The following is a 56,407-nucleotide window of genomic DNA, read 5'->3' as shown; positions in this document are numbered from 1 at the left end:
GGTCGAGGTGCGCGACAACCAAGTGATCAAGCGTGGCGATGTGCTGTTCACCATCGACCAGGACCGCTTCACCCTGGCCCTGCGCCATGCCCAGGCGACCTTGAGCGAACGTCAGGAAACCCTCGCCCAGGCCGCCCGTGAGGCCCGGCGTAACAAGCAGCTGGGTAACCTGGTGGCGGCCGAGCAGCTGGAAGAGAGCCAGTCCCGCGAGGCCCGCGCGCGCTCGGCGGTCAACGAAGCCCAGGTCGCAGTCGACAGTGCCCAGCTCAATCTCGACCGCTCGGTGGTACGCAGCCCGGTCGACGGCTACCTCAACGACCGCGCGCCGCGTGCGCACGAGTTCGTCACGGCCGGCCGGCCGGTGCTGTCGGTGGTCGACAGCGCCTCGTACCACGTCGATGGCTATTTCGAGGAAACCAAGCTGGGCGGCATCCACATTGGCGATGCGGTGGACATCCGCGTGATGGGCGACGACACCCGCCTGCGCGGCCACGTGCAGAGCCTCGCTGCCGGCATCGAAGACCGCGACCGCAGCAGCGGCGCCAACCTGCTGCCCAACGTCAACCCGGCGTTCAGCTGGGTGCGCCTGGCTCAGCGGATTCCGGTGCGGATCGCCTTCGACGAAGTGCCGCAAGACTTCCGCATGATCGCCGGGCGGACCGCCACGGTATCGATCATCGAGGGCCAGCGGCCATGAAACACCTGATCCTGGCGGGCCTGAGCCTGTCCCTCAGTGCCTGCATGATGGTCGGCCCGAACTACGAGGTGCCCAAGGACGCCGCCGTGCAGCGCAGCGATCTGAACGGCCCGCTGCGTCAGGATGCCGATAGCGTGGTGTCGGCGCCGGTCCCTGAGGACTGGTGGCAGCTGTACCAGGATCAGCGCCTCAATCAACTGGTGCGTCAGGCCCTGGGCGCCAACACCGAGCTGCGCGTGGCGGCCGCCAACATCGCCAAGGCCCGCGCCCAGCTCGAGGTGGCCGAGGCGCAAGGCGGCTTCAGTGGCGGCGCCAAGGTGGCTGCCCAGCGTCTGCAAGAGTCGGGAGAGGCGTTCTTGTTGCCGGAGAAAGTGCCGGTGGCCAACATCGGCGAGGCGATCCTCAGCGCCTCCTATCAGTTCGACCTGTGGGGCACCTTCAAGCGCGGCACCGAGGCGGCCCAGGCCAACGCCGATGCCGTACAGGCTGCTGCCGATACCGCCCGCATCACCCTGGTGGCCGATGTGGTCAAGGCCTACACCCAGGTCTGCTCGGCCAACGAGGAATACCACATTGCCCGTGAGTCGCTGGATTTGCAGGAGCAGAGCGTACAGCTCAACCAACGCCTGCGTGATGCGGGGCGCGGCGATGAGACCCAGGTCACTCGGTCGCAGACCCAGTTCAAGTCGCTGCGAGCTGAGCTGCCACGCTTCAAGGCAGAGCGCGAGGCCGGCCTGTATACGCTCGCGGCGTTGCTCGCCAAGCCAGTCGAGCAGTTGCCCGCTGGCACTGCCGATTGCGCCGAGCTGCCGCACCTGGCGCAGCTGATTCCGGTTGGCGATGGCGCCGCGCTGCTCAAGCGCCGGCCGGATGTGCGCCAGGCCGAGCGTCAGCTGGCGGCCGCCACCGCGTCGATTGGCGTGGCCACCGGCGCGCTGTACCCGAATATCAGCATTGGCGCCCAAGTGGGCACCATCGGCATCCTGGAAAACCTCGGCGAGCCTTCGACCAACCGTTGGGGCTTCGGCCCATTGGTTAGCTGGACCATTCCCACCAACGGCACCCGGGCACGGATCCGCGAGACCGAGGCGTCGACCCAGGCGGCCTTGGCGCATTTCGATGGGGTGGTGCTCAATGCTATTCGCGAGACCCAGACTCGCCTGGCCCAGTACAGCGCTTTGCTCGATCGGCGCGACGCCTTGCAAGAGGCTGAGCGTTCGGCGAAAGAAGCTGCGGACCAGACCCACCGGTATTTCCAGGCAGGGCGAGAGTCGTTCCTGGCGGACTTGCAGGCGACCCGCACCTATACCGACATGCGCGCGCAGTTGGCGGCGGCCAATAGCCAGGTGGCGATGGGGCAGATTGGTGTGTTCCTGGCCTTGGGTGGTGGTTGGAAGGATACTGCGACCAGACAGTGAGATGCTGGGGCCGCGTTGCGGCCCTTCGCGGGCAAGCCCGCTCCTACAGGTACATGCGGTACCTGGGGGGCGGGGCGCCGAATCGCTGCGAAGGGCCGCACAGCGGCCCCGGCAATCTCAAGTCAGCGCAAAATCCGCGCCGGCTCATCCGCCGGCAAATGGCTTTGACCCACCGGCCGCTCCGGCTGCCCAGGCACTTCACTCCCTAGCTGCTCAGCCAGCTGTTGCGCCACGTCCATCCCCAGCGCCTTGGACACCTCACGCACCACCCGTGGGCGGTTGAGGGTCACGCGCGCATCCTGGCTTTTCACCAGCTTGGTGTCCTGCCCCTCACCCATGGCGGTGAACGCCGACGTGATCTCATAGGTGCTGGTGTTGATCAGGCTGAAATCAGCCACCACGCTCAAACCGAGCACCGCCGAGTAGCTGTCGGTATGGTCCAGCGCAGTGACGTCACGCTGGAAATCGATATCCGACAAGGTGCCGAACAGCACATAGTCGGCGCCGGGGAACGCGCCGTTCTTGATGCGCTCGATCACGTCGTACACGTCTTCGCTGGACGAGGCCGTGTAGGGCTTGCCCTGGACCAGCTGGAGCATCCCGCCCTTGAGAATCTCGCCCTTGATGTCGCCACCAAAGCTACGCAGCTCGCTCTGCTCGATGTAGCTCTTGTTGCTTTGGTACTCGCTGTAGCTCGACGAGTGACTGGCGTTATACGGGCTCGACTGGCCGCTGTTGTGGGCGTTGACGCTGTGGATGTACTCCTCCACCTGCGCCTGGTAGGCGAGGTCGGTGACCGCGACCTTGGGGGCCGCTTGCGCGCAAACCGCGCAAGCCAGGCCGATGACTGCCATCCATGTACGCATCGCTTAGCGCTCCGTGGTCTTGCGGATTTCTTTTTCGTCCATCCATTCAGCCAGGCCGCTTTCGACGTCGACCAGTTGCAGGCTGAACTTGTAGAACACGTCCTTGTAGTCGCTGGTGCGCTTGACGATCGAGCTGATCGAGCCTTCCAGGCGGTACTTGGCGGCGATCATGTTGCCGGTCTTGGCCACGGTGTTTTTCTTGTACAGGCCGCTCTGGTTTTGCAGCTTGAGCTGATCGACCTGGCTTTGCATGTCGGTGTTGTCGCTGGCGAAGCGCGCCACGCCGGTTTTCAGCAGCTGGGTCTTGATCGTGGTGGTGATCTCGCGGGTATCGATGTACTCGCTGGTCTTGTTCTTCACGTCATACACCTGCACCACCGGGCGGCCATGCAGCACACCGGACTGGGCCAGCGAACGGGTCATGCTCTCGGCGATCATCTGCAAGTCGGTGGAGCCGAATTCATTGGTGATCAGTTCCACGGCCTTGCTGTCGCCGTAGCTGATGTTCTTGCCACCGAGGACGGGCGATGGGGTACTGCAGCCGCTGACCAGGGCGATGGCGAGAGCGGCGAAGGTAATACGTGCAAACATCAAAATTGCTCCTGGGAAAAATTACCGGGTGTGGACTTCGAGGCGAAAGTCCGTCGCCTGGGGAAGCGGGGCGATGGCTGGCAGTACGCTGGCCTGCTTGCCATACAGGGTGAGGGTCTTCCAGCTTTCCGCGTCGGCCACCGGGAAGCCGTCGTCGCCCAGCCAGGCGAAGCGGTAGTACAGGGTCTGGTTGCTGCGGCTGGTGTTGCTGACGCCGACCTTGACGGTGAGGAAGCCGTTTTCGCGGGCGACGCGCATCGGGCCGAGGTCGAAATCATCGAGCTGGCCCATGGTCACCACCTTGCTGGCGGCGCTGTCGGGGTCGGGAGTCGATGTGCAGCCGGCGAGCAGCGCGGCGGCGAGCAGGGCGATACAGGTAAAGCGCATGTTCGATCCTTGAGGTTACTTGAGGCTGGCGAGCGCCTGCGGCTGGGCCAGGGGGACAACGTGTGCGGCGGGGCCGCTGGCAAACACCTGGCGGCCAAGCACGCGCAGGCTGACCACCTGGTAGGGGCGGTCGATCTTGACCATGACCTGGCTGGCGCCGAGGCCCGCTGGCAGGTTCAAGCGATGCTCGCCCGGCGCCAGGCGAACCCGCGCCACTTGGGTTTCATTGGGCAGGGTGCGCCAGGTGCGAGTGTCGGCGCTCTCGGTCACCGCCGAGAGGATGCCCACGATCAGGCCGGCCAGGGGGTTGGTTTCGTTCAATTCCTTTTGCGCGACCACCCGGCTGGCGGCGCGCACGCTGGTGCGCAGGATGATCCCCGGCATGTCGTCGCGCAAGGCCCGGCGCGACATCGCGCTGGTGCTGTTGAGGGCGGTCAGTGGCACGGCCTGGTCGTTGAGGGTGATTTGGCTGAAGTAGGTGGTGGAGGTGTCCTCCTTGACCACTGGGAACGACAGCGGAGTGATCACCAGGTTGTCCTTGATCACCAGCGGCAGCGGGATGTTGATCGAGCCACGCGCGGGAGCCAGACCGCTTTGCACCACGATCAGCACATCGCTTTCAGCGCTGCTGGCGCCGTTCTTGTCCAGGTCGAGCAGGGCTTGCTCCAGCAAGGGCGTGTTCGGCCTCAGCTCGGCAGCCTTGCGGTAACCCGGTGCTGCCAGGCCTTTCTCGCCGAGGGCTTCGTAGACGAATCCGGCCAGATAGTGGCTGAAGGCGCTCTGGTAGCTGTTTTTCAGACTGACCACTTCGGGCGCGTCGAGGCTGGCCACCGGGTAGCCGTGCAGGTCCTTGAGCTCGGTCTTCACCCCTTGCTGTTCGGCCTGCTCCTCGCGCTTGAGGTATTGCCGGTCACGTAGCTCAGCGATCACCGCTTCGCGTTCGTGGGTCTTCTTGATCTCGGTGCGGGCGCCGTCGAAATCGTTCATGGCCAGCAGGTTGAGGGCCATTTGCGTGGTCAGCATGACCTTCTCGTAGTCATAGCCTTCGTAGCGGCGAACCTTGTCGTTGACCAGGAAGCTGCCGAATTGGCTCAGGTACTTCTCGGTGTCGAGCTTGACCGACTCCTCCCAGCCCAGCACCACGCCATCGGCGGCGCGCCAGGCTTGTTGGCTACCTTGCAGGTCGCCCTTGGAGCGCAGCAGCTCACCTTTTTCGAAGTAGTAGAGCAGGTCTTTGCTTTCGCCTTTGTTGTTGCTTTCCAGCAGCTTCAAGGCGGCGTCGACGTTGCCAGCAGTCAATTGCTGGTTGGTTTCCTGAAGCTCGCTGTCGTAGCTGCGAAACACGGCGCAGCCGGTCAATTGCAAGGCGGCAAGAATTACCACAACGGTTAGGGCGCGGGTGACCATCGGTGTTCTGATTCCCTGAGTAGATGGACGGCGACGGACACTAGTGGCCGAATGATTGTTAATGGCTACTAGTGGCGGCGCGGCATTATACGTGCAGGGTGGCGATACAGTGGCTAAATGATTCTCAATTTTTTGTAGGTCTTCGAGGCCGCAACGTCGCCGCAACTGTTACAAGATTTTTCATGAAATCCGCCAGCAAACCTTGAGCAGTGGCAATTGGAAGTGAACAATGTTCTCTTTCGTATTAACGAGACTGGTCATGACTTTCCGCCCCCGTTTGTTTGCCTGGCTGCTGTGGCCGGTGCTGGCGCTGTGCAGCACCCTGGCGTTGGCCGAATCGCCCGCCGAGGCAACCAAGGCCTTGCACCTGCTCGACTACATCGGCGCCGACTACCCACCGACCGTGCATGACGGCAAGGTGCTGGACGACGGTGAATACCGCGAGCAACAGGAGTTCAGCACACTGCTGGCGGACCTGGTCAAAGGCCTGCCCGCGCATGCCGAGCGCGATGCGCTGGAGCAAGGCGTGCAGACGCTGCGCCAGGCCATCGACCAGCGCCAGGACGGTGCCAGCGTGGCTCGCCAGGCGCGTCAGCTAGGTGCTCGCCTGGCAGTGGCCTATGAGGTCAGCCAGGCCCCGGTCATCACCCCGGACCCTACTCGTGGTGCTGCGCTGTATGCGCAGAACTGCTCGATCTGCCATGGCGACAGCGGAGCGGGCGATGGCCCGGCCGGCGTGGGCCTGGAGCCGCCGCCGGCCAACCTGCGCAGTGCCGAGCGCTTGGATCAGCTGAGCTTGTTCGATCTCTACAACACCCTGGGCCTTGGCATCGAAGGCACCGAGATGCCGTCGTTTGCCGATCAGCTCGATGAGCGCCAGCGTTGGGATGTGGCTGCCTATGTCGCCAGCTTCACCGCCGAGCCGCAGGCGGCCAAGGGCGACCAGACCTGGAACCTCGCCGACCTGGCGCGCCAGACCCCCGCCGAGGTCGCCGCCAGTGAAGGCGCTGCAGCACTGCCGGCGTTTCGCGCCCAGCGCGCCCAGCCGCCGCAGGTCAAACGCGGCCCGGCGCAATTGCTCGAGTACACCGCCAGCACGTTGGACAAGAGCCTGGCGGCCTACCGCGAAGGCGATCACGACCAGGCCTACGACCTGTCGGTGGCCGCTTACCTGGAAGGTTTCGAGCTGGTCGAAAGCTCCCTCGACAACATCGATACCCAAGTACGCAAGGACACCGAAAAGGCCCTGATGGCCTATCGGCAGTCGCTGCAGGATGGCTTGCCCGTCGAGCAAGCCCAGCAACGCTTGGCCGAGGCCAAAACCCAGTTGGACGAGGCCGCCAAGCTGCTTGGCGGCGATGGCCTGAGCTGGTCGCTGAGCTATATCTCCGGTCTGCTGATCCTGCTGCGTGAAGGCCTCGAGGCGATTCTGGTACTGGCGGCGATCCTGGCCTTCTTGCGCAATACCGGCCAGCAATCGGCAGTGCGCAGCGTCAACGTCGGCTGGGGTCTGGCGCTGGTCGCAGGCTTTGCCACCTGGGCCTTGGCGGCCTATGTGATCGATGTCGGTGGTGCCCAGCGCGAGCTGCTCGAAGGCTGCACAGCGCTGTTCGCCAGCGTCATGGTGTTGTGGCTGGGCGTGTGGATGCACGACCGTCGCCACGCCGCGGCCTGGCAGGACTACATCAAGAGCAGCCTGCTCAGCGGTGGCGGGCGCTTTGGCTTTGCCATGCTGGCGTTCTTCTCGGTGTACCGCGAGCTGTTCGAAGTGATCTTGTTCTACGAAACCCTGTGGCTGCAGTCGGGGCCCGCTGGGCATAACGCGGTGTTGGCTGGTGGCGCCACGGCGCTGGTGCTGCTGGTGGGATTGGCCTGGGTGATCCTGCGTGGGTCGGCCAAGCTGCCGCTGGCGCTGTTCTTCAGCATCAATGCGGCGCTGCTGTGTGCGCTGTCGGTGGTGTTTGCCGGGCATGGCGTCAAGGCGCTGCAAGAGGCTGGGGTGCTGGGCACGCGGCCGGTAGCGTTCTTCGAGTTCGATTGGCTGGGGATTCATGCCGATGCGTATTCGCTGGCGGCGCAGGTGGTGGCGTTGACGGCGATCGTGATTCTGTATGGGCGCTCGCGTCTAACGGAAAAGCGCCGTGCTGCAGCCAGCTGAGGGCTGCCGAGTCTGCGCCGGCCTCATCGCGGGCAAGCCCGCTCCTACAGGGGGCTCACTGGGCCTGTAGGAGCGCGCTGGTCCCGCGGATCTGGCACTATGAATGCCTTGTCTGAAGCAATGGAACACCCGCAATGCGTATATGGATCGATGCCGACGCCTGCCCCAAGCAGGCCAAGGACCTGATCGTCAAATTCGCCCTCAAGCGTAAGCTGGAGGTGGTGATGGTCGCCGGCCAGGCGCAGATCAAGCCGGCGTTCGCCTGTGTCCGGTTGATCGTGGTCCCCAGCGGGCCGGATGCAGCCGACGATTACCTGGTCGAAAACGCCGTGCCGGGCGAGTTGGTGATTTGCAGTGATATTCCCCTGGCCGACCGCCTGATCAAGAAAGGCGTGGCCGCGCTCGACCCGCGTGGCCGCGAGTTCGATGAGCGCAACATGGGCGACCGGTTGGCTGTGCGCAACCTGTTTACCGAGCTGCGCGAGCAGGGCCAGGTCAGCGGTGGCCAGGCGCCGTATGGCGAGCGCGAGAAGCAGGAATTCGCCAATTCCCTCGACCGCATCCTGACCCGTTTGTCCAAAGCCTAGTCAACAGCATCGTGCAGCGCGTTGCGCGGCAATGTCCGTGTATGCGGGCTTGCGTGGGAGCGGGCTTGCCCCGCGATAGCCTCCTCGCCCCCACGCGCATGCGGCTGCTTAATTGTCACCTTCGTGAGTCAGCTCCAGCACCCGGTCCACCAGCTTGTAGATGCCACCCGCCGCTTCACTGATCGACTTGGCCAGCATATAGGCCGGCGTAGTCACCAGCTTGCGCTGGGTATCTTCGACGATGTCGTGCACGTCGCACTCTTCATGGGTGCCGCCCATCTTCACCACCGCCGCGCTGGTGTCGGCATCGTTACCAATGGTGCAGACCACGCCTGGCCCGTAGATCTTCGCCGCCAAGGCAGGCGAGATGCAGATCAGCCCGAGCGGCTTGCCGGCCTCGGCAAAGGCTTCAGCCAGGGCCAGGACATCTGGCTGCACGGTGCACTTGTCACCTTCTACGGCAAAGTTGGAGAGGTTCTTCGCGGCACCAAAGCCACCCGGCACGATCAGCGCGTCGAAGTCTTTGACATCGGCTTCGCGGATATCCTTGACCTCACCACGGGCGATGCGCGCCGACTCCACCAACACGTTGCGTGTCTCGGGCATCTGTTCGCCGGTCAGGTGATCGATCACGTGCATCTGCGCGATGTTCGGCGCAAAGCACTGTACCTGGGCACCGCGCTGGTCGAGGCGCAGCAGGGTGATCACGCTTTCGTGGATCTCAGCGCCGTCATAGACGCCGCAACCGGAAAGAATCACCGCAACTTTTTTTGTCATGCTCATTACTCCAGTGTCGAGGCACTAAATGTCCTCTAGTTTGGCAGATGTGGCCATAGGGGTTGCTGTAGGGCGGGGCTAATCTGTCTGGATAACGCCTGAGATCGCTGCCCATGGACCTGATTCTGCTGGCCGTGCCGTTTTTCTTCGTGCTGATCGCGGTGGAGCTGATCGCCGACTCTGTGCGCGGTCAGCGCAACTATCGTCTGGCCGACTCGATCAACAGCCTCAGCACCGGGGTGCTGTCGACCAGCACCGGATTGTTGACCAAGGGAGTTGGGCTGGTGACTTACGCACTGGCCTGGGAGCACTTGGCGTTGTTGCGTTTGCCTGGGCAGGCCTGGTGGGTCTGGCTGCTGGCGTTCGTGCTGTACGACTTCTGCTACTACTGGCTGCACCGCCTGGGCCACGAGCGCAATGTGCTGTGGGCCGCGCACTCGGTGCATCACCAGAGCGAGGAGTACAACCTGACCACCGCCCTGCGCCAGACCAGCAGCGGCTTTCTCTTCTCGTGGATCTTCTACCTGCCCCTGGCGTTGCTCGGCGTACCGCCGCTGGTATTCATCACCGTGGCGTCGCTGAACCTGCTGTACCAGTTCTGGGTGCACACCCGGCACATTCCCAAGTTGGGTTGGCTCGAATGGGTGTTGATCACGCCGTCCAACCATCGCGTTCACCATGCGCAGAATCCACAGTACTTGGATTGTAACTACGGCGGCGTGTTCATTCTCTGGGACCGCTTGTTCGGCACCTTCCAGGAAGAGGACCCGCGTGAGCCGGTGATCTTTGGCGTGACCACGCCGCTGGCCAGTTGGAATCCACTGTGGGCCAACCTGCAGTTCTATGCCCAGTTGTGGAACGATGCCCGGCGCACGCGCAGTGTGTGGGACAAGCTGCGCATCTGGTTCATGCCCACCGGCTGGCGCCCGGCCGATGTCGCGCAGGCTTATCCACAGGCCAAGCAGGACCTGGCCAGCTTTCGCAAATTCGAGATTCCCTTGGGCCAGGCGCAGCAGGTGTATGTCGCCGCGCAGTTCGTGGTCTACGTGGCATTGGGCAGTTACCTGATGGAGGTTGCCGAGCAGGTCAGCAGCACCGCCCTGGCGCTGGGCTGGACAGTGATGGCGTTCGGTTTGTTCGTGCTGGGCGTGGCCCTGGAGAATCGACCGTGGGGCGCGCGCCTGGAGCTGGCGCGGCTGCTTGCCAATGGGCCGGCGCTGTACCTGGCCGGCGCACTCGGTTTAGTGACCGTCACGCCCCTCGCGTGGTTTTTGCTGCTGGGCTACAGCCTGCTCAGCCTCGGCGGCCTGGTCTGCTGCCGCCGCCTTGCGCTCCGCGCGCAGGGTACGGAAACGCCGCCGCAGCCAGAGCAGCAGGCCCAGCACCAGCAGGCCGCCGAGCACCCATAGCTCGTACTTCTTCACATTGCCCAACAGGCCTTCGAGGATGGCGCCGAAGTGGTAGGCGGCCGCGCCCAGGGCCAAGGCCCACACCGCTGCGCCAATGCCGTTGAGCAGCAGGTAACGCCTGGGCGGATAGCCCGACAGGCCGATTGCCACCGGCATCACCGTGCGCAGGCCGTAGACGAAACGGAAGCTCAGCACCCAGATATCCGGATGGCGGCGAATATGGTCCAGCGCCCGGTCGCCCATTGCTTGCCAGCGCGGCTTGCGTGCCAGGATCGCGCGGCCATGGCGGCGGCCCATGAAGTACCACAGCTGGTCTCCGGCATAGCTGCCGCAGAACGCCACCAGCACCACCAGGTTGATGTCCATGTATCCACGGAACGCAAGGAATCCCGCGAGCACCAGAATGGTCTCACCTTCAAAAAATGTGCCGAGAAAAAGGGCGAAGTAGCCGAAATCCTGCAGGAATTGTTGAAGCATTTTCTGGGGTGCTGGCGAAATGAACGCGCAGCCTACCCCTTCGCGCGCATTCATGAAAGTGTCCAAATGTGTCTCGACGTGAACATTTCCGACGAGGAGAATGCCTGCGGCCACAAGTCGCAGGGTTGCCCTTGGGTGTAACACAGGCGTCATAATGGCCGCTTATAACTGTCGCGCTGCCCGCCTGCGTGGGCTCAGGAGTCTGCCGTGAGCTTTACCCCCGCCAACCGTATGTTTCCTGCCACCCGTCTGCGTCGCAACCGCCGGGATGATTTTTCCCGTCGCCTGGTTCGCGAAAATACCCTGACCGTCGATGACCTGATCCTGCCGGTGTTTGTGCTGGATGGGGAAAATCGCCGTGAACAAGTGCCGTCCATGCCAGGCGTCGAGCGCCTGTCCATCGACCTGCTGCTGGAAGCCGCGCAAGGCTGGGTAGAGTTGGGGATTCCGGCACTGGCACTGTTCCCGGTGACGCCGGTCGAGAAAAAGTCCCTCGACGGCGCCGAAGCCTGGAACCCGGAGGGCATTGCCCAGCGCGCTACCCGCGCCCTGCGTGCGCAGTTCCCGGAACTGGGGGTGATCACCGACGTCGCCCTCGACCCGTTCACCACCCACGGCCAGGACGGTATCCTCGATGAAGAGGGCTACGTGCAGAACGACATCACTGTCGACGCACTGGTACGCCAGGCCTTGTCGCATGCCGAAGCTGGCGCCCAAGTGGTTGCCCCGTCGGACATGATGGACGGCCGCCTGGGGGCGATCCGTGAAGCCCTGGAAGTGGCTGGCCACGTCAACGTGCGCATCATGGCCTACTCGGCCAAGTACGCCAGCGCCTATTATGGCCCGTTCCGCGATGCGGTCGGCTCGGCGCTGAACCTGGGCAAGGCCAACAAGGCCTCCTACCAGATGGACCCGGCCAACAGCGACGAGGCCCTGCACGAAGTGGCCACCGACCTCGCCGAAGGCGCCGACATGGTCATGGTCAAGCCGGGCATGCCGTACCTGGACATCGTCCACCGGGTCAAAGCCGAATTCAAAGTGCCGACTTTTGCCTATCAGGTCAGCGGCGAGTACGCCATGCACATGGCGGCCATCCAGAATGGCTGGCTCAGCGAAGCGGTGATCCTCGAATCGCTCACCGCTTTCAAACGCGCTGGCGCCGATGGCATCCTCACCTATTTCGCCGTTCGCGCCGCTCAATTGTTGAGAGGGCAGTAACGCCCTCCAGGAACGTCAGATGAATAACGAAGTGCTTACCCCTGTCGAGATCAAGGATGCCCAGGCGCTGCCGCAGGAGCTGACCCAGACGCCACCGGACTTGCCCGTTGCTGCCGTGCCTGTGGCCGAGCAGGTCGCTGAGCAGCCGGTCGAAGCGCCAGCCCCGGCCCCCGCGCCGGCGCCGGCGATTCACGTGCCGAGCCTGGACGACAGCAGCCTGTACATTCATCGCGAGCTCTCCCAGCTGCAGTTCAACATCCGCGTGCTGGAGCAGGCGCTGGATGAGTCCTACCCGCTGCTGGAGCGCCTGAAGTTCCTGCTGATCTTCTCCAGCAACCTCGACGAGTTCTTCGAGATCCGCGTTGCGGGCCTGAAGAAACAGATCAATTTTGCCCGTGAACAGGCCGGCGCCGACGGCTTGCAGCCGCACCAGGCGCTGGCGCGAATCAGTGAGCTGGTGCACTTCGAGGTGGATCGCCAATACGCGATCCTCAACGACGTACTGCTGCCGGAGCTGGAAAAACACCAGATCCGCTTCATTCGTCGCCGCCACTGGACGCCGAAGCTCAAGACCTGGGTACGGCGCTTCTTCCGCGATGAGATCGCGCCGATCATCACCCCGATCGGCCTCGACCCGACCCACCCGTTCCCGCTGTTGGTGAACAAGAGCCTGAACTTCATCGTCGAGCTCGAGGGGGTCGATGCCTTCGGTCGCGACTCGGGCTTGGCGATCATCCCGGCGCCGCGCTTGCTGCCGCGGGTGATCCGCGTGCCGGAAGAGGTCGGCGGCAGCGGCGACAACTTCGTGTTCCTGTCGTCGATGATCCACGCCCACGCCGATGACCTGTTCCAGGGCATGAAGGTCAAGGGCTGCTATCAGTTCCGCCTGACCCGTAACGCCGACCTGGCGCTGGATTCGGAAGAGGTCGACGACCTGGCCCGGGCGCTGCGTGGCGAGCTGTTCTCGCGCCGCTACGGCGATGCCGTGCGCCTGGAAGTGGCCGATACCTGCCCCAAACACCTGTCGGACTACTTGCTCAAGCAGTTCAGCCTGAGCGAGAGCGAGCTGTATCAGGTCAACGGCCCGGTCAACCTCACCCGGTTGTTCAGCATTACCGGCCTGGATAGCCATCCAGAGCTGCAATACATGCCGTTCACCCCGGCGATCCCCAAGTTGCTGCAAAACGCCGAGAACATCTTCAGCGTGGTGAGCAAGCAGGACATCCTGCTGATGCACCCGTTCGAGTCGTTCACGCCGGTGGTCGACCTGCTGCGCCAGGCCGCCAAGGACCCGCACGTACTTGCCGTGCGCCAGACCTTGTACCGTAGCGGCGCCAACTCGGAAATCGTCGACGCCCTGGTGGACGCGGCGCGTAACGGCAAGGAGGTCACGGCGGTGATCGAGTTGCGGGCGCGCTTCGACGAAGAGTCCAACCTGCAGATGGCTAGCCGTCTGCAAGCCGCGGGCGCGGTGGTGATCTATGGTGTGGTCGGCTTCAAGACCCACGCCAAGATGATGCTGATCCTGCGCCGTGAGCAGGGTGAGATCGTTCGCTACGCCCACTTGGGTACCGGCAACTACCACGCCGGTAACGCCCGTCTGTACACCGACTACAGCCTGCTGACCTCGGATGACGCGCTTTGCGAAGACGTCGGCAAGTTGTTCAGCCAGCTGATCGGCATGGGCAAGACCCTGCGCATGAAGAAGCTGCTGCACGCGCCGTTCACCCTGAAGAAGGGCATGCTCGACATGATTGCCCGCGAGACCCAGTTCGCGCTCGAGGGCAAGCCTGCGCACATCATCGCCAAGTTCAACTCGTTGACCGACGCGAAGATCATTCGCGCGCTGTACAAGGCCAGCCAATCGGGCGTGCGCATCGATCTGGTAGTGCGTGGCATGTGCTGCTTGCGTCCAGGTATTCCGGGGGTTTCGCACAATATCCAGGTGCGCTCGATCATCGGCCGCTTCCTGGAGCACACGCGGGTGTTCTACTTCCTCAATGGCGGCGAAGAGCAGATCTTCCTGTCCAGTGCCGACTGGATGGAGCGCAACCTGGATAAGCGGGTCGAGACCTGCTTCCCGGTCGAAGGCAAGAAGTTGCTGCTGCGGGTGAAGAAGGAGCTGGAAAGCTACCTGACCGACAACACCCAGGCCTGGACCTTGCAGTCCGACGGTCGTTATGTGCGCAGCACGCCGACCGGCAACCAGAATCCGCGCAGTGCCCAGGCGACCCTGCTCGAGCGCCTGAGCAACCCGGTCCTCAACGTACGCTGAGGACGAAGCCGACCCGGGCCAGCCACTCCGCCTCATTGGCGAAGTCGGCCTGGGTCAGCTGGTTCTGCTCCAACCAACCCTCCGGGAAGACCACTTCAAGGCTGTTCGCACCGGCCTTGAGCACCACCTTGGGCATCTGTTGGGTGCCGCGGATGTGGTGGAACAGGATGGCAAAGCGCAGCAGTACGCACAGGCGGATCAGCTGGATGCCTTCGTCGCCGAACTCGGCGAACTTGTCCTTGGGGATGTTGCGGCGGTGGCCGCGCACCAGCAGGGCCAGCATCTGCTGGTCTTCGCGGGAGAAACCGGACAGGTCGGAGTGCTCGATCAGGTAGGCGCCGTGCTTGTGGTAGTGATAGTGGGCAATATCCAGCCCCACTTCGTGCACTTTCGCCGCCCAGCCGAGCAGGTCGCGCCAATTGCCCTCTTCCAGGTTCCAGTCCTTGGCGACCTGATCGAACGCGTGCAGCGCCTTGCGCTCGACCCTGGCCGCTTGGCCCTGATCGACGTGATAACGCTCCATCAGCGAATTGAGGGTGCGCTCGCGCACGTCTTCATGATGGTGGCGGCCGAGCAGGTCGAACAGCACGCCTTCACGCAGGGCGCCGTCGCAGTGATCCATGCGCTGCAGCTCAAGGGCATCGAAGATCGCCTCGAGAATCGCCAGGCCTGCGGGGAAGATGGTGCGCCGGTCCGGCTTGACCCCTTCGAAATCGATCTTGTCGGTGTCGCCCAGCTTGAACAGCTTGCGTTTGACCCAGGCCAGCCCTTCGGCATTGACCTCGCCATTGCCCAAACCACCGGCCTTGATCGCCGCACCGATGGCGCGGATGGTGCCCGAGGAGCCGATGGCTTCATCCCAGGTCAGGCGGTGCAAGGCGTTTTCGATGCTCATCAGCTCCAGGCGCGCGGCTGTGTAGGCCTGGGCGTAGCGCGCTGGGGTGATCTTGCCGTCGCGGAAATAGCGCTGGGTGAAGCTTACGCAGCCCATCTGCAGGCTCTCGCGCAGCAGCGGTTCGAAGCGCTGGCCGATGATGAACTCGGTGCTGCCGCCGCCGATGTCGGCGACCAGGCGCTTGCCGGGGGTGTCGGCCAGGGTGTGCGACACACCGAGGTAGATCAGGCGCGCCTCTTCACGGCCAGAGATGACCTCTACCGGGTGGCCGAGAATGGCCTCGGCGCGCTGGATGAATTCGTTGCGGTTGCGCGCTTCGCGCAGGGCGTTGGTGCCGACGATGCGCACTGCGCCATCGGGCATGCCGTTGATCAGCTGGGCGAAGCGCTTGAGGCATTCGAGGCCACGCTGCATGGCTTCTTCGCTCAGGCGACGCTCTTCGTCGATGCCCGCAGCCAGCTGAACTTTTTCTCCAAGGCGCTCAAGAATGCGGATTTCCGTGTGGTGGGCCTTGGCCACGACCATATGGAAACTGTTGGAGCCAAGGTCGATGGCGGCGATCAAGGACAGGTTCTTCGCGGAGTTCTGCGGCATGATTTCGAGATTCTCGGTCGATAACCCGGCAATCGTGCCACGATCGCGGGCTGACGCCAACGCGCGGCAAGGCAAGGCTTGATGCAAAGCAAAGGGGCAACGAATCTTATGACACTGATATGACAGTTTCGATTCGTGGCGTCTTGCACAACTATAGTTACACTCAATCGAGCGTGACTTCCTGTAGGCGGCCGGTGCGGCTATGATGGGCCACGTTTTTTGCTTACGAACCTGGAGATATCCATGAGCAGCGACCTGATCAAACATGTCACCGACGCCACCTTCGAGGCTGAAGTCCTGAAGGCGGAAGGCCCGGTGCTGGTCGACTACTGGGCTGAATGGTGCGGCCCGTGCAAGATGATCGCTCCAGTCCTGGACGACATTGCTTCGACCTACCAAGGCAAACTGACCGTCGCCAAGCTGAACATCGACGACAACCAGGAAACCCCGGCCAAGCACGGCGTGCGTGGTATCCCGACGCTGATGCTGTTCAAGAACGGCAACGTCGAGGCGACCAAGGTCGGCGCGCTGTCCAAATCTCAGCTGGCTGCGTTCCTCGACGCAAACATCTGATGTGAAAAAGCCCCGCAAATGCGGTAGTGCTGTTCACTTAAACTGTGTGTCGTTTGTTTTGGGGCTGCGTTGCAGCCCTTCGCGGGCAAGCCCGCTCCCACAGGTTTAGCGCCTTCTCACGTTAAGCGCTATCCTTGTGGGAGCGGGCTTGCCCGCGAAGGGCCGCAAAGCGGCCCCAAAATCTTAGTGAACAGCATTACGAAAATGCGGGGCTTTTCTTTTTTCGAGCACTAGACGCCGAAAAAAGCAAGTGTTACATTCGGCCTCGCACTGCTTCTTCAGTGCCCTCTGCACGCCGTCGCCGACGCATCCCTAATTCGAATCAGTACGCGATCCTGTCGCCAATCTTGCGGCGCGGCTTCATTAAGCCAGAAGCTTAATCCTCCCTTCTTACATGATTACGTCACTCCCCTTATGAACCTGACTGAACTCAAGCAAAAGCCGATTACCGATCTGCTGGAAATGGCCGAACAGATGGGCATCGAAAACATGGCCCGTTCGCGCAAGCAGGACGTGATTTTCGCCCTGTTGAAGAAACACGCGAAAAGCGGCGAAGAGATCTCGGGTGACGGCGTGCTGGAGATTCTCCAGGATGGCTTCGGTTTCCTGCGTTCGGCTGATGCGTCCTACTTGGCCGGCCCAGACGACATCTACGTCTCGCCTAGCCAGATCCGCCGTTTCAACCTGCGTACCGGCGACACCATCGTCGGCAAGATCCGCCCGCCGAAGGAAGGGGAGCGTTACTTCGCGCTGCTCAAGGTCGACACGATCAACTTCGACCGTCCGGAAAACGCCAAGAACAAGATCCTGTTCGAGAACTTGACGCCGCTGTTCCCCAACAAGCGCCTGAAGATGGAAGCCGGTAACGGTTCTACCGAAGACTTGACCGGCCGCGTCATCGATCTCTGCGCGCCGATCGGCAAAGGCCAGCGCGGCCTGATCGTCGCCCCGCCAAAAGCGGGCAAGACCATCATGCTGCAGAACATCGCGGCCAACATCACCCGTAACAACCCCGAGTGCCACCTGATCGTGCTGTTGATCGACGAGCGCCCGGAAGAAGTGACCGAAATGCAGCGCACCGTGCGCGGCGAAGTAGTCGCTTCCACCTTCGACGAGCCGCCGACCCGCCACGTGCAGGTTGCCGAGATGGTCATCGAGAAGGCCAAGCGCCTGGTCGAGCACAAGAAAGACGTGGTCATCCTGCTCGACTCGATCACCCGTCTGGCGCGTGCCTACAACACCGTGATCCCAAGCTCCGGCAAGGTCCTCACCGGTGGTGTCGATGCTCACGCCCTGGAGAAGCCAAAACGCTTCTTCGGTGCTGCGCGTAACATCGAGGAAGGCGGTTCGCTGACCATTATCGCCACCGCGCTGGTTGAAACCGGCTCGAAGATGGACGAAGTGATCTACGAAGAGTTCAAAGGTACCGGCAACATGGAGCTGCCGCTGGATCGCCGCATCGCCGAGAAGCGCGTGTTCCCAGCCATCAACATCAACAAGTCGGGCACCCGTCGTGAAGAGCTGCTGACCGCTGACGACGAGCTGCAGCGCATGTGGATTCTGCGCAAGCTGCTGCACCCGATGGATGAGATCGCCGCCATCGAGTTCTTGACTGACAAGCTCAAGCAGACCAAGACCAACGATGAGTTCTTCCTGTCGATGAAGCGCAAGTAAGCGATTCGTTCCACAGGCTGATGATTTGGGGCTGCTGCGCAGTCCTTCGCGGATAAGCCCGCGAAGGGTCGCGCAGCGGCCCCAAGTCATTTTTGCATCCTAAAACGGCTTGATCAGCGCTACACTCTGCACCCCGACCGATACGGCCAACACGAGGCTCACGCATGCAGTATCGCGATTTGCGCGACTTTATCCGTGGCTTGGAACAGCGCGGCGAACTCAAGCGCATCCAGGTTCCGATTTCACCCGTCCTGGAAATGACCGAAGTCTGCGATCGCACCTTGCGTGCCAAGGGCCCGGCGTTGCTGTTCGAAAAGCCTACCGGCTTCGACATTCCAGTGCTCGGCAACCTGTTTGGCACCCCGGAGCGGGTGGCCATGGGCATGGGCGCCGAATCGGTCGACGAGCTGCGTGAAATCGGCAAGCTGCTGGCCTTCCTCAAAGAGCCCGAGCCGCCCAAGGGGCTCAAGGACGCCTGGTCGAAACTGCCGATCTTCAAGAAAGTCGTGTCGATGGCGCCCAAGGTCATCAAAGATGCGGTATGCCAGGAAATCGTGGTCGAGGGCGAAGACGTCGACCTCAGCCAGCTGCCGATCCAGCACTGCTGGCCGGGCGATGTGGCGCCGCTGATCACCTGGGGCCTGACCGTCACCCGCGGGCCGAACAAAGAACGCCAGAACCTGGGCATCTATCGCCAGCAGGTGATCGGCCGGAACAAGGTCATCATGCGTTGGCTGAGCCACCGTGGCGGCGCTTTGGACTATCGCGAGTGGTGCGAGAAGCACCCTGGCCAGCCATTCCCGGTGGCGGTAGCACTGGGCGCGGACCCGGCGACCATTCTTGGCGCTGTGACCCCGGTGCCTGACACCCTTTCCGAATACGCCTTCGCCGGCCTGCTGCGCGGCAACCGTACCGAGCTGGTCAAGTGCCGTGGCAGTGACCTGCAGGTGCCGGCCACTGCGGAAATCATCCTGGAAGGGGTGATTCACCCAGGCGAGATGGCCCCCGAAGGCCCATACGGCGACCACACCGGTTACTACAACGAGGTGGACAGCTTCCCGGTGTTCACCATCGAGCGCATCACCCACCGGCGTAATCCGATCTACCACAGCACCTACACCGGCCGTCCACCGGATGAGCCGGCGATCCTTGGCGTTGCGCTGAACGAAGTGTTCGTGCCGATCCTGCAGAAGCAGTTCCCAGAGATCATCGACTTCTACCTGCCGCCCGAAGGCTGCTCGTACCGCATGGCGGTAGTGACCATCAAGAAGCAGTACCCAGGCCATGCCAAGCGGGTCATGCTGGGTGTCTGGTCGTTCCTGCGACAGTTCATGTACACCAAGTTCGTTATCGTTACCGACGACGACGTCAACGCCCGCGACTGGAACGACGTAATCTGGGCCATCACCACGCGCATGGACCCCAAGCGTGATACGGTGATGATCGACAACACGCCAATCGACTACCTGGACTTCGCGTCGCCGGTATCGGGGCTGGGGTCGAAGATGGGCCTGGATGCAACGCACAAGTGGCCGGGCGAGACTACACGCGAATGGGGCCGAGTCATCGTCAAGGACGATGCCGTCACCCGCCGTATCGATGAGCTGTGGGATCAGTTGGGAATAGATTGATGCAGGTAACGTTGCAGCCGTCCGGGGCGGTACTGGCGCTTGAACCCGGTGAAAGGATTCTCGATGGCGCCCGGCGCCTGGGTTACGACTGTCCGAGCAGCTGCCGCAACGGCAATTGCCACGTCTGCGCTGCCTTGCTGGTGGAAGGGCGGGTGCGCCAGGACGGTGAAGTGCGTGATCACGGCGAGCTGTTCACCTGCATCGCCGAGCCGCTGGAGGACTGTATCTTGCTCTGGGACGGTGTACTTGCCTTGGGCGAACTGCCGGTGCGCACCTTGGCCTGCACGGTGAGCGAGTGCGTCGAGGTGGGCGGCGACGTCTGGCGCGTGCGCCTGCGCGCTCCGGCCGGCAAGCCGCCGCGTTACCACGCCGGCCAATACCTGATGATCGAGCGCGACGGCGCCGACAAGGCAGCCTTCTCGCTGGCCTCTGCACCGCATGGCGGGCGCGATCTGGAGCTGCACGTGCTGGCGCGCGAAGCCAGTGCCGTGGCGCTGATCGAGCAATTGCAGCGCGATGGTATTGCGCGTATCCAGCTGCCGTTTGGCGATGCACATTTGGCCGAGCTGCCCGATGGGCCACTGGTGCTGATCGCCGCCGGCACCGGCATGGGCCAGATGCACAGCTTGGTCGAGCACTGCCGGGCCAATGGTTTCAAGCACCCGGTGCACTTGTACTGGGGCGTGCGTCGTCCGGAAGACTTCTACCAGATCGAGCACTGGGATGAGTGGCAGCGCCTGCCCAACCTGTTCCTGCACAAGGTCGTCAGTGACCTGTGTGGCTGGGAAGGGCGTTGCGGCATGCTGCATGAGGCAGTTTGCGAAGACATCGCCGACCTCAACGATGTGCACGTGTATGCCAGTGGTTCGCCAAATATGGTCTATGCCACGCTCGATGCGTTGGTTGAAGCCGGCATGGATGCGCACCGCATGCGTGCCGATGTGTTCGCCTATGCCCCGCGCAACTGAATAGTTAGTCGACGCTAATAACCAAAGTGTCCGGCGATGATTATAAGGCGGTAAATTGTTACCGCCGCAGCCAATAACTTTCACTATACTCGAAACAATACCGTGCAATCGCTTGCAGGGCCCGTAGTTCGGCGGCTCAGGTGTGCATGGGGGCTTGTGCGATGGATACTTTCTGCCGTACGGTAAGTCCAGTGGAGCGTCACTGAGTTACAGTGGCGTTCTTCGTGAGTTCTCGGGGAATAATGGCGGCAGCTTATGTCGGCAATTGAAAGTCTATCTTGGCAGGTACCCTATCCGCCGTCGCTCGACTTCGGTCAGCAACTGACTCGCGAGCAATTGTTCAATTCGATGCAGTCGACCATGGCGCGCCATCACGGTGGGCCGGTGTGGCTATTTGCCTATGGCTCGCTGATCTGGCGCCCAGAATGTCATTCGGTCGAACGCCAGCGGGCGCGGGTGCATGGCTATCATCGCGGGCTGTACCTGTGGTCGCATGAGCACCGCGGCACGCCGGAGTGCCCAGGGCTGGTGTTCGGGCTCGATCGTGGCGGCTCATGCAGTGGCTTTGCCTATCGCCTGGAGGAGAGCAATCTGGATGACTCGCTCATGGCCTTGTGGCAGCGCGAGATGCCATACCCTGCGTATCGGCCGCATTGGCTGACTTGCCGCTTGAATGATGGCAGCAAGGTTCAGGCGCTAGGGTTTGTTCTGGAGCGGCATCTGCCGTGCTATGCCGGTGATCTGCCGGATGGCTTGCTCAGCCAGATTCTGGCCAGCGCCAAAGGGCGTTATGGCAGTACCCGGGATTACGTCGAGCAGACCCTCAATGCACTGCGCAGTCACCAGATGCCCGATCGTAATCTTGAGGCGCGGTTCAGGCGTTGCCACAACTTGCGTGAGGTCTGAAGTATTTGTCGGCTGCACCGGCCGCTTCGCGGGCAAGCCCGCTCCCACAGGGGCCGAGTTGTCATTGAGGGCTGCGCTGTACCTGTGAGTGCGGTGACGGGCACTCCCACAGATACCGCATCGACATCAAAGACACCGCTATTCCTGTGGCAGCGGGCTTGCCCGCGAAGAGGCCAGAAGCGACATTGAGGATCTAAAGCCTTACCTGGCCAGCACCACCAACTTACCCACAGCCTGGCGCTGCGCCAGTCGCTCGATTGCCGCCCCGGCCTCCGCCAGTGGATAAGTCTGCGACACCAGTGGCTTTAACTTGCCTTCGGCATGCCAGGCAAACAACTGACGGAAGTTGGCTGCATTATCCTCAGGCTGGCGCTGGGCAAACGATCCCCAGAACACCCCGACCACCGAGGCACCCTTGAGCAGCGCCAGGTTCACCGGCAACTGCGGAATCGTTCCACTGGCAAAACCCACCACCAGCAATCTCCCATTCCAAGCAAGGCCACGCACAGCCTGGTCGAACAGCTCGCCACCTACTGGGTCGTAGATGACATCTACTCCCTGGCCGCCCGTCAGGCGCTTGATTTCATCCTTCAGGCTGGCCTTGCTGTAGTCGATCACCTCATCGGCGCCGGCGGCCTTGGCCACCTGCAGTTTCTCTTCGCTGCTGGCGGCGGCGATCACCTTGGCGCCCATGGCCTTGCCAATCTCCACTGCGGCAAGCCCTACACCCCCCGAAGCGCCGAGTACCAGCAAGGTCTCCCCTGGCTGTAGGTTGGCGCGTTGGCGCAGGGCGTGCATCGAGGTGCCGTAGGTCATGCCAAACGCCGCAGCAGTGGTGAAGTCCATGCTCGGCGGCACTGGCAGCACGTTATAGAACGGCACTGCCACCTGCTCGGCAAAGGCGCCCCAGCCGGTCAGGGCCATGACCCGGTCGCCGACCTTGAAGGCACCCGCTTTCGCGCCCACGGCGGCCACTACCCCTGCGGCCTCGCCACCTGGCGAGAATGGCAGTGGCGGCTGGAACTGGTATTTGCCTTCGATGATCAGGGTATCGGGGAAGTTGACCCCGGCGGCGTGCACGTCGAGCAGGATCTCGTTGATCTTTGGCGTAGGGCTGGCCGCCTCTTCCAGCACCAGATCGCGCGCTGGGCCAAGGGTTTTGCACAACACAGCTTTCATCGGGGCTATTCCTTTGCGTGTGGTGGCCGATAAGTGTAAGAGGGCCAGGTGCCGGGTCAATGAGCATGGCCCGGCCTGATGGGCTGGCATAAGCCTGGGCTTGGGTTTGAACGAAGTGCTGGGTAAGCTGGCGCCAACTGTATTGAGGAGCGAATTCGTGAAAGCGTGGATCTTGATGGTACTGGCGCTGCTGCTGCCAGCGACGGCCATGGCCGAGGCAGCCAAGGAAGGGGAGCCGAAGGTTTCCTACATCAGCCTGAGCCCGCCCTTTGTCGGCAACTACGCCCTCGATGGTAGCCCCAAGCTGCGCGTATACAAGGCTGACGTGGCCCTGCGAGTAACCGGTGACGCCGCCGCCACTGCGGTCAAGCACCACGAGCCGCTGATCCGTAACCAGCTGGTGGCGCTGTTCACCCAGCAGGCTGTGGATAACATGAGCAACGTCGAGGCCAAGGAGAGGCTGCGTCAGGAAGCCCTGAAGCAGGTGCAGCAGGTGATGGAAGCCGAAGAAGGCAAGCCGATCGTCGAGGATCTGCTGTTCAATAACTTGATTGTGCAGTGATTTGATATCGACCCAGCCTTTTCGCCGGCGAGCATGCGAAAAAGCTGGGTCAGCCAGCGCGTCACGTCACCTAGCCAGGGCCATGATCGCCGCCCACTGCTCTGGGCTAACCGGCATCACCGACAGCCGCGTGCCTTTGTGCACCAGCGGCAGCTCCTCAAGTGCAGTCTGTTGCTTGAGCAGGCCTAACCCCAACACCTGCTTGAACGTCTGCACATGCGCTACATCTACCGCGCTCCACGGGTTTTTCTCGGCAGTCGCCTTGGCGTCGTGATAGTGGCTTTCAGGGTCGAGCGCAGTCGGGTCCGGGTAGGCCGCCGCAGTGATCTTGGCAATACCGGCGATGCCTGGTTGCGGGCAGCTGGAGTGGTAGAAGAAGAACGCGTCGCCTACGCTCATTTCCCTCAGGAAATTGCGCGCCTGATAGTTGCGCACGCCGTCCCAGCGCGCCTCGCCCAGGCGGGCCAAGGCTTCGATGGAGAGCTCGTCGGGCTCGGATTTCATCAGCCAATAGGCCATGGATGCTGCTCCTGACAAAGTTTGAAATAACCTGTTGCATGAAACCGACAGCCGGTTGGCGTCAACGTTTGCGTGTCGACGCACGTTGTCGGAAAATGCGCCGATTTTAAGCGACATGCTCCGCCAGCACCGAAAAAGCTAGCGAGCCAGAACAGTTTGCCTAGGGGGGCAATCGATGAACAAACGCAAACCGGACCTGCTGTGGGTCTTGGCCTTCATTTTCGGCCTGGGGGTTGTCACCACCGGTTATGCGCAGAGTTTCTGGGAGCGCAAGATGGACATCGCCTACCAGACCCCCGTCGAGTCTGCCCCGCAACAACGCTAAGCCTTGGCCTGGCGCGCCTTTAGTTGCGTGCCAGGTACCAGCCGCGGTCCGAGACCGTTCCTTGCAGCGGCACATCCCAACTGGCCTGGGCCAGTCGTTCTACTTTCTGACACTCATGGGCCAGCCCCAGCAGTAGCGGTTTCTTCCAGTACTTGCGACGTGCCTGATAGGCCAGGCTGCGGTCATAGAAGCCACCGCCCATACCCAGTCGCCCACCCACTTCATCGAAGCCCACCAGCGGCAGCAGGATCAAGTCCAGCGCCCAGATTGGCCGTTGCCGCTTGCGCTCGATTACAGGTTCCGGAATTCCGAAGCGGTTGGGCCGTAGTTTTTCCCCATGCTCGAATCGCTGAAATACCATGCGCGTCGCTGGCCAGGCATGCAGCACGGGCAAATAGGTGCGTTTGCCCCGGCGTTGAGCTTCGCGCAGCAGCAGGCGTGGGTCGATCTCGCCATCGTTGGGAAGGTACAGGGCAATGTGCTTGGCCCGGCGAAACAGCGGGTGCTGCGCAAGCTGGCGGTACAGGCCGAGGGTCGCCTGGCGTTGCTGGGCCGGGGTAAGGGCGCGGCGGGCATTACGCAGCAGGCGGCGAAGTTGAGGGCGGGTGAGCGGCGCGGTGTCGGTCATGGCACGGGCGTTCCCAGAGGTGTCGGCCGCCATAGCGGCCAAACCAATTGCCCGCCGAGGAGGCGGGCAATGAAGCATTCAGGCTCCCCGATAAGACCGCTATCGGTGTAGCCCTTGAACCCGAAAGTTCAAGGTGGAGATTGCAGGGGGCGTTAAGGCTTTCCGTCGGGCGGACATGCACACCGGCCCCAGCGTGCAACCCCCGTGGTTGTGCGTATCGGCTCAGGGACATAACCGACTGGCGCATCCCCCAGGGAGTGGCGCCAGTATACCAACCTCAGCCGTTTTTGGTACCCGTGTCGTCGGCCAATGCATTGTCGACCCGCTCCAGCAGGTCACGCACCTGCTCACGGGTAGTGCCGCCGCTGACCACATCCGGAGTGTCCTGACGGTGCAGCATTTCGTGGGTGATGTTCAGCGCTGCCATGACCGCGATGCGATCAGCGCCGATCACCTTGCCGCTGCTGCGGATCTCACGCATCTTGCCGTCCAGGTAGCGTGCCGCGCTGACCAGGTTGTTGCGCTCCTCGGGCGGACAGATGATCGAGTATTCCTTGTCGAGGATCTGGACGGTGACGCTATTGCTTGAACTCATGAGTCTTGCTCCAGGGCCTTGAGCCGCAAGATCATCGATTCGACCTTGCGCCTTGCGATCTCGTTCTTGTCGATGAGGTGGGCGCGCTCTTCGCGCCAGGATTTTTCCTGAGCTACTAGGAGTGCATTTTGCCGTTTAAGTTGCTCGACGCGCTCGATCAGCAACTCAAATCGGCTCATCAGCGCTTGCAGGTCGTTGTCTTGCATGGGTTGCACTCGTTTCGCTCCATCGTTGACTGCCTGGCGATCATGCCTGTGCCAGGCCCTCGGCGGCCAGTGCCGATGGTCTTGGCGCGCCTGCCGGTGCTAGGATACAAGGTCTTCATTCTAGACATTGCGCCGTCTGGCGCCTAGCAGCCCATGCCCAATACACAATCGCCCTACATCGCCTTCGCCATGTTGCTTTCGAGCAATGGCCACCCTGTCACCCCTGCCGAGCTGCATGGCCTGCTGATCGGCCGCAGCTGCGCCGGCGCAGGGTTCGATGCCGATGCCTGGCTGGCTGACGCAGCCCAGCTGCTCGAGACCGAGCCTGGTGACACAGTTCGCAATGCTTTGATCGGCCTGCAAGAGATGGTCAAGGCCGAGCTCACCGGCGAAGACGTCGCCATCGTCCTGCTGCTGCCGACCGACGACGCGGCGCTGGCTGACCGTGCCGCCGCGCTGGGCCAGTGGTGCCAGGGCTTCATCAGTGGTTTCGGCCTGAATGCCGGCGGTAAGGACCTGTCCACCGACGCCAAGGAAGTGCTGCAGGATCTGGTGGCCATTTCGCAGGTCCAGGAAGCGCTGGAAGAGTCCGAGGACGGTGAAAGCGACTACATGGAGGTCATGGAGTACCTGCGCGTCGCCCCGCTGTTGCTGTTCACGGAGTTGAACACGCCAGCAGCACCCGCGCCAAAGCCATCGCTGCATTGATCTGAACGGGGTCGTTTGCCCATGAGCCACATACCCAAGGCGGAGTATGCCCGTCGGCGCAAGGCGCTGATGGCGCAGATGGTCCCCAACAGCATCGCCATCTTGCCAGCCGCCGCGGTTGCCATTCGCAACCGCGACGTCGAGCATGTGTACCGCCAGGACAGCGACTTCCAATACCTCAGCGGCTTTCCGGAGCCAGAGGCGGTAATCGCGCTGATTCCTGGCCGGGAGCATGGCGCATACGTGCTGTTCTGCCGTGAGCGTAACCCTGAGCGCGAGCTGTGGGATGGCCTGCGCGCAGGCCAGGAAGGCGCTGTGCGCGACTTTGGCGCCGACGACGCCTTCCCGATCACCGATATCGACGAGATCCTGCCGGGTCTGATCGAAGGCCGCGATCGGGTCTACACCGCCATGGGCAGCAATCCCGAGTTCGATCGCCGGCTGATGGACTGGATCAACGTCATACGCTCCAAGGCGCGCCTCGGTGCCCAGCCGCCGAACGAATTCGTTGCCCTGGATCACCTGCTGCACGACATGCGTCTGTATAAATCGGCGGCAGAGGTGAAGGTGATGCGCGCTGCTGCGGACATTTCCGCCCGCGCCCATGTGCGGGCCATGCAGGCCTGTCGCGCCGGACTCTACGAATACAGCCTGGAAGCCGAGCTGGACTACGAGTTCCGCAAGGGCGGGGCGAAGATGCCGGCCTACGGCTCGATCGTCGCTGCCGGGCGCAACGGCTGCATCCTGCACTACCAGCAGAACGACGCCTTGCTCAAGGACGGCGATCTGGTGTTGATCGACGCCGGTTGCGAGATCGACTGCTATGCCAGCGACATCACCCGCACCTTCCCGGTCAGCGGGCGATTTTCGCCAGAGCAGAAGGCGATCTACGAACTGGTGCTCAAGGCTCAGGCGGCAGCGTTTGCCGAGATCGCCCCTGGCAAGCACTGGAACCATGCCCATGAAGCGACCGTGCGGGTGATCACCGAAGGGTTGGTCGAGCTGGGGCTGCTCAAAGGCGAGGTGCAGGCGCTGATCGACGCCGAGGCGCATCGCGCCTTCTACATGCACCGCGCAGGGCATTGGCTGGGCATGGATGTGCACGACGTCGGTGAATACAAGGTCGGTGGCCAGTGGCGAGTGCTCGAACCGGGCATGGCGCTGACCGTCGAGCCGGGCATCTACATTGCCGCCGACAACCAGGATGTGCCGAAGAAATGGCGTGGCATCGGGATCAGGATCGAGGACGACGTGGTCGTGACCAAGCAAGGCTGTGAAATTCTCACCTCAGGCGTGCCGCGTACGGTCGCCGAGATCGAGGCGCTGATGGCTGACGCACGCAGGGACGTGGCATGAGCCGGGTCAACCTGGCGATCATTGGCGGCGGCCTGGTCGGCGCCAGCCTGGCCCTGGCCTTGCAGGCCGGCGCCAAGGCGCGGGGCTGGAAGATCCTGTTGATCGAGCCGTTCGCGCCGGGCGACAGCTTCCAGCCGAGCTACGATGCGCGCTCGTCAGCGCTGTCGTTCGGCACTCGGCAAATCTACGAGCAACTTGGCGTGTGGCAAACCCTCAGCCCGCGCGCCGAGCCAATCCGCCAGATCCACGTGTCCGACCGGGGCCGCTTCGGCGCTACCCGTCTGGATGCCAGCGAAGAAGGCGTGCCTGCGCTGGGTTACGTGGTGGAAAATGCCTGGCTTGGCCAGTGCCTGTGGCAAAGCCTGGACCGCGACGTGGTCAGCTGGCGCTGCCCGGCCGAGGTCAAGGCCATGCAGCCGATCGAGGGCGGCTATCGCTTGCAGCTCGATGACGACACCAGCCTTGAGTGCGACCTGGCGGTGCTGGCCGATGGGGGGCGTTCCGGCCTGCGTGAGCAACTGGGCATCCATGTGCGGCGCCGACCTTACGACCAGAGCGCGCTGATCGCCAATATCAGCCCCGGCGAGGCCCATGCTGGCCAAGCCTTTGAACGCTTCACCGAGCAAGGCCCGATGGCGTTGTTGCCATTACCAGAGAACCGCTGCGCGCTGGTCTGGACCCGCCAGGGAATGGATGCCAAGCGCCTTGCCGAAATCGACGAGCGTAGCTTCCTGCGTGAGTTGCAGGACGTGTTCGGCTATCGCCTGGGCGCACTGCGCCAGGTTGGCGTGCGTCACCTCTACCCGCTGGCGCTGGTCGAGGCCGAGGAGCAGGTGCGCCCCCATCTGGTCGTGCTGGGCAATGCCGCGCACAGCCTGCACCCGATTGCCGGGCAGGGCTTCAACCTGTCCCTGCGCGACGTGCAGACCCTCGCCGAAGGCTTGTTGGCCGGCCCAGCGCAGCCGGGCGATCTGGCGACCTTGCAGGTCTATCACCAGCGTCAGCGTGTGGACCAGGCGCTGACCATCGGCTTTTCCGACCAGGTCACTCGCGTATTTGGCAGCGGCCAGCCATTGCTGGCAGCCGGGCGCAACCTCGGCCTGTTGGGCCTCGACTTGCTGCCACCGGCCAAACGCTGGTTCGCCCGCCAGGCCATGGGCCTGGGCACTCGGCCTGACCTGCGGGGTCGCGCATGAGCGACCCACGCAAGCTCGCGCGCAAGGCCCGGATGCTGCGCTGGCTGCTCAACTTCTACCCGCCTTACCTGGGCGCCGGTATCCGTGTGCAGCACATCAGCCCGGACATGAGCAGCGTCAAGGTGTGCATGAAGCTGACCCGCTGGAACCGCAACTATGTCGGCACCCAGTTCGGTGGCAGCCTGTATTCGATGGTCGACCCGTTCTACATGCTGCTGCTGATCGAGCGCCTGGGCCGCGAATACATCGTCTGGGATAAAGCCGCCAGCATCGATTTCATCTCCCCTGGCAAAGGCCCGGTGTACGCCGAGTTTCATGTCGACGACGCGATGCTCGACGACATCCGCCAGCAGACCGCCAGCGGCAAGAAGTACCTGCCCCGTCTGCAGGTCGATATCCGCGATGGTGCCGGTGAGCTGGTGGCGCGGGTCGATAAAACCCTTTATGTACGGCTCAAGCCGCAAGCGAGGCAGGCGTAAAGCATGGAAATGCGCGCAGATCTGTTGATTGTCGGTGCCGGTATGGTCGGCAGCGCACTGGCCCTGGCGTTGCGCCACAGCGGCCTGGAAATTCTCCTCCTCGACGGCGGCCCGCTGTCGGTCAAACCCTTTGATCCACAGGCGGCGTTCGAGCCCCGTGTCAGTGCCCTGTCGGCGGCCAGCCAGCGCATTCTTGAGCGCCTGGGCGCTTGGGAGGGTATCGCTGCGCGGCGGGCTTCGCCGTATTCGGACATGCATGTCTGGGATGGCAGCGGCACTGGCCAGATCCACTTCTCTGCGGCCAGTGTGCACGCCCAGGTACTGGGCCATATCGTCGAGAACCGGGTGGTGCAAGATGGCCTGCTGGATCGGCTGCACGACAGCGATATTGGCCTGCTGGCCAACGCCCGTCTGGAACAGATGCGCCGCTCCGGTGACGAGTGGCTGCTGACCCTGGCCGATGGCCGGCGTCTGCGCGCACCGTTGGTGGTGGCGGCGGACGGCGCCAACTCGGCGGTGCGGCGCCTGACCGGTTGCCAAACGCGCGAGTGGGATTACCTGCATCAGGCGATCGTCACCAGCGTGCGCTGCAGCGAGCCGCACCAGGCGACCGCCTGGCAGCGGTTCACCGATGAGGGGCCGTTGGCGTTTCTACCGCTGGCCCGCGACGACGGGCAGCATTGGTGCTCGATTGTCTGGTCGACCACCCCCGAGCAGGCCGAGCAGGCCATGGCGTTGGACGATGAAGCGTTCTGCCAGGCGCTAGGCAGGGCTTTTGAGGGCCGTCTGGGCGAAGTGCTGGAGGCCGACCCACGGGTGTGTGTGCCGCTGCGTCAGCGCCATGCCAAGCGCTATGTGGATGAAGGGCTGGCGCTGATCGGCGATGCTGCGCATGTGATCCACCCACTGGCCGGGCAGGGAGTCAACCTGGGCTTCCTCGATGCGGCGGTGCTGGCTGAAGAGCTTGGGCGTGCCTGCGAGCGGGGTGAGCGTTTGGCGGATGTGAAGGTGCTCAGTCGCTATGAGCGTCGGCGCATGCCGCACAATTTGGCGCTGATGGCGGCAATGGAGGGCTTTGAGCGGTTGTTCCAGGCTAATCCGTTGCCGCTGCGTTGGTTGCGTAATAGCGGGTTGAGGATCGTTGAGCAGATGCCGGAGGCCAAGGCGCTGTTCGTGCGGCAGGCGTTGGGGCTTTCTGGGGATTTGCCGGAATTGGCTCGGGCCTGAGGTTCTTGCGACCGCTTTGCGGCCCGTCGCAGGCTGCGCCAGCGCCTATAGAGTTTCGCAATGTGTGTGGGCGCTGGCGGAGCTTGCTGGCCCCTCAAGAAGGAAATGGCAACATCTGGTAACGCCTGTAAGGGTGAGTCGCATAATGGGAAACACTACCATTTGCACCTCTAGAACCCGCGAGGAGTTACCCCGATGTTGCCACGCAAGCCCCTACTGGCCGCCCTGGCCCTGACCCTGTTCGGCGGCACAGCCCAGGCGGCGGACGAAGTGGTGGTGTATTCCTCGCGCATCGATGAGCTGATCAAGCCGGTGTTCGACGCCTATACCGCCAAGACCGGCGTCAAGATCAAGTTCATCACCGACAAAGAAGCCCCACTGATGCAGCGCATCAAGGCCGAGGGCGACAACGGCGTGGCCGACCTGCTGCTCACCGTCGACGCTGGTAACCTCTGGCAAGCCGAGCAGATGGGCATCCTGCAGCCGATCAAGTCGGACGTCATCGACGCCAACATCCCCGCCCAGTATCGCTCCAGCTCCCATGACTGGACGGGCTTGAGTCTGCGCGCACGAACCATCGCCTACTCCACCGAGCGGGTCAAACCCGAAGAGCTGAGCACCTACGAGGCCCTGGCCGACAAGCACTGGGAAGGCCGCTTGTGCCTGCGCACTGCGAAAAAGGTCTACAACCAGTCGCTGACCGCCACCCTGATCGAGAACCACGGCGAGGCCAAGACCGAGCAGATCATCAAGGGCTGGGTCAACAACCTGTCCACTGACGTGTTCTCCGATGATACCGCCGTGCTCCAGGCCATCGAGGCTGGCCAGTGCGATGTGGGCGTGGTCAACACTTACTACTATGGCCGCCTGCACAAGCAGCAGCCGAGCCTGCCGATCAAGTTGTTCTGGCCTAACCAGGGCGACCGTGGGGTACACGTCAACCTCTCGGGCATTGGCCTGACCAAGCATGCGCCACACCCTGAGGCGGCCACGAAACTGGTGGAATGGATGACCGGTGAAGAAGCGCAGAAGCTGTTTGCCGACATCAACCAGGAGTTCCCGGCCAACCCTAAGGTCAAGCCTTCTGCGGAAGTTGCGGCGTGGGGCAGCTTCAAGGCTGACAGCATTGCGGTGGAAGTGGCGGGCAAGCGTCAGGCAGAAGCTATTCGCTTGATGGATCGGGCTGGCTGGAACTAAGCGCCAGGCTTTATCCTTCTGCGGCCCTTGCAGGCCGTATCGCGGGGCAAGTCCGCTCCCACGCACACCGTGCATACGCGGCTGGCGTGGGAGCGGGCTTGCCCCGCGATGCATTCGCCATTTTCACTCAGGATTGAGCTTTGTCCCACGCCCCGCAACGTCGCTGGTACCTCCCGGTTTCCCTGGTCGCCGCCCTGGTCCTGCTGCCCCTGAGCGTCCTGCTGCTCTCGTGGCAGTCGATCGACCTGCAGATCTGGTCGCACCTGCTCGACACGCAGATGAGCCGTCTGCTGGGCAATACCCTGACCTTGGTGCTGGGCGTGGGCCTCGGGGTAACCGTGCTTGGTGTGAGCCTGGCTTGGCTGACCAGCCTCTGCGAGTTTCCCGGCAGGCGCTGGCTAGACTGGGCGTTGATGCTGCCATTCGCCATCCCGGCCTACGTGCTGGCGTTCGTCTTCGTCGGCCTGCTGGATTTCGCCGGGCCTGTGCAGAGCGCGCTGCGCGAGGTGTTCGGGCCGATGCGCCTGCCACGGGTGCGCTCTACCGGCGGCGTGATCATCGTCCTGGTGTTGGTGTTCTACCCCTATGTCTACCTGCTGGCGCGTACCGCCTTCATCGCCCAGGGCAAGGGCCTGATGGAAGCCGCGCGAGTGTTGGGCATGTCGCCGCTGCAAGCCTTCTGGCGGGTAGCCCTGCCGATGGCCAGGCCGGCTATCGGGGCGGGCATTGCCCTGGCGCTAATGGAAACACTGGCAGATTTCGGCGCGGTGGCGGTGTTCAACTTCGATACCTTCACCACTGCGATCTACAAGACCTGGTACGGCTTCTTCAGCCTTTCCAGCGCAGCGCAACTGGCCAGCCTGCTGTTGTTGGTGGTGATGCTGGTGCTGTACGGCGAGCGCCGCGCTCGCGGGGCGAGCCGCACTGGCAACGAGCGGCCACGCGGGCAGGCGCTGTATCACTTGCGCGGCTTCAAGGCGCTGGCGGCCAGCGGCTGGTGCATGCTGGTGTTTGCCTGCGCCTTCGTCATTCCGCTGCTGCAACTGTTGGCGTGGTTCTGGCAACGCGGTCGGCATGATCTGGATGAGCGCTATGTCGGCCTGGTGCTGCACACCCTTTACCTGGGCGCCATGGCAGCGTTGATCACCGTGAGTGTCGCGCTGCTGCTGGCCTTCGCCCGCCGCCAGGCGCCAACCAGAGTTATCCGGGCCGGGGTCGGCTTGGCCAACCTTGGCTACGCCTTGCCTGGCTCGGTGCTGGCGGTGTCGATCATGCTGGCGTTCAGTTACCTGGACAATCAGTTGGTGGTGCCACTGTCCAAGTGGCTTGGCGGCGCCGGCAAACCCTTGCTGCTGGGCAGCCTGGCCGCCTTGTTGATGGCCTATCTGGTGCGCTTCATCGCCGTGGCCCATGGCCCGCTGGAAAGCACGCTGGAGCGCATACGTCCGTCCCTGCCGGAGGCATCGCGCAGTCTTGGGGTGGGCGGGCCAAGATTGTTTTTCAAGGTATATCTGCCGCTGTTGGTGCCTGGTGCCCTGAGCGCCGCTTTGCTGGTGTTCGTCGATGTCCTCAAAGAGATGCCGGCGACTTTACTGATGCGTCCGTTCGGCTGGGACACCCTTGCGGTACGGGTGTTCGAGATGACCAGCGAAGGTGAATGGGCACGCGCTTCGCTGCCGGCCTTGACCTTGGTGATGGTCGGCTTGCTGCCGGTCATCGGGCTGATTCGCCGTTCAGCTCGGCGCCCGGGTCACACTCACTGAGGATGCCAGTCCGCGCCCTTGCGGCTACAATGCGCGGCATTCGCTGCGGCGGGTCCTACAAGAAAAGGTGACGATTAAACGTTGCCGACCGCCGCTGCTTCGCCACGCCCGGAAGGAGAAACCCATGGGACAGCGCACGCCTCTGTACGACCTGCATCTGGCGCTAGGCGCCAAAATGGTCGATTTCGGCGGTTGGGACATGCCCCTGCACTATGGCTCGCAAGTCGAGGAGCACCATCAGGTGCGCAGTGACTGCGGGGTGTTCGACGTCTCGCACATGACCGTGATCGATGTCTACGGCAACGCCGCCACGGCCTGGTTGCAGCACTTGCTGGCCAATGATGTGGCCCGTCTTGAGGGTATCGGCAAGGCGCTCTACAGCACCCTGCTCAACCATGACGGCGGGGTGGTCGACGATCTGATCGTCTATCGCACTGAAGATGGCTATCGCCTGGTGGTCAACGCGGCCACCCGCGACAAAGTGCTGGCCTGGCTGCACGCGCATAGTGCAGGGTACGAAGTCGGTTTCGAAGAACGTGCGGAGTTGGCGATCCTGGCCATCCAGGGCCCCCGCGCCCGCGACAAAGTTGCCGAGCTGGTCAGTGCCCCACGTGCAGCGGTGATTCGCGAGCTGAAGCCGTTCGAAGGGGTGATCGAAGGCGACTGGTTCGTCGCCCGCACCGGCTATACCGGTGAAGATGGCCTGGAGATCATCCTGCCGGGTGAGCAAGCCCCGGCATTCTTCAACGACCTGGTCGGAGCCGGCATCGCCCCCAGTGGCCTCGGTGCCCGCGATACCCTGCGCCTGGAAGCCGGGATGAACCTCTACGGCCAGGACATCGACGAGCAGCATACCCCGCAAACCTCCAACCTCGGCTGGTGCATCGCCTGGGAGCCCGCTGAACGCGACTTCATCGGTCGTGCCGGCCTGCTCAAGGAAATCGAGCACGGCGTGCAGGAAAAACTGGTCGGTCTGGTGCTCGAAGAGCGTGGTGTATTGCGTGCGCATCAAGTGGTACGTGTCGCCGGGATTGGCGAAGGAGAGATCACCAGTGGTAGTTTCTCTCCTACGCTGAGCAAATCCATTGCCCTGGCGCGTGTACCGATGGCTACCGGCGACCGGGCCGAGGTCGAGATTCGTGGTAAGTGGTACCCGGTGCGGGTGGTCAAACCGACCTTCGTGCGCCACGGCAAGATTCTGATCTGAACATTTTTCTGGCGGACCGACCGCTGACCCTATCGAGGATTACAAGACATGAGCAATATCCCCGCCGACCTGCGTTTTGCCGAAAGCCACGAGTGGGCTCGCCTGGAAGCCGATGGCAGTGTGACCGTGGGCATCAGCGACCACGCCCAGGAAGCCCTGGGTGACGTGGTGTTCGTCGAACTGGCGGAAGTTGGCAAGGTCTTCGCCGCTGGCGATGCCGCTGGCGTGGTCGAGTCGGTCAAGGCCGCTTCCGATATCTACGCGCCGGTCGGTGGCGAAGTGATCGCCGTCAACGAGGCCCTCAGTGACAGCCCTGAGGAGCTGAACAACGATCCGTACGCTGCCTGGATCTTCAAGCTCAAGCCGGCCAACCCTGCCGAGCTGGACAAACTGCTGGACGCTGCTGGCTACGCTGCCGCCATCGGCGAGTAAGTTTTCCCGCAACATCGACGATCCCTTCCTAGACTTGTAAGTCTCTCTGTAGGAGCGGGCTTGTCCCGCGATCAAGGGCAAGGCCCTTGCCATCCAGCGCTGATGGCAGGGCTGGCCTGGTCGCACGACAAGCCGCAGCGGCGAACCGCCGCTCCTGCATGGGTTTCTGGTCGAGGAAGAGGTCGCCATGTCCCAGTCGCCATCCCTGAGTCAACTGCAAGAGCTCAACCCGTTTCTGCGTCGTCACCTGGGGCCTGATGCCTCGGAGCAGAAAGCCATGCTCGACGCCTTGGGCGTCGCCAGCCGCAGCGAACTGATCGAGCAGACCGTTCCCCCTGGCATCCGCCTGAACCGCCCCCTCGATTTGCCCGCAGCCCTCGATGAGCAGGCCGCCCTGGCCAAGCTCGCTGCACACGCCGCCCAGAACCAACTGTGGACCAGCCTGATCGGCATGGGCTATCACGGCACCCTCACGCCGACCGTGATCCTGCGCAACGTGCTGGAAAATCCAGGTTGGTACACCGCCTATACGCCGTATCAGCCAGAGATCGCCCAGGGGCGCCTGGAGGCCTTGCTGAATTTCCAGCAGATGGTCATCGACCTCACCGGCCTCGACCTGGCCAACGCCTCGCTGCTCGATGAAGCCACCGCCGCGGCCGAAGCCATGGCCTTGGCCAAACGCGTGGCGAAGAGCAAAAGCAATGCGTTTTTCGCCGACCAGCACTGTCACCCGCAGACCCTGTCGGTGCTCAAGACCCGCGCCGAAGGCTTTGGCTTCGAGCTGATCGTCGACGCTGTGGATAACTTGGCCAAGCATCAGGTGTTTGGTGCGCTCTTGCAGTACCCCGATACCCACGGCGAAGTGCGCGACCTGCGCCCGCTGATCGAGCAATTGCATAAGCAGCAGGCGCTGGCCTGCGTTGCCGCCGACATCCTTAGCCTGGTCGTGCTCGCGCCGCCCGGCGAACTGGGCGCAGACGTGGTGCTCGGTTCGACCCAGCGCTTTGGCGTACCGATGGGCTACGGCGGCCCGCATGCCGCCTATTTTGCCTGCCGCGACGAGTTCAAGCGGGCCATGCCCGGGCGCATCATCGGCGTCTCCCGCGATGCTCGGGGCAACACCGCGCTGCGTATGGCCCTGCAAACCCGTGAACAGCATATTCGTCGCGAGAAGGCCAATTCCAACATCTGCACAGCACAAGTGCTGCTGGCCAATATCGCCGGCTTCTACGCGGTCTATCACGGCCCCGAAGGTTTGCTGCGCATCGCCCAACGCGTGCACCGGCTGACCTTCATTCTTGCCGCAGGCCTGGAAGCCAAAGGCATCAAAAGGCTCAATCAGCACTTCTTCGACACCCTCACGCTTGAGGTTGGCGGCACCCAGGCAGCGGTCATCGAAAGCGCTGAAGCGGCGCAGATCAACCTGCGTATTCTCGGCCGGGGGCACTTGGGCGTGAGCCTGGATGAGACCTGCGACGAGGCAACAGTGCTGCGCCTGTTCGATGTGTTCCTCGGTGTTGACCATGGCCTGGATATCGCCACGCTGGATCGGCAAGCCCACCCCGAGGGCATCCCAGGCGCCCTGGTGCGGCGCACGCCGTTCCTCGCCCACCCGGTATTCAACCTGCATCACAGCGAAACCGAGATGCTGCGCTACCTCAAGCAGCTGGAGAACAAAGACCTGGCGCTCAACCAGTCAATGATCCCGCTTGGCTCCTGCACCATGAAGCTCAACGCCACCAGTGAAATGATCCCGATCACCTGGCCAGAATTTGCCAACCTGCACCCGTTCGCCCCCGCGGCCCAGGCCGTGGGCTACAAGGCGATGATCGATGAGCTGGAAAGCTGGTTGTGCGCCATTACCGGCTTCGATGCGATCTGCATGCAGCCCAACTCAGGCGCCCAGGGCGAATATGCCGGGCTGATGGCGATCACCCGCTATCACCGCAGCCGCAAGCAGCCACTGCGCACGCTCTGCCTGATCCCGTCTTCGGCGCATGGCACCAATCCGGCTTCGGCGCAGATGGCTGGCATGGAGGTGGTGATCGTTGACTGTGATGAGCAGGGCAACATCGACCTTGCCGATCTCAAGGCCAAGGCACAGGCGGCCGGCGAACGGCTTTCCTGCCTGATGGTCACCTACCCCTCGACCCATGGCGTGTATGAGGAGGGCATTCGCGAGATCTGCGAGGTCATCCATCAACATGGCGGCCAGGTGTACATGGACGGCGCCAATCTCAATGCCCAGGTCGGCCTGGCGCGGCCAGCGGATATCGGCGCCGACGTCTCGCACATGAACCTGCACAAGACCTTCTGCATCCCCCACGGCGGTGGTGGCCCAGGCATGGGCCCGATAGGGGTGCGCGCCCATCTCACGCCGTTCGTCGCCAGCCACCCGGTAGTCCCGGTGCCTGGCCTGGACCCTAACAACAGCGCAGTCAGTGCCGCGCCCTGGGGCAGTGCGAGCATCTTGCCGATCAGCTGGATGTACATCGCCATGATGGGGCCACAACTGGCCGATGCCAGCGAGGTGGCGATCCTGTCCGCCAACTACCTGGCCAGCCAGCTCAGTGGCGCCTTCCCGGTGCTCTACCGTGGGCGCAATCAGCGCGTGGCGCACGAATGCATTCTCGATCTGCGACCACTCAAGGCGCAGACCGGCATCAGCGAAGAGGATGTCGCCAAGCGCCTGATGGACTATGGCTTTCATGCGCCGACCATGTCGTTCCCGGTGCCAGGGACGTTGATGGTCGAGCCGACCGAAAGCGAGTCAAAGGCTGAGCTGGATCGCTTTATCGAGGCGATGCTGGCGATTCGTGCGGAGATTGCCCAAGTGCAGGAAGGAAACTGGCCGGCGGAGGACAACCCGCTCAAGCATGCGCCGCATACCTTGGCCGATGTGTTGGGTGGTTGGAATCGGCCGTATAGCCTGGAGCAAGGTATTGCGCCGAGTGCGCATGTGCGCCAGCACAAGTATTGGCCAGCGGTGAATAGGGTCGACAACGTATATGGCGACCGAAACCTGTTCTGTGCCTGTGTACCGGTTGAGGCTTATCGCTGAAGGTATAGCGAGAACGACTTCTTTGCGGGTGAGCCCCCCCACTGGTTCTGTGCGCCGCTGTACCTGTGGGAGCGGGCTTGCCCGCGAACGAGGGCAGAGCCCTCGCCCTATCCCGAGCGTTACTCAGCTAGCGCATTCTTGGCCAAAATCGCATTGGCCAGCTCCATGTCGCTAGCTTCCACCCCAGGGTTATCCGCCCGCACCTGGCGAATCGCCGCCTCCAGGAACGGCCCCCGAATCGCCCCTTCACTGGCCACGAAGCTACCGGCATCATCCTGTGCGGCGACCACCAGCTTGTGATCCTTGAAGGTCAGGTAGGTCGACGCAGTGGTAGCGCCGGAAGAAATGACGTTACGCCAGAACGTGTCGGCCATGACGCCGCTAACGGGCAGGCAGAACAGAGCAGCAGCAGCAATGGCTGTTTTGAGACGCATGGAGAATAACCTCGAATGATGAGGGCTGAAAAATGCCCGCTGTTGGAGCGGCTTTCAGTCATCCAAGTTCCCTTTTTCAAAGGGATTTTTCATCAGCTACAGACCCTCAGCACCTCGCTCATGCTGGTCAATCCACGGGCGATTTTGTCTTCACCGCTGCGCCGTAGATCGTGCAGCCCTTCGCGCACGGCCTGCTGACGCAAGCTGGCCAGGTCAGTGTCCGGGCCGATACTGGCGCGCAGGCCAGCGCCCGGCACCAGCAACTCGAACAGCCCGGTGCGACCGTGATAACCGGTGCCGCGGCACAGCCGGCACGGCGTGCTGTGCAGGCCTGCCGCACCTTGGCAGTCGATGCACAAGGTGCGCACCAGGCGTTGAGCCATGACCCCGATCAAGGTCGCCTTGATCAGGTAATCGGCCACGCCCAGCTCCTGCAAACGAGTGATCGCGCCGCAGGCGTCGTTGGTGTGCAGGGTCGACAGCACCAAATGACCGGTAAGTGCAGCCTGGACTGCGACCTGAGCGGTTTCGCGGTCACGGATTTCACCGATCATGATGATGTCTGGGTCTTGGCGCAGCAGCGCGCGCACGCCGTTGGCGAAGCCTAGGTCGAGGCCGGGCTGGACTTGCAGCTGGTTGAAGGCCGGTTCCAGCCGCTCGATGGGGTCTTCGATGGTGCACAGGTTGACCTGAGGCGTGGCCAGGCGTTTGAGGCTGGCATAGAGGGTACTGGTCTTGCCCGAGCCGGTCGGCCCGGTCAGCAGGATGATGCCCTGGCGCTGGCTGAGCAGACCTTCCCACTGGCGCAGCAACTCGCCATCCAAGCCTAGGTGATCGAAGTTCTCGTGCAATTGCTCTGGGTCGAACAGGCGCAGCACCAACTTTTCACCGAACGGCGTAGGCAGCGTGGACAGACGCAGCTCGACCTCGGCGCCTCCTGGCAGGCGGCTCTTCAAGCGGCCATCTTGCGGGCGGCGCTTTTCGGCCACGTCCATCCGTCCCAGGTGCTTGATCCGGCTAACCAGGGCCAATGTCACGCTGGCGGGAAAGGCGTAAACAGTATGCAGCAGACCATCGATCCGGTACCGCAGCCGGCCCTGCTCGCGGCGCGGCTCAAGGTGGATATCGCTGGCGCGCTGTTCGATGGCGTACTGCAGCAGCCAATCGACGATGTGCACGATATGGGCGTCATCCGCGCTGGCTTCAGCCTGGCGCCTGCCTAGTTCGAGCAGCTGCTCCAGCTCGCCTAGCCCGTGGTCTTGTTGCAAGCCTGCGCCTTGTACCGAGTGCGCCAGGCGGAACAGGGTTTGACCGAGTTGACGAATTTGCAGCGGGCTGGCCAGCACGCGCTGGATGGTCTTGCCCAGACTGCGCGCAAGATCGGCCTCCCATTCGCGTTGATAGGGTTGGGCGCTGGCGACAGTGACGCTGTGATCGTCCACCGCTACCGCGAGAATGCCGTGGCGGTTAGCGAAGGCGCGCGACATCACTGCGCTGATGCGCGACAGGTCCAGCTGCAACGGGTCGATGCGCAGGAAGGGTTGCTCGACCTTATCGGCAAGCCATTGGCAGAGGGTGTCCAGGTCTAGGCGCTGGCCGGGATGCTGGCGGTCTTCCAGGGCCAGTCGGGCGATGGTTTCCAGGGGATGGTCGGCAGCTGGGGCGGGGTGTTCGAGTACCTGAAGGGCGTCATTGGGTTGCAGGCGCTGCTCGGCCAGCAGGGCGTCGAGCAGGCGGTTCAGGTCGAGGTCGTGGTTGGTGGCGGTGTGCATGCTGGCGGCGTCCTTGCCGAGGAGAGGAGTCCTGGAAAGGCTAGTCTGGCGGTGGTTGCACAGTGTTGGTGAACAGTTGCCGGATTTTACCGGGGCAGTGCCGGCCCTATCGCGGGGCAAGCCCGCTCCCACGATGATCGGCAGGCCGCCAGTGGCTAGCTGTTCAGCAGGCAGTCGCTCCTGGAGCTGATCAGCAGGCTGCCAGCTCGTGAAGCTGCGGTTGGTTGACCAGCTCCACATCCGCCACACACACCAGGTTACGCAACTTTTGCGCGATCACCTCGGCGCGGTGCCAGCTCAAGCCACCAATGCCGATTTCGATATCCAGCCAATCCCCCTGCTGGCTCATCTGCACGCTGGTCGGTGTAAGAAACTGCAAGGCAAATAGGTTCAGCACCCGGCACAGGCTGTCTGGCTCCGCCTCAGCCTGCAGCTGATAGCGCACACTGCTGTGCGCGGCGCTGGCGGCCCAGGCGTCGGTGCGGGGAAGGGTGTCGGGCCGTTCGAGTGCGTTCATTGCTGTTCTCCACCAGGGTGGGAGAATTCTGCCACGCTTGCAGCGGTATTTTTTCGCTATGATTCGATCAATTTGCCAAGTTGGCAGATTGAATGATTCGTGACTTGGCAATATGGAGAATTATCAATGCAAGCAGAGCTGGATGCATACGACCGGCGCATTCTTGAGCTGCTCCAAGAAGATGCGTCGCTGTCCAGCGCGCAGATCGCCGAGCGGGTCGGCCTCTCGCAGTCGCCGTGTTGGCGGCGGATTCAGCGATTGAAAGAGGAGGGTGTTATTCGTGGCCAGGTCACGCTGCTCGACCGCAAGAAGGTCGGCCTGAACACGCAGATCTTCGCCGAAGTGAAGCTAAACGCTCACGGGCGCTCGAACTTCGCCGGCTTCACCGAAGCGATCCGCGAATTTCCAGAGGTGTTGGAGTGCTACGTGCTGATGGGCTCGGTGGACTTTTTACTGCGCATCGTCACCCCGGACATTGAAGCTTACGAACGATTTTTCTTCGAGAAGCTGTCGAATGTTCCGGGGATCCAAGAGGTCAATTCGATCGTGGCCTTGTCCGAGATCAAGTCCACGACCAGCTTGCCATTAACGCGTTGAAGGTGACTTGAGCAGGTGCTTCCAGGCGCGGTTCTGTTCGATCGCGCGGGCTTGCTCGATGCGCGCGTCCTGCAGCGCCAGAGACTGCTCCTCGTCCTCGGACAGCGGCTGCTCAGCCAGCTGGTGCAGCTTGTTCAGCTCGCCGTAGAGTCGGTCCAGCTGAGGCACGTCCAGCACTTGCCGGGCGTGGTGCAGCCAGGCTTGCAGGGTCTCGATGCGCGGTAGCTGCTCGGCCAGGTCTTCCGGACGCTGGACATACAGTGGCAGCTTCAGGGCGCGGGCTTCTTCGCCGAGCAAGTGTTGCAGCCAGCTCGACAGCTGCGCCTTGCCCTGGCGTTCACCACGGCCTTTACGTTCGACGGTCCAGGCTCGGGCAGTGAGCCAGCGCGAGGTTTGCAGGGAGAACTGGCCCCAGCGCGGGTCTTCCAGTTCTTCGGCGAACTGCTCAGGGGCGGCGCGACGAATGTCTTCATCATCGTTGCCGGCCATTACCAGCGGGCGCCAGTCTTCCAGCAATGCATCGAGGCTGGCGCGCAGCTCGCGGGTGGTTGGCCGCGGCGCCGCCTGGCCCAGGCTACCGACCAGGGCGCGCAGCTCTGCCAGGCAGCGTACCCAGTCCTTGAGCAGGCTCCAATGGCCGTTGTGGCGATACTGCTCGGCCAAACGCTGGCTGCTGCCCAACAGTTGCCAGGCGAGCGCGGCAAAGGCGTCGTCCACCGCCATTTCGGCATCCAGCTCGGTGCCCGGCAGGCCCAGCTCGTAGCTGTCTGGCTCAAGCAGGCGGTAGCCGCGCTCGGCCTTGCTGATGTCGCAGGGCATCAGGGCCAGGGTGGCGGACAGTTCGGCGGCCAGTTCCAACAGCGCTTCAGGTGCGCCTTCACGCAGCTCCAGCTCCAGCTCGCAGATTTCTTCCTTGCGCTTGCCGGCGATGACGAAGCCCTGATCCAGTGCGGCCTCGATGACGACCTTGGCCTTGCCACGGCCCCAGGAGATCTCGGCGAACTCGCGGGTGAAGTCGGTGGTGAACAGTGGCTTGATGGTTTTTTTGTCGAGCTCGGCCAGTTGCTCGGGCCAGCAGCTGGCGTCGAGTTTCTTCAGGTCGAGCTTGGCTTTGTCCAGTTGCCACTCGTACTCGTTGCGCTCGGACAGCCCAGCGACGCTCTGGCCGCGGCACTTGAGGGTCTGGATGACGACATCGCCATCACGGCGCAGGCGCAGCGCGACACGGGCGGCGGACAGTTCACGCGCGGGGGTGTCGAAGTACTGGTTGAGCAGTTCGCGGGTCTGCCAGCCGGACTTGTTGCGCTTCTTCAGCAAAGGGTGCTCGCGCAGGGCGGCGAGGGTCTCGCGGCTGGCGCGGAGTTTGAGTTCGGTTTCTTTGTGCATCGCGGGCTCGAAGGAGGGGCATCGTGGTGTGCAGTCTACAGCAGTACACCTACAAGGGTTCATTTGAGGTGGTGGATGGTTCAAGCATATCTGGGCGCGCAGCGGCCCCGACAGTGCTTGCTCGGCCAGCGGCATGCAGGGTTATGATGAACCCACGCTTTTGAGGAGTACGTGCATGCCGTTGCCGTCGCTGAAAGACCAGTTCGCCGCCCTGATCGCTGCGCCTTCGGTCAGTTGTACCCAGCCTGCGCTGGATCAGTCCAACCGTCAGGTCATCGAGCTGTTGGCCGGCTGGCTGGGCGATCTGGGCTTCAAGTGCGATATCCAACAGGTCACACCCGGCAAATTCAACCTGCTGGCCAGCCGTGGCACGGGTCCCGGTGGCCTGGTCTTGGCTGGCCACAGCGACACTGTGCCGTACGATGCCCTGCTGTGGAAAACCGACCCGCTGAAGCTGACCGAGGTCGGTGATCGCTGGGTCGGCCTGGGCAGCTGCGACATGAAGGGTTTCTTTGCCCTGGTCATCGAGGCGGTGCTGCCGCTGCTGGAGCATGACTTCAAACAGCCGCTGCTGATCCTCGCGACCTGTGACGAAGAAAGCTCCATGTCCGGCGCGCGCGCCCTGGCCGAAGCAGGCCAGCCGCTGGGCCGCGCTGCAGTGATTGGCGAGCCCACCGGGCTCAAGCCGATCCGCATGCACAAGGGCATCCTCATGGAGCGCATCGAGATTCTCGGCCGCAGTGGCCATTCGTCGGATCCAAGCCTGGGCCGCAGTGCCATGGAAGCCATGCACGCGGTGATGGGCGAGATGATCGCCCTGCGCCAGCAATGGCAGCAGACCTACCGTAATCCGCAGTTCAGCGTGCCGACACCGACCCTGAATTTCGGCTGTATCCATGGCGGCGACAACCCCAACCGCATTTGTGGCCAGTGCGCGCTGGAGTTCGACCTGCGCCCGCTGCCGGGCATGGACCCAGAGCAACTGCGCGCGGCGATCCGCGAGAAACTGGTGCCGCTAGCCGAGCAGCTCGATGTGCGTATCGACTACAAACCGCTGTTCCCGGAGGTGCCGCCGTTCGAGCAAGCGGCCGACGCCGAACTGGTGCAAGTGGCCGAGCGCCTGACCGGCCATCGCGCCGAAGCGGTGGCCTTTGGCACCGAAGCGCCGTACCTGCAGCAGCTGGGTTGCCAGACCATTGTGCTGGGCCCTGGCGACATTGCCTGTGCCCATCAGCCGGGCGAGTACCTTGAAATGTCACGCATCGAGCCTACCGTGCGTCTATTGCGTGATCTGATCAGGCACTATTGCCTGAGCTAAACGTCCATTGACCTGATTCGTTCCTGCCTAGAGGAGAGTACGCGTGACCGCAAGCCTGTTCCGACGATGACTTTCGAACGTTGTGCGCCTTGACCGTTCTCCGTCCACTTATCCACAGGCTCTGTCATGCCCGAATACGTCAACTGGCTACGCCATGCGTCCCCGTACATCAATGCCCATCGCGACTGCACCTTCGTGGTCATGCTTCCCGGCGATGGCGTCGAACACCCGAATTTCGGCAACATCGTCCACGACCTGGTACTGCTGCACAGCCTTGGCGTGCGCCTGGTGCTGGTTCATGGCTCGCGTCCGCAGATCGAGAGTCGCCTGGCGGCCCGCGGCCTGACCCCGCACTATCACCGCGGCATGCGTATTACCGATGCTGCCACGCTGGACTGCGTGATCGATGCGGTCGGCGCCCTGCGGGTGGCCATCGAGGCGCGTCTGTCGATGGACATGGCCGCTTCGCCGATGCAGGGCTCGCGCCTACGCGTGGCCTCCGGCAACCTGGTCACCGCCCGGCCAATCGGCGTGCTGGAAGGGGTGGATTATCACCATACCGGTGAAGTCCGGCGGATCGACCGCAAAGGCATCAGCCGGCTGCTCGATGAGCGCTCCATCGTGCTGCTGTCGCCATTGGGCTATTCACCGACCGGCGAGATTTTCAACCTGGCCTGCGAAGACGTCGCCACCCGCGCTGCGATCGAGCTGGGCGCCGACAAGCTGCTACTGTTTGGCGCCGAGCCGGGCTTGCTCGATGAGAACGGCCGGCTGGTGCGTGAGTTGCGGCCACAGCAGGTCGCGCCGCATCTGGTCCGCCTCGGTACTGATTATCAGGGTGAATTGCTCGATGCCGCCGCCGAGGCCTGCAAAGGCGGCGTGGCGCGCAGTCATATCGTCAGTTATGCCGATGACGGTGCGCTGCTCACCGAGCTGTTTACCCGCGACGGTGGCGGCACGCTGGTAGCCCAGGAGCAGTTCGAGATTGTCCGTGAGGCGACTATCGAGGATGTCGGCGGTTTGTTGGAGCTGATCAGCCCCCTGGAAGAGCAGGGCATTCTAGTGCGCCGCTCGCGTGAAGTGCTCGAGCGTGAGATCGAGCAGTTCAGCGTGGTCGAGCGCGACGGCATGATCATCGCGTGTGCGGCGCTGTATCCAATTGCTGATTCCGAAGCGGGGGAGCTGGCGTGTCTGGCGGTGAACCCGGAGTACCGTCATGGCGGGCGCGGCGATGATCTGCTGGAGCGGATCGAGGCGCGGGCGCGGGCGGTGGGGTTGAAAACCCTGTTCGTGCTGACTACGCGCACGGCGCACTGGTTCCGCGAGCGCGGCTTTGAGCCAAGCGGCGTCGAGCGGCTGCCGGCGGCGCGGGCGTCGCTGTACAACTTCCAGCGTAATTCGAAGATTTTCGAGAAGTCGATCTAAGCGGGGGGCAGTGCTAGGCATTGTCTCAGCGCTGCCTGTATTGGGGCTGCTTCGCAGCCCTTCGCGGCGGTTCGGCGCCCCGACAAGCCCGCTCCCACAGGGATTGTATTGATCTGTGGTTGGTGGTGTGCGTGTGGGAGCGTCGAGCAGATGGTCGGTGCTGTTCTGTTGGGACAGGCTGGCTTCTACTAAGCCTGTGCAGGCACACCATCGATCCTTCAGGTCAAAGTGATCCCTGTGGGAGCGGGCTTGTCGGGGCGCCGAACCGCCGCGAAGGACTGCAAAGCAGCCCCAATACACACGGCACAAAGCGCACCATGAAAAACGCCGTCTGAGAAGACGGCGTTTTCATTTACACGGTATGCAGATACCAGTTGTACTCGAGGTCAGAGATCGAGTGCTCGAACTCCTCCAGCTCGCTCTCCTTGCACGCGACAAAGATGTCGATGTACTTCGGATCGATGTACTTGTTGAGGATCTCGCTGTCGTCCAACTCGCGCAGCGCATCGCGCAGGTTGTTCGGCAGGCTTTGCTCCAGTTGCTCGTACGAGTTGCCTTCGATTGGCGCGCCTGGCTCGATCTTGTTGGTCAGACCATGGTGCACGCCTGCCAGCACGGCCGCCATCATCAGGTACGGGTTGGCATCGGCACCGGCTACACGGTGCTCAAGGCGCACGGCGTCCGGCGAGCCGGTGGGTACGCGCAGGGCCACGGTACGGTTGTCCAGGCCCCAGCTCGGCGCGTTGGGCACGTAGAACTGAGCGCCGAAACGGCGGTACGAGTTGACGTTCGGGCAGAGGAACGCCATCGACGCGGGTAGGGTCTCGAGCACACCGCCGACAGCGTGACGTAGCGCGGCGTTCTGCTCGGGATCCTCGCTGGTGAAGATGTTGTTGCCATCTTTGTCCAGCACGGAAATGTGTACATGCAGGCCGTTGCCTGCCTGGCCCGGGTAGGGCTTGGCCATGAAGGTGGTGTCCATTTCATGGTCGTAGGCGATGTTCTTGATCAAGCGCTTGAGCAGCACCGCGTAGTCACAGGCCTTTAGCGGGTCGGCAACGTGGTGCAGGTTGACTTCGAACTGCGCCGGGGCGCTTTCCTTGACGATGGCGTCGGCCGGAATCCCCTGCTCTTTGGCACCTTCGAGGATGTCCTGCAGGCAGTCGGCGTATTCGTCGAGGTCGTCGATCAGGTAAACCTGGGTCGACTGTGGGCGTTTGCCGGAAATCGGCGAGCGCGGCGGTTGTGGGCGACCGTTCACGTTCTCCTGGTCGATCAGGTAGAACTCCAGCTCGAAAGCGGCGCAGATGGTCAGGCCGAGTTCATCGAACTTGCTCACGACCTGACGCAGCACTTCACGTGGATCGGCGAAGAACGGCTCGCCTTCGATCTCGTGCATGGTCATCAGCAACTGCGCGGTCGGGCGTTTTTGCCAGGGCTCGTTGGACAGCGTGTCAGGGATCGGATAGCAGATGCGGTCCGCATCGCCGATGTCCAGACCCAGGCCCGTGCTTTCAACGGTGGAGCCGTTGATGTCGAGGGCGAAGAGGGAGGCCGGCAGGTTAATGCCTTTCTCGTAAACCTTGTGGAGGCTGGTGCGCTCAATGCGCTTGCCGCGCACCACACCATTCATATCTGCAATCAGAAGGTCAACGTAGAGAACCTCAGGATGTTCCTTAAGGAACGCGTTCGCTTCGTTAAGCTGAACGGCACGCGGGGGTACCGACATGATGCAACACCTTTGTTGTTAAAAATATCAATCAAGGGGGGCTTGCAACCTCAGTCAATCGGAAAGAACTACTGAAGTCAAGCCAACCCCATGATGCCCTGAAATGGCACATCGACGGCCGATTTGCTGCATATCGGGGCGTGCCATTATCCGCTATTTTGCCTCGGAAGGGTTATCTCACGCGGGCCGTGTTTTATTTTTTACGGAGATGTTGTGTAAAAAAATGAACAAGGCTAAGCTCGGCCTCAACCCAAAACACAATAATACGAGGGTCACATGGTCCGCTTGCCGCGACCTGCACGTGCTGCCTGCGCAGCGCATTCAGGTACCCGTTCCGCTCGCCGCAAGGTCTTCGCGCACAGCGCCGTAGACGTCGATGCCCTGGCCGCAATAATTGACGGTCGGCACGGTCCATTCACCTTAAGTAGCAGTTTACTGCACGCCTTTCGTTTTTCCTGCCCTTCGAATGCTTCATGGACGCACGCCTTGCGCGGGTATCCAGTGACGTCCTGCGCGCGCCGCTTTGCTTTGCCACGGCAGTGCATCCAGAATCAATGCGTGGGTCTGCTGCGGCCATTGCAGCCGAGCAGCGTCCACCTTGATCGACGCCAGGCGTCAGTAGCGCCCGACATACTCCAGCCGGGCCACCTTACCTCCTGAGGTATTTATGAGTAACAACCTCGACCAGCTCACCGATTGGTTGAAAGAGCACAAGATCACCGAAGTGGAATGCCTGATCAGCGACCTGACCGGCATCACCCGCGGCAAGATCTCGCCGACCAACAAGTTCATCGCCGAAAAAGGCATGCGCCTGCCCGAGAGCGTATTGCTGCAGACCGTGACCGGCGACTACGTCGACGATGACATCTATTACGAGCTGCTGGATCCTGCCGATATCGACATGATCTGCCGCCCCGACGAGAACGCGGTGTTTCTCGTGCCGTGGGCCATCGAACCGACCGCCCAGGTTATCCACGACACCTACGACAAGAAGGGCAATCCGGTCGAGCTGTCGCCGCGCAACGTATTGAAGAAAGTGCTCAAGCTCTACGCTGACAAGGGCTGGCAGCCGATTGTCGCGCCAGAGATGGAGTTCTACCTGACCAAGCGCAGCGAAGACCCGGACTTCCCGCTGCAACCGCCAGTCGGCCGTTCGGGCCGCCCGGAAACCGGCCGCCAGTCGTTCTCGATCGAGGCTGCCAACGAATTCGACCCGCTGTTCGAAGACGTCTACGACTGGTGCGAACTGCAGCAGCTGGACCTCGACACGTTGATCCACGAAGACGGCACGGCGCAGATGGAGATCAACTTCCGTCACGGCAACGCCCTGCACCTGGCTGACCAGATCCTGGTGTTCAAGCGCACCATGCGCGAGGCCGCGCTCAAGCACAACGTCGCCGCCACCTTCATGGCCAAGCCCATGACCGGCGAGCCCGGCAGCGCCATGCACCTGCACCAGAGCGTGGTCGATGCGCACACCGGCAAGAACATCTTCTCCAATGAAGATGGCAGCATGAGTGAGCTGTTTCTCAACCACATTGGCGGCCTGCAGAAGTTCATCCCCTACGTGCTGCCGCTGTTTGCCCCCAACGTCAACTCGTTCCGCCGCTTCCTGCCCGACACTTCGGCGCCGGTCAACGTCGAGTGGGGCGAAGAGAACCGCACTGTGGGCCTGCGCGTGCCCGATGCCGGTCCGCAGAATCGCCGGGTGGAAAACCGCCTGCCGGGCGCCGACGCCAACCCCTACCTGGCGATTGCCGCCAGCCTGCTGTGCGGCTACATCGGCATGGTCGAAGGCATCAACCCGAGTGCGCCGGTCCAGGGTCGGGGTTACGAGCGGCGCAACCTGCGCCTGCCGCTAACCCTCGAAGATGCCCTTGAGCGAATGGAGAACTGCCAGGACCTGGAGAAATACCTGGGCAAGAAATTCATTACCGGCTACGTCGCGACCAAACGCGCCGAGCATGAAAACTTCAAACGGGTAATCAGCTCCTGGGAACGTGAGTTCCTGCTGTTTGCCGTCTGATCAACCCTGGGGCCGCAGGAGCGCGGCTGTCGCAAAACGGAGAAGCACATGAGCGTCAACAACCCGCAAACCCGTGATTGGCAAACCCTGAGCAGTGAGCACCACCTGGCGCCTTTCAGCGACTACAAACAGCTGAAAGAGAAAGGTCCGCGCATCATCACCAAGGCCCAGGGCGTGCATTTGTGGGACAGCGAGGGGCACAAGATCCTCGACGGCATGGCTGGGCTGTGGTGCGTGGCGGTCGGTTATGGCCGTGATGAGCTGGTGCAAGCGGCCGAGAAGCAGATGCGCGAGCTGCCGTACTACAACCTGTTCTTCCAGACCGCCCACCCGCCCGCGCTGGAGCTGGCCAAGGCGATCACCGACGTGGCCCCCAAGGGCATGACCCATGTGTTCTTCACCGGCTCCGGCTCCGAAGGCAATGACACCGTGCTGCGCATGGTCCGCCATTACTGGGCACTCAAGGGCAAGCCGCACAAGCAGACCATCATCGGCCGCATCAACGGCTACCACGGCTCCACCGTTGCTGGCGCAAGCCTCGGTGGCATGAGCGGCATGCATGAGCAGGGCGGCTTGCCGATCCCGGGCATCGTGCATATCCCGCAGCCGTACTGGTTCGGTGAAGGCGGCGAGATGAGCCCGGACGATTTCGGCGTGTGGGCTGCCGAGCAGTTGGAGAAAAAGATTCTCGAGGTCGGCGAAGACAACGTCGCCGCCTTCATTGCCGAGCCGATCCAGGGCGCTGGCGGGGTGATCATTCCGCCACAAACCTACTGGCCGAAGGTGAAAGAGATCCTCGCCAAGTACGACATCCTGTTCGTCGCTGACGAAGTGATCTGCGGCTTCGGCCGTACCGGCGAATGGTTCGGCTCCGATTACTACGACCTCAAGCCCGACCTGATGACCATCGCCAAGGGCCTGACCTCCGGTTACATCCCCATGGGCGGTGTGATCGTGCGTGACACTGTGGCCAAGGTGCTCAGCGAAGGCGGCGATTTCAACCACGGTTTCACCTATTCCGGCCACCCGGTGGCGGCGGCGGTAGGCCTGGAAAACCTGCGCATTCTGCGTGACGAGCACATCGTCGAGAAAGCCAAGACAGAAGCGGCACCGTATTTGCAGAAACGTCTGCGTGAGCTACAGGACCACCCACTGGTGGGCGAAGTGCGCGGCCTGGGCCTGCTCGGCGCGATCGAGCTGGTCAAGGACAAGGCGACTCGCAGCCGTTACGAGGGCAAGGGCGTGGGCATGATCTGCCGAAACTTCTGCTTCGAGAACGGCCTGGTGATGCGCGCGGTAGGCGACACCATGATCATTGCGCCGCCGCTGGTGATCAGCCATGCCGAGATCGACGAGCTGGTGGAAAAGGCACGTAAATGCCTGGACTTGACCCTTCAAGCGGTGAAATGACCACCTGCTACGCTAGCGTTGTGACATTAAGCGGTTACAAGGCCCTGCTTTCCTTGAAACAGCGCCTTGTAACTTGCCAGACTAGCGACTGTTTCAGTCGCCCAACGCGTGTACTGCGGGACCTGGCAGCTGAACGGATGGCTAATTAAAAAAATCTGGAGCATGACGCATGAAGAAAATGGGCAAGACGTTGCTGGCCGCAGCCCTGATGGGTGCCATGGCCACTGCTGTTCAGGCTGAAGATAAGGTGTTGAACGTCTACAACTGGTCGGACTACATCGCGCCGGACACCATCGCCAAGTTCGAGAAACAGTCTGGTATCAAGGTCAAGTACGACGTCTTCGACAGCAACGAGACCCTCGAAGCCAAGCTGCTGGCGGGCAAGTCGGGCTACGACGTGGTCGTGCCGTCCAACAACTTCCTGGCCAAGCAGATCAAGGCTGGCGTCTACGAAGAACTGGACCGTTCCAAGCTGCCGAACTGGAAGAACCTCGACGAAGACCTGCTCAAGGCCGTCGGTGACGCCAGCGACCCGGGCAACAAATACGCCTTCCCCTACATGTGGGGCTCGATCGGCATTGGCTACAACCCAGAGAAGGTCAAGGCCGCGCTGGGCGTGGACAAGATCGACTCGTGGGACGCCGTGTTCAAGCCAGAGAACATCGCCAAGCTCAAGAGCTGCGGCGTGAGCTTCCTGGATGCGCCGACCGAAATGCTCCCGGCTGCGCTGCACTACCTGGGCAAGCCGAGCAACAGCACGACCAAGGAAGACCTGAAGGCTGCTGAAGACCTGTTCCTGAGCATCCGTCCTTCGATCACCTACTTCCACTCGTCCAAGTACATCGGTGACCTGGCCAACGGCAACATCTGCGTAGCGGTCGGCTACTCCGGTGACCTGGAGCAGTCCAAGGCCCGTGCCCACGAGGCCGGTGACAAGGTCAAGCTGGACTACATCATTCCTAAAGAAGGTGCCGGCACCTTCTATGACATGGTCGCCATTCCCAAGGATGCCGAGCATAAGGAAGCCGCCTACAAGTTCATGGACTTCCTGTTGCAGCCTGAAGTCATGGCCGAGATCACCAATGCCGTGCGCTTCCCGAACGGCAACAAGGCCGCGACCCAGTTCGTCGACAAAGACATCACCAGCGACCCAAGCATCTATCCACCAGCCGACGTGAAAAAGCAGCTGTACGCCATTGCCGCTCCAGAAGCTGCAGCCCAGCGCCTGATCACCCGTAGCTGGACCAAGATCAAGTCGGGCAAGTAAGCCTGTGCTCAAGCCCTCTGCGCCGGGGTTCTCCGGCTCAGGGTGGCTGTAAGGCAAATAAGTTTGCGGCATCGAGGCTGCAACGGTAAGTTGCGCGCCGGTTTCGCGTGTACGGCGCGGCTTACTACTACGGCACACCGTCACTGAATGCACTGATTGTGAGGAGCATCCACTTGTCTATTTCTGTATTTCGCAAAGCCTTGATGGCTGGAGCGGGCCTGACGCTGGCATGCAGCGTCCAAGCGGCGCCAACGGTGCATTTCTATAACTGGTCGGACTATATCGGGCCGACCACCCTCGCCGATTTCGAGAAAGAAACCGGGATCAAGCCGGTGCAAGACGTCTTCGATTCCAACGAGACCCTGGAAGGCAAGCTGCTGGCCGGTCGCACCGGCTATGACGTAGTGGTGCCGTCCAACCATTTCCTCGGCAAACAGATCAAGGCGGGCGCGTTCCAGAAGCTCGACAAGAATCTGCTGCCCAATTATTCCAACCTGGATCCTGCGCTGATGAAGCGTCTGGAAAAGAACGATCCGGGCAACCAGTACGCCGTGCCTTATCTGTGGGGCACCAATGGCATCGGCTACAACGTCGACAAGGTCAAGGCGGTGCTGGGCGTAGACACCATCGATTCGTGGGCGGTGCTGTTCGAGCCCGAGAACATGAAAAAGCTCTCCACCTGCGGCGTGGCCTTCCTCGACTCGGCGGACGAAATGCTGCCGGCGGTGCTCAACTACATGGGCCTGGACCCGAACAGCACCAATGCCAAGGACTATGAAAAGGCCGAGCAGAAGCTGCTGGCCGTGCGTCCCTACGTGACCTACTTCCATTCCTCGAAGTACATCACCGATTTGGCCAATGGCGACATCTGCGTCGCCGCCGGTTTCTCCGGCGATATCTTCCAGGCCAAGGCCCGTGCTGAAGAAGCCAAGAAGGGCGTCAACCTGGCCTACGCGATTCCCAAGGAAGGCGGCAACCTCTGGTTCGATGTCCTGGCGATTCCTAAGGACGCCAAGAACCTCAAAGAGGCGCACGCCTTCATCAACTATTTGCTGAAACCTGAGGTTATCGCCCAGGTCAGTGATTACGTCGGTTACGCCAACCCGAACCCCAAGGCTGGCGACCTGATGGACCAGGCCGTGAGGACTGACGCCGCGGTTTACCCACCGCAGGAAGTGCTGGACAAGATGTTCGTCAACAGTGAGTTGCCGCCGAAGGTGCAACGTTTGATGACCCGCAGCTGGACCAAGGTCAAGTCGGGCAAATAATCATCCAGACCCGCCACGCCAAGGGCGGGCTTAAAAATCTTGTTGGGAGTTTCACTCATGGCAGTTGCCTCCGGTGCCTATAAGAAAGCCCTCGAGGGTGGCCAGCAACCCAAGCAGGTGCTGGTCAAGATCGACCGGGTCACGAAGAAATTCGACGAAACAATTGCCGTGGACGATGTGTCCCTGGAAATCCGCAAAGGCGAGATCTTCGCTCTGCTCGGTGGCTCCGGCTCCGGTAAGTCGACCTTGCTGCGGATGCTGGCCGGCTTCGAGCGTCCGACTGAAGGCCGGATCTTCCTCGATGGCGTCGACATCACCGACATGCCGCCCTACGAGCGGCCGATCAACATGATGTTCCAGTCCTACGCGCTGTTCCCGCACATGACCGTGGCGCAGAACATCGCCTTCGGCCTGCAACAGGACAAGATGCCCAAGGCCGAGATCGAAGCCCGTGTGGCCGAGATGCTCAAGCTGGTCCACATGACCCAGTACGCCAAGCGCAAGCCGCACCAGCTTTCCGGTGGCCAGCGTCAGCGGGTAGCCCTGGCTCGCTCGCTGGCCAAGCGTCCCAAGCTGCTGCTGCTCGACGAGCCGATGGGTGCGCTGGACAAGAAGCTGCGCTCGCAGATGCAGCTGGAGCTGGTCGAGATCATCGAGCGCGTGGGGGTAACCTGCGTGATGGTGACCCACGACCAGGAAGAGGCCATGACCATGGCCCAGCGCATCGCCATCATGCACCTGGGGTGGATCGCCCAGATCGGCTCGCCGATCGACATCTACGAGACCCCGACCAGCCGCCTGGTCTGCGAGTTCATCGGCAACGTCAACCTGTTCGAAGGTGAAGTGGTCGACGACGCCGAAGGCCACGCGGTGATCGCCAGCCCTGAGCTTGAGCGCAAGATCTACGTCGGCCACGGCGTGACCACCTCGGTCGAGGACAAGCACATCCTCTACGCACTGCGTCCGGAGAAGATGCTGGTCACCACCCAACAGCCGACCTGCGAGCACAACTGGTCGCGCGGCAAGGTTCACGACATCGCCTACCTGGGTGGTCACTCGGTGTTCTACGTCGAGCTGCCGAGCGGCAAGGTCGTACAGTCGTTCGTGGCCAACGCCGAGCGCCAGGGCACCCGCCCAACCTGGGGCGATGAAGTGTACGTGTGGTGGGAAGATGACAGCGGCGTGGTACTGCGCTCATGAAAATTCGCAAGCTCAAGCGAGCCTTCCAGCGCCTGGTCCCGGAGGGGCGGCACCTGGTGATCGGCGTGCCGTTCATCTGGCTGTTCCTGTTCTTCATGCTGCCGTTCTTCATCGTCCTGAAGATCAGCTTCGCCGAAGCCGACGTGGCGATCCCGCCGTACACCGAGATCTACAGCTACGTCGAAGACAAGATCCAGCTGGTCCTCAACCTGGCCAACTATGGCCTGTTGACCGAGGATGAGCTGTACATCTCGGCCTACCTGGGCTCGTTGAAGATGGCCTTCTTCAGCACCCTGTTGTGCCTGTTGATCGGCTACCCGATGGCCTATGCCATTGCCAACGCGCGCAAAGAAAGCCAGACCGTGCTGTTGCTGCTGATCATGATGCCGACCTGGACCGCGATCTTGATCCGCGTATATGCCTGGATGGGCATTCTCAGCAACAACGGGCTGCTCAACAGCTTCCTGTTGTGGATCGGCTTGATCGACCAGCCGCTGCAGATCCTCAACACCAACCTGGCGGTGTACATCGGCGTGGTCTATTCGTACCTGCCGTTCATGATCCTGCCGCTCTACGCCAACCTGGTCAAACACGACCAGAGCCTGTTGGAAGCCGCCTCTGACCTGGGTTCGAGCACCTTCAACAGCTTCTGGAAGATCACCGTGCCGCTGTCGAAAAACGGCATCATTGCCGGCTGCATGCTGGTGTTCATCCCGGTGGTGGGCGAGTTCGTCATTCCTGAGCTGCTTGGCGGCCCGGAAACCCTGATGATCGGTAAAGTGCTGTGGCAGGAATTCTTCAACAACCGTGACTGGCCGGTAGCGTCGGCGCTGGCGGTAGTGATGCTGGCGATCCTGATCGTGCCCATCCTGCTGTTCAACCGCAGCCAGGCCAAAGAGATGGAGGGCAGGGCATGAAGCGCTTCAGTTTCTCCAAGCTGATGCTGGTGCTCGGCTTGCTGTTCATCTACCTGCCGATGCTGATTCTGGTGATCTACTCGTTCAACGCCTCCAAGCTGGTAACGGTGTGGGGCGGCTGGTCGATCAAGTGGTACGTCGGCCTGCTCGACAACTCGCAGCTGATGGGCTCGGTGATGCGCTCGCTGGAGATCGCCTGCTACACGGCGATCGCCGCTGTGGCGCTGGGCACCCTGGCGGCCTTCGTGCTGACCCGCGTGACCCGCTTCAAGGGCCGCACGCTGTTCGGTGGTTTGGTGACCGCACCGCTGGTCATGCCTGAGGTGATCACCGGTCTGTCGCTGTTGCTGCTGTTCGTGGCCATGGCGCAGATGATCGGCTGGCCGCAGGAGCGCGGCATCGTCACCATCTGGATTGCCCACACTACGTTCTGTGCGGCGTATGTGGCGGTGGTGGTGTCGGCGCGCTTGCGCGAGCTGGACCTGTCGATCGAAGAAGCGGCAATGGACCTGGGTGCCAAGCCGTGGAAGGTGTTCTTCCTGATTACCATCCCGATGATCGCGCCATCGTTGGCGGCGGGCGGCATGATGTCGTTCGCCCTGTCGCTGGACGACCTGGTGTTGGCCAGCTTCGTCTCGGGGCCAGGTTCGACCACCTTGCCGATGGAAGTGTTCTCGGCGGTGCGTCTGGGCGTCAAGCCTGAGATCAACGCCGTGGCCAGCTTGATTCTGCTGTCGGTGTCGCTGGTGACCTTCATGGTCTGGTACTTCAGCCGCCGCGCTGAAGAACATCGTCGCAAGGCGATCCAGCAGGCTATCGAGGAAGGCGCTGCGGCGAACTTCTCGCAGCCACAGGTCAAGCGCCCGTCTCCGGCTGCCGCGTCGGCTTGACCCACTCGCTTAGGGCCGCACTGCGGCCCTAAGCGGCGGTTCGGCGTTCTCTGCTCCGGCGCAACGTCAAAAGTGATGATGCTCATCAGTTGTGCTGGACCTT

50 protein-coding genes, 1 other RNA gene and 1 pseudogene (1 of these 52 only partly in view) are annotated in these 56,407 nt (G+C 62.4%); 34 read left to right on the top strand and 18 right to left on the bottom strand.

All coding sequences use genetic code 11. From position 1 onward, the window contains the following. Window positions 1-697: the 3' portion of an HlyD family secretion protein gene (locus ACI2JX_RS23850; RefSeq protein WP_186555816.1), read on the top strand. 179 nt of this gene lie to the left of the window's left edge; only the last 697 of its 876 coding nucleotides appear in the window; its start codon lies beyond the left edge, outside the window; its stop codon occupies window positions 695-697. After that, complete coding sequence (locus ACI2JX_RS23845; protein WP_404691114.1) at window positions 694-2,115, top strand: efflux transporter outer membrane subunit; 1,422 nt, start codon at window positions 694-696, stop codon at window positions 2,113-2,115. Before ACI2JX_RS23850 ends, ACI2JX_RS23845 begins: the two co-directional genes overlap by 4 nt. Before the next feature lie 122 nt (window positions 2,116-2,237). On the opposite strand, the gene ACI2JX_RS23840 is transcribed toward ACI2JX_RS23845, so the two are convergent. The 4 genes from ACI2JX_RS23840 to ACI2JX_RS23825 are packed head-to-tail and all read right to left on the bottom strand — an operon-like array spanning window position 2,238 to window position 5,366. Beyond that, on the bottom strand, window positions 2,238-2,981 hold the full coding sequence (locus tag ACI2JX_RS23840; protein WP_404691113.1) for a penicillin-binding protein activator LpoB: 744 nt from the start codon (window positions 2,979-2,981) through the stop codon (window positions 2,238-2,240). Window positions 2,982-2,984: 3 nt separating this feature from the next. Further along, on the bottom strand, window positions 2,985-3,572 hold the full coding sequence (gene lpoB, locus ACI2JX_RS23835) for a penicillin-binding protein activator LpoB (RefSeq protein ID WP_404691112.1): 588 nt from the start codon (window positions 3,570-3,572) through the stop codon (window positions 2,985-2,987). Between the two features lie 21 nt (window positions 3,573-3,593). Beyond that, window positions 3,594-3,959 carry a YcfL family protein gene (locus tag ACI2JX_RS23830; RefSeq protein WP_264236843.1) on the bottom strand — a complete coding sequence of 122 codons (366 nt, stop codon included), beginning with the start codon at window positions 3,957-3,959 and terminating at the stop codon, window positions 3,594-3,596. A 15-nt stretch (window positions 3,960-3,974) separates the two neighbouring features. After that, entirely contained in the window at window positions 3,975-5,366 is a 1,392-nt protein-coding gene (locus ACI2JX_RS23825) for a COG3014 family protein (RefSeq protein ID WP_186555821.1), read from the bottom strand. A 229-nt stretch (window positions 5,367-5,595) separates the two neighbouring features. On the opposite strand from ACI2JX_RS23825, the gene ACI2JX_RS23820 reads away from it, so the two are divergent. Both ACI2JX_RS23820 and ACI2JX_RS23815 read left to right on the top strand, forming a co-directional pair. Beyond that, window positions 5,596-7,524, top strand: coding sequence for an FTR1 family protein (locus ACI2JX_RS23820; RefSeq protein ID WP_404691111.1), 1,929 nt, complete (start codon window positions 5,596-5,598; stop codon window positions 7,522-7,524). A gap of 134 nt (window positions 7,525-7,658) precedes the next feature. Beyond that, the gene (locus tag ACI2JX_RS23815) at window positions 7,659-8,111 is read left to right on the top strand and encodes a YaiI/YqxD family protein (protein ID WP_264236839.1); all 453 of its coding nucleotides are present in this window, start codon (window positions 7,659-7,661) and stop codon (window positions 8,109-8,111) included. A 108-nt stretch (window positions 8,112-8,219) separates the two neighbouring features. Here ACI2JX_RS23815 and elbB read toward each other — a convergent pair whose 3' ends face one another. Then, window positions 8,220-8,888 carry an isoprenoid biosynthesis glyoxalase ElbB gene (elbB, locus tag ACI2JX_RS23810; protein WP_404691110.1) on the bottom strand — a complete coding sequence of 223 codons (669 nt, stop codon included), beginning with the start codon at window positions 8,886-8,888 and terminating at the stop codon, window positions 8,220-8,222. A gap of 113 nt (window positions 8,889-9,001) precedes the next feature. On the opposite strand from elbB, the pseudogene ACI2JX_RS23805 reads away from it, so the two are divergent. Next, window positions 9,002-9,628, top strand: a pseudogene (locus ACI2JX_RS23805) (sterol desaturase family protein); the annotation flags it as partial. Between the two features lie 501 nt (window positions 9,629-10,129). Here ACI2JX_RS23805 and ACI2JX_RS23800 read toward each other — a convergent pair. Next, a complete protein-coding gene (locus ACI2JX_RS23800; protein ID WP_186555825.1) occupies window positions 10,130-10,774 on the bottom strand; it encodes a DedA family protein in 645 nt (214 codons plus the stop codon). Between the two features lie 207 nt (window positions 10,775-10,981). Here ACI2JX_RS23800 and hemB point away from each other — a divergent pair, with 207 nt between their 5' ends. Further along, window positions 10,982-11,992: a porphobilinogen synthase gene (gene hemB, locus ACI2JX_RS23795; RefSeq protein ID WP_186555826.1), complete on the top strand. Its 1,011-nt coding sequence runs from the start codon at window positions 10,982-10,984 to the stop codon at window positions 11,990-11,992. Window positions 11,993-12,011: 19 nt separating this feature from the next. After that, complete coding sequence (ppk1, locus tag ACI2JX_RS23790; RefSeq protein ID WP_404691109.1) at window positions 12,012-14,267, top strand: polyphosphate kinase 1; 2,256 nt, start codon at window positions 12,012-12,014, stop codon at window positions 14,265-14,267. Here ppk1 and ppx read toward each other — a convergent pair. Further along, window positions 14,254-15,756: an exopolyphosphatase gene (ppx, locus tag ACI2JX_RS23785; protein WP_264236835.1), complete on the bottom strand. Its 1,503-nt coding sequence runs from the start codon at window positions 15,754-15,756 to the stop codon at window positions 14,254-14,256. The genes ppk1 and ppx overlap by 14 nt on opposite strands. 243 nt (window positions 15,757-15,999) lie before the next feature. Between ppx and trxA the strand changes: the two genes are divergently transcribed. From trxA to ACI2JX_RS23760, 5 genes are all read left to right on the top strand, one after another. Further along, window positions 16,000-16,329: a thioredoxin TrxA gene (trxA, locus tag ACI2JX_RS23780; protein WP_186555829.1), complete on the top strand. Its 330-nt coding sequence runs from the start codon at window positions 16,000-16,002 to the stop codon at window positions 16,327-16,329. 414 nt (window positions 16,330-16,743) lie between these two features. Continuing rightward, complete coding sequence (gene rho, locus ACI2JX_RS23775; RefSeq protein ID WP_119146917.1) at window positions 16,744-18,003, top strand: transcription termination factor Rho; 1,260 nt, start codon at window positions 16,744-16,746, stop codon at window positions 18,001-18,003. A 164-nt stretch (window positions 18,004-18,167) separates the two neighbouring features. Then, the gene (gene ubiD / locus ACI2JX_RS23770; RefSeq protein ID WP_186555830.1) at window positions 18,168-19,634 is read left to right on the top strand and encodes a 4-hydroxy-3-polyprenylbenzoate decarboxylase; all 1,467 of its coding nucleotides are present in this window, start codon (window positions 18,168-18,170) and stop codon (window positions 19,632-19,634) included. Continuing rightward, window positions 19,634-20,602 (top strand): CDP-6-deoxy-delta-3,4-glucoseen reductase, encoded by a 969-nt coding sequence (locus ACI2JX_RS23765; RefSeq protein ID WP_264236832.1) that lies wholly within the window; start codon window positions 19,634-19,636, stop codon window positions 20,600-20,602. The genes ubiD and ACI2JX_RS23765 overlap by 1 nt, the downstream gene beginning before the upstream one ends. Before the next feature lie 255 nt (window positions 20,603-20,857). After that, window positions 20,858-21,508: a gamma-glutamylcyclotransferase gene (locus tag ACI2JX_RS23760; RefSeq protein WP_264236831.1), complete on the top strand. Its 651-nt coding sequence runs from the start codon at window positions 20,858-20,860 to the stop codon at window positions 21,506-21,508. 201 nt (window positions 21,509-21,709) lie between these two features. Here ACI2JX_RS23760 and ACI2JX_RS23755 read toward each other — a convergent pair whose 3' ends face one another. After that, window positions 21,710-22,687, bottom strand: a complete 978-nt coding sequence (locus ACI2JX_RS23755) for an NADPH:quinone oxidoreductase family protein (protein WP_368973436.1) — start codon at window positions 22,685-22,687, stop codon at window positions 21,710-21,712. A 157-nt stretch (window positions 22,688-22,844) separates the two neighbouring features. On the opposite strand from ACI2JX_RS23755, the gene ACI2JX_RS23750 reads away from it, so the two are divergent. After that, window positions 22,845-23,249 (top strand): flagellar basal body-associated protein FliL, encoded by a 405-nt coding sequence (locus ACI2JX_RS23750; RefSeq protein ID WP_392463870.1) that lies wholly within the window; start codon window positions 22,845-22,847, stop codon window positions 23,247-23,249. A gap of 66 nt (window positions 23,250-23,315) precedes the next feature. Here the strand turns inward: ACI2JX_RS23750 and ACI2JX_RS23745 are convergent, their stop codons facing one another. Beyond that, window positions 23,316-23,768: an EVE domain-containing protein gene (locus ACI2JX_RS23745; RefSeq protein ID WP_404691108.1), complete on the bottom strand. Its 453-nt coding sequence runs from the start codon at window positions 23,766-23,768 to the stop codon at window positions 23,316-23,318. Between the two features lie 175 nt (window positions 23,769-23,943). Here ACI2JX_RS23745 and ACI2JX_RS23740 point away from each other — a divergent pair, with 175 nt between their 5' ends. Continuing rightward, entirely contained in the window at window positions 23,944-24,093 is a 150-nt protein-coding gene (locus tag ACI2JX_RS23740; protein WP_186555836.1) for a hypothetical protein, read from the top strand. A 19-nt stretch (window positions 24,094-24,112) separates the two neighbouring features. On the opposite strand, the gene ACI2JX_RS23735 is transcribed toward ACI2JX_RS23740, so the two are convergent. The 4 genes from ACI2JX_RS23735 to ACI2JX_RS23720 all read right to left on the bottom strand — a co-directional run bounded on the left by ACI2JX_RS23735 (window position 24,113) and on the right by ACI2JX_RS23720 (window position 25,522). Next, window positions 24,113-24,721, bottom strand: coding sequence for a 5-formyltetrahydrofolate cyclo-ligase (locus ACI2JX_RS23735; RefSeq protein ID WP_404691107.1), 609 nt, complete (start codon window positions 24,719-24,721; stop codon window positions 24,113-24,115). Between the two features lie 80 nt (window positions 24,722-24,801). Further along, window positions 24,802-24,981, bottom strand: a non-coding RNA gene (gene ssrS / locus ACI2JX_RS23730) — 6S RNA. Window positions 24,982-24,998: 17 nt separating this feature from the next. After that, window positions 24,999-25,316: a cell division protein ZapA gene (locus ACI2JX_RS23725; protein WP_186555838.1), complete on the bottom strand. Its 318-nt coding sequence runs from the start codon at window positions 25,314-25,316 to the stop codon at window positions 24,999-25,001. Beyond that, entirely contained in the window at window positions 25,313-25,522 is a 210-nt protein-coding gene (locus ACI2JX_RS23720) for a TIGR02449 family protein (protein WP_186555839.1), read from the bottom strand. The genes ACI2JX_RS23725 and ACI2JX_RS23720 overlap by 4 nt, the downstream gene beginning before the upstream one ends. Window positions 25,523-25,675: 153 nt before the next feature. On the opposite strand from ACI2JX_RS23720, the gene ACI2JX_RS23715 reads away from it, so the two are divergent. From ACI2JX_RS23715 to gcvP, 10 genes are all read left to right on the top strand, one after another. Further along, window positions 25,676-26,230, top strand: a complete 555-nt coding sequence (locus ACI2JX_RS23715) for a YecA family protein (RefSeq protein ID WP_186555840.1) — start codon at window positions 25,676-25,678, stop codon at window positions 26,228-26,230. Window positions 26,231-26,251: 21 nt separating this feature from the next. Then, complete coding sequence (gene pepP / locus ACI2JX_RS23710; protein ID WP_264236827.1) at window positions 26,252-27,586, top strand: Xaa-Pro aminopeptidase; 1,335 nt, start codon at window positions 26,252-26,254, stop codon at window positions 27,584-27,586. Next, window positions 27,583-28,782: a 2-octaprenyl-6-methoxyphenyl hydroxylase gene (gene ubiH, locus ACI2JX_RS23705; protein WP_368973432.1), complete on the top strand. Its 1,200-nt coding sequence runs from the start codon at window positions 27,583-27,585 to the stop codon at window positions 28,780-28,782. Before pepP ends, ubiH begins: the two co-directional genes overlap by 4 nt. Beyond that, window positions 28,779-29,261 carry a DUF4442 domain-containing protein gene (locus ACI2JX_RS23700; RefSeq protein WP_186555843.1) on the top strand — a complete coding sequence of 161 codons (483 nt, stop codon included), beginning with the start codon at window positions 28,779-28,781 and terminating at the stop codon, window positions 29,259-29,261. The genes ubiH and ACI2JX_RS23700 overlap by 4 nt, the downstream gene beginning before the upstream one ends. Before the next feature lie 9 nt (window positions 29,262-29,270). Further along, complete coding sequence (locus ACI2JX_RS23695; RefSeq protein ID WP_368973438.1) at window positions 29,271-30,488, top strand: 2-octaprenyl-3-methyl-6-methoxy-1,4-benzoquinol hydroxylase; 1,218 nt, start codon at window positions 29,271-29,273, stop codon at window positions 30,486-30,488. Between the two features lie 195 nt (window positions 30,489-30,683). Beyond that, a complete protein-coding gene (locus ACI2JX_RS23690; RefSeq protein ID WP_264236825.1) occupies window positions 30,684-31,685 on the top strand; it encodes an extracellular solute-binding protein in 1,002 nt (333 codons plus the stop codon). Between the two features lie 140 nt (window positions 31,686-31,825). Beyond that, on the top strand, window positions 31,826-33,448 hold the full coding sequence (locus ACI2JX_RS23685; protein ID WP_404691106.1) for an ABC transporter permease: 1,623 nt from the start codon (window positions 31,826-31,828) through the stop codon (window positions 33,446-33,448). Between the two features lie 124 nt (window positions 33,449-33,572). After that, window positions 33,573-34,655, top strand: coding sequence for a glycine cleavage system aminomethyltransferase GcvT (gene gcvT, locus ACI2JX_RS23680; RefSeq protein ID WP_186555846.1), 1,083 nt, complete (start codon window positions 33,573-33,575; stop codon window positions 34,653-34,655). Between the two features lie 48 nt (window positions 34,656-34,703). Further along, window positions 34,704-35,087 (top strand): glycine cleavage system protein GcvH, encoded by a 384-nt coding sequence (gene gcvH, locus ACI2JX_RS23675; RefSeq protein ID WP_264236820.1) that lies wholly within the window; start codon window positions 34,704-34,706, stop codon window positions 35,085-35,087. A gap of 187 nt (window positions 35,088-35,274) precedes the next feature. Continuing rightward, a complete protein-coding gene (gcvP, locus tag ACI2JX_RS23670; RefSeq protein WP_404691105.1) occupies window positions 35,275-38,148 on the top strand; it encodes an aminomethyl-transferring glycine dehydrogenase in 2,874 nt (957 codons plus the stop codon). A 119-nt stretch (window positions 38,149-38,267) separates the two neighbouring features. On the opposite strand, the gene ACI2JX_RS23665 is transcribed toward gcvP, so the two are convergent. From ACI2JX_RS23665 to ACI2JX_RS23655, 3 genes are all read right to left on the bottom strand, one after another. Beyond that, a complete protein-coding gene (locus ACI2JX_RS23665; RefSeq protein WP_264236817.1) occupies window positions 38,268-38,582 on the bottom strand; it encodes a DUF2388 domain-containing protein in 315 nt (104 codons plus the stop codon). Window positions 38,583-38,674: 92 nt separating this feature from the next. Continuing rightward, window positions 38,675-40,354: a GspE/PulE family protein gene (locus tag ACI2JX_RS23660; protein ID WP_264236816.1), complete on the bottom strand. Its 1,680-nt coding sequence runs from the start codon at window positions 40,352-40,354 to the stop codon at window positions 38,675-38,677. A gap of 190 nt (window positions 40,355-40,544) precedes the next feature. Then, window positions 40,545-40,871: a hypothetical protein gene (locus ACI2JX_RS23655; protein WP_264236815.1), complete on the bottom strand. Its 327-nt coding sequence runs from the start codon at window positions 40,869-40,871 to the stop codon at window positions 40,545-40,547. Between the two features lie 126 nt (window positions 40,872-40,997). Between ACI2JX_RS23655 and ACI2JX_RS23650 the strand changes: the two genes are divergently transcribed. Beyond that, a complete protein-coding gene (locus ACI2JX_RS23650; RefSeq protein WP_186555852.1) occupies window positions 40,998-41,468 on the top strand; it encodes an Lrp/AsnC family transcriptional regulator in 471 nt (156 codons plus the stop codon). On the opposite strand, the gene ACI2JX_RS23645 is transcribed toward ACI2JX_RS23650, so the two are convergent. Next, window positions 41,457-42,854, bottom strand: coding sequence for an inorganic triphosphatase (locus ACI2JX_RS23645; protein ID WP_392468282.1), 1,398 nt, complete (start codon window positions 42,852-42,854; stop codon window positions 41,457-41,459). The genes ACI2JX_RS23650 and ACI2JX_RS23645 overlap by 12 nt on opposite strands. A gap of 175 nt (window positions 42,855-43,029) precedes the next feature. On the opposite strand from ACI2JX_RS23645, the gene argE reads away from it, so the two are divergent. Both argE and argA read left to right on the top strand, forming a co-directional pair. Then, window positions 43,030-44,172 (top strand): acetylornithine deacetylase, encoded by a 1,143-nt coding sequence (gene argE, locus ACI2JX_RS23640; RefSeq protein WP_404691104.1) that lies wholly within the window; start codon window positions 43,030-43,032, stop codon window positions 44,170-44,172. A gap of 126 nt (window positions 44,173-44,298) precedes the next feature. After that, window positions 44,299-45,597, top strand: coding sequence for an amino-acid N-acetyltransferase (gene argA / locus ACI2JX_RS23635; protein WP_264236812.1), 1,299 nt, complete (start codon window positions 44,299-44,301; stop codon window positions 45,595-45,597). 352 nt (window positions 45,598-45,949) lie between these two features. Here argA and ACI2JX_RS23630 read toward each other — a convergent pair whose 3' ends face one another. After that, on the bottom strand, window positions 45,950-47,326 hold the full coding sequence (locus ACI2JX_RS23630) for a glutamine synthetase family protein (RefSeq protein ID WP_186555856.1): 1,377 nt from the start codon (window positions 47,324-47,326) through the stop codon (window positions 45,950-45,952). Window positions 47,327-47,993: 667 nt separating this feature from the next. On the opposite strand from ACI2JX_RS23630, the gene ACI2JX_RS23625 reads away from it, so the two are divergent. From ACI2JX_RS23625 to ACI2JX_RS23595, 7 genes are all read left to right on the top strand, one after another. Then, window positions 47,994-49,352: a glutamine synthetase family protein gene (locus ACI2JX_RS23625; protein WP_186555857.1), complete on the top strand. Its 1,359-nt coding sequence runs from the start codon at window positions 47,994-47,996 to the stop codon at window positions 49,350-49,352. A gap of 48 nt (window positions 49,353-49,400) precedes the next feature. Then, on the top strand, window positions 49,401-50,762 hold the full coding sequence (locus tag ACI2JX_RS23620; protein WP_404691103.1) for an aspartate aminotransferase family protein: 1,362 nt from the start codon (window positions 49,401-49,403) through the stop codon (window positions 50,760-50,762). A gap of 169 nt (window positions 50,763-50,931) precedes the next feature. Continuing rightward, window positions 50,932-52,029: a polyamine ABC transporter substrate-binding protein gene (locus tag ACI2JX_RS23615; RefSeq protein ID WP_392468277.1), complete on the top strand. Its 1,098-nt coding sequence runs from the start codon at window positions 50,932-50,934 to the stop codon at window positions 52,027-52,029. 173 nt (window positions 52,030-52,202) lie between these two features. Next, entirely contained in the window at window positions 52,203-53,297 is a 1,095-nt protein-coding gene (locus tag ACI2JX_RS23610) for a polyamine ABC transporter substrate-binding protein (protein WP_186555860.1), read from the top strand. A 57-nt stretch (window positions 53,298-53,354) separates the two neighbouring features. After that, entirely contained in the window at window positions 53,355-54,497 is a 1,143-nt protein-coding gene (gene potA, locus ACI2JX_RS23605; RefSeq protein WP_186555861.1) for a polyamine ABC transporter ATP-binding protein, read from the top strand. Then, a complete protein-coding gene (locus ACI2JX_RS23600; protein ID WP_264236808.1) occupies window positions 54,494-55,414 on the top strand; it encodes an ABC transporter permease subunit in 921 nt (306 codons plus the stop codon). The genes potA and ACI2JX_RS23600 overlap by 4 nt, the downstream gene beginning before the upstream one ends. Next, window positions 55,411-56,304 (top strand): ABC transporter permease subunit, encoded by an 894-nt coding sequence (locus tag ACI2JX_RS23595; RefSeq protein ID WP_186555863.1) that lies wholly within the window; start codon window positions 55,411-55,413, stop codon window positions 56,302-56,304. Before ACI2JX_RS23600 ends, ACI2JX_RS23595 begins: the two co-directional genes overlap by 4 nt. The last annotated feature ends 103 nt before the right edge of the window (window positions 56,305-56,407 follow it).

Source organism: Pseudomonas sp. NPDC088890, from assembly GCF_044900155.1.
In the GTDB taxonomy this organism is placed as follows: Bacteria; Pseudomonadota; Gammaproteobacteria; order Pseudomonadales; family Pseudomonadaceae; genus Aquipseudomonas; species Aquipseudomonas urmiensis.
The sequence above is the reverse complement of the archived record's forward strand: the minus strand, read 5'-3'. Positions and strand labels throughout refer to the sequence as shown.

Coding starts and splice junctions, on each gene's coding strand:
- ACI2JX_RS23845 (WP_404691114.1), top strand. CDS start 694: ATGAAACACCTGATCCTGGCGGGCCTGAGCCTGTCCCTCAGTGCCTGC.
- ACI2JX_RS23840 (WP_404691113.1), bottom strand. CDS start 2,981: ATGCGTACATGGATGGCAGTCATCGGCCTGGCTTGCGCGGTTTGCGCG.
- lpoB (WP_404691112.1), bottom strand. CDS start 3,572: ATGTTTGCACGTATTACCTTCGCCGCTCTCGCCATCGCCCTGGTCAGC.
- ACI2JX_RS23830 (WP_264236843.1), bottom strand. CDS start 3,959: ATGCGCTTTACCTGTATCGCCCTGCTCGCCGCCGCGCTGCTCGCCGGC.
- ACI2JX_RS23825 (WP_186555821.1), bottom strand. CDS start 5,366: ATGGTCACCCGCGCCCTAACCGTTGTGGTAATTCTTGCCGCCTTGCAA.
- ACI2JX_RS23820 (WP_404691111.1), top strand. CDS start 5,596: ATGTTCTCTTTCGTATTAACGAGACTGGTCATGACTTTCCGCCCCCGT.
- ACI2JX_RS23815 (WP_264236839.1), top strand. CDS start 7,659: ATGCGTATATGGATCGATGCCGACGCCTGCCCCAAGCAGGCCAAGGAC.
- elbB (WP_404691110.1), bottom strand. CDS start 8,888: ATGACAAAAAAAGTTGCGGTGATTCTTTCCGGTTGCGGCGTCTATGAC.
- ACI2JX_RS23800 (WP_186555825.1), bottom strand. CDS start 10,774: ATGCTTCAACAATTCCTGCAGGATTTCGGCTACTTCGCCCTTTTTCTC.
- ppk1 (WP_404691109.1), top strand. CDS start 12,012: ATGAATAACGAAGTGCTTACCCCTGTCGAGATCAAGGATGCCCAGGCG.
- ppx (WP_264236835.1), bottom strand. CDS start 15,756: ATGCCGCAGAACTCCGCGAAGAACCTGTCCTTGATCGCCGCCATCGAC.
- trxA (WP_186555829.1), top strand. CDS start 16,000: ATGAGCAGCGACCTGATCAAACATGTCACCGACGCCACCTTCGAGGCT.
- rho (WP_119146917.1), top strand. CDS start 16,744: ATGAACCTGACTGAACTCAAGCAAAAGCCGATTACCGATCTGCTGGAA.
- ubiD (WP_186555830.1), top strand. CDS start 18,168: ATGCAGTATCGCGATTTGCGCGACTTTATCCGTGGCTTGGAACAGCGC.
- ACI2JX_RS23765 (WP_264236832.1), top strand. CDS start 19,634: ATGCAGGTAACGTTGCAGCCGTCCGGGGCGGTACTGGCGCTTGAACCC.
- ACI2JX_RS23760 (WP_264236831.1), top strand. CDS start 20,858: ATGTCGGCAATTGAAAGTCTATCTTGGCAGGTACCCTATCCGCCGTCG.
- ACI2JX_RS23755 (WP_368973436.1), bottom strand. CDS start 22,687: ATGAAAGCTGTGTTGTGCAAAACCCTTGGCCCAGCGCGCGATCTGGTG.
- ACI2JX_RS23745 (WP_404691108.1), bottom strand. CDS start 23,768: ATGGCCTATTGGCTGATGAAATCCGAGCCCGACGAGCTCTCCATCGAA.
- ACI2JX_RS23740 (WP_186555836.1), top strand. CDS start 23,944: ATGAACAAACGCAAACCGGACCTGCTGTGGGTCTTGGCCTTCATTTTC.
- ACI2JX_RS23735 (WP_404691107.1), bottom strand. CDS start 24,721: ATGACCGACACCGCGCCGCTCACCCGCCCTCAACTTCGCCGCCTGCTG.
- ACI2JX_RS23725 (WP_186555838.1), bottom strand. CDS start 25,316: ATGAGTTCAAGCAATAGCGTCACCGTCCAGATCCTCGACAAGGAATAC.
- ACI2JX_RS23720 (WP_186555839.1), bottom strand. CDS start 25,522: ATGCAAGACAACGACCTGCAAGCGCTGATGAGCCGATTTGAGTTGCTG.
- ACI2JX_RS23715 (WP_186555840.1), top strand. CDS start 25,676: ATGCCCAATACACAATCGCCCTACATCGCCTTCGCCATGTTGCTTTCG.
- pepP (WP_264236827.1), top strand. CDS start 26,252: ATGAGCCACATACCCAAGGCGGAGTATGCCCGTCGGCGCAAGGCGCTG.
- ubiH (WP_368973432.1), top strand. CDS start 27,583: ATGAGCCGGGTCAACCTGGCGATCATTGGCGGCGGCCTGGTCGGCGCC.
- ACI2JX_RS23700 (WP_186555843.1), top strand. CDS start 28,779: ATGAGCGACCCACGCAAGCTCGCGCGCAAGGCCCGGATGCTGCGCTGG.
- ACI2JX_RS23695 (WP_368973438.1), top strand. CDS start 29,271: ATGCGCGCAGATCTGTTGATTGTCGGTGCCGGTATGGTCGGCAGCGCA.
- ACI2JX_RS23690 (WP_264236825.1), top strand. CDS start 30,684: ATGTTGCCACGCAAGCCCCTACTGGCCGCCCTGGCCCTGACCCTGTTC.
- gcvT (WP_186555846.1), top strand. CDS start 33,573: ATGGGACAGCGCACGCCTCTGTACGACCTGCATCTGGCGCTAGGCGCC.
- gcvH (WP_264236820.1), top strand. CDS start 34,704: ATGAGCAATATCCCCGCCGACCTGCGTTTTGCCGAAAGCCACGAGTGG.
- gcvP (WP_404691105.1), top strand. CDS start 35,275: ATGTCCCAGTCGCCATCCCTGAGTCAACTGCAAGAGCTCAACCCGTTT.
- ACI2JX_RS23665 (WP_264236817.1), bottom strand. CDS start 38,582: ATGCGTCTCAAAACAGCCATTGCTGCTGCTGCTCTGTTCTGCCTGCCC.
- ACI2JX_RS23660 (WP_264236816.1), bottom strand. CDS start 40,354: ATGCACACCGCCACCAACCACGACCTCGACCTGAACCGCCTGCTCGAC.
- ACI2JX_RS23655 (WP_264236815.1), bottom strand. CDS start 40,871: ATGAACGCACTCGAACGGCCCGACACCCTTCCCCGCACCGACGCCTGG.
- ACI2JX_RS23650 (WP_186555852.1), top strand. CDS start 40,998: ATGCAAGCAGAGCTGGATGCATACGACCGGCGCATTCTTGAGCTGCTC.
- ACI2JX_RS23645 (WP_392468282.1), bottom strand. CDS start 42,854: ATGCACAAAGAAACCGAACTCAAACTCCGCGCCAGCCGCGAGACCCTC.
- argE (WP_404691104.1), top strand. CDS start 43,030: ATGCCGTTGCCGTCGCTGAAAGACCAGTTCGCCGCCCTGATCGCTGCG.
- argA (WP_264236812.1), top strand. CDS start 44,299: ATGCCCGAATACGTCAACTGGCTACGCCATGCGTCCCCGTACATCAAT.
- ACI2JX_RS23630 (WP_186555856.1), bottom strand. CDS start 47,326: ATGTCGGTACCCCCGCGTGCCGTTCAGCTTAACGAAGCGAACGCGTTC.
- ACI2JX_RS23625 (WP_186555857.1), top strand. CDS start 47,994: ATGAGTAACAACCTCGACCAGCTCACCGATTGGTTGAAAGAGCACAAG.
- ACI2JX_RS23620 (WP_404691103.1), top strand. CDS start 49,401: ATGAGCGTCAACAACCCGCAAACCCGTGATTGGCAAACCCTGAGCAGT.
- ACI2JX_RS23615 (WP_392468277.1), top strand. CDS start 50,932: ATGAAGAAAATGGGCAAGACGTTGCTGGCCGCAGCCCTGATGGGTGCC.
- potA (WP_186555861.1), top strand. CDS start 53,355: ATGGCAGTTGCCTCCGGTGCCTATAAGAAAGCCCTCGAGGGTGGCCAG.
- ACI2JX_RS23600 (WP_264236808.1), top strand. CDS start 54,494: ATGAAAATTCGCAAGCTCAAGCGAGCCTTCCAGCGCCTGGTCCCGGAG.
- ACI2JX_RS23595 (WP_186555863.1), top strand. CDS start 55,411: ATGAAGCGCTTCAGTTTCTCCAAGCTGATGCTGGTGCTCGGCTTGCTG.